57 protein-coding genes (2 of these 57 only partly in view) are annotated in these 55,962 nt (G+C 61.4%); 26 read left to right on the forward strand and 31 right to left on the reverse strand.

Going from position 1 to position 55,962, the window contains the following annotated elements; genetic code table 11:
* Positions 1–147, forward strand: the final stretch of a protein-coding gene (locus HHJ17_RS12795; protein ID WP_296506037.1) for a leucine-rich repeat-containing protein kinase family protein. It extends 1,218 nt beyond the left edge of the window; 147 of the gene's 1,365 nt are visible here — the last part of the coding sequence; the start codon falls outside the window, past its left edge; it ends in the stop codon at positions 145–147.
* Between the two features lie 30 nt (positions 148–177).
* Here the strand turns inward: HHJ17_RS12795 and HHJ17_RS12800 are convergent, their stop codons facing one another.
* The 8 genes from HHJ17_RS12800 to HHJ17_RS12835 form a co-directional block, all read right to left on the reverse strand.
* Positions 178–525, reverse strand: a complete 348-nt coding sequence (locus HHJ17_RS12800) for an HPF/RaiA family ribosome-associated protein (protein ID WP_296506039.1) — start codon at positions 523–525, stop codon at positions 178–180.
* A gap of 144 nt (positions 526–669) precedes the next feature.
* Positions 670–1,419 (reverse strand): arsenical resistance protein ArsH, encoded by a 750-nt coding sequence (arsH, locus tag HHJ17_RS12805; RefSeq protein ID WP_296506041.1) that lies wholly within the window; start codon positions 1,417–1,419, stop codon positions 670–672.
* Positions 1,397–1,819, reverse strand: a complete 423-nt coding sequence (gene arsC, locus HHJ17_RS12810; RefSeq protein ID WP_296506044.1) for an arsenate reductase (glutaredoxin) — start codon at positions 1,817–1,819, stop codon at positions 1,397–1,399. The genes arsH and arsC overlap by 23 nt, the downstream gene beginning before the upstream one ends.
* A 29-nt stretch (positions 1,820–1,848) precedes the next feature.
* Complete coding sequence (gene arsB / locus HHJ17_RS12815; RefSeq protein WP_296506046.1) at positions 1,849–2,916, reverse strand: ACR3 family arsenite efflux transporter; 1,068 nt, start codon at positions 2,914–2,916, stop codon at positions 1,849–1,851.
* A gap of 4 nt (positions 2,917–2,920) precedes the next feature.
* A complete protein-coding gene (locus tag HHJ17_RS12820) occupies positions 2,921–3,421 on the reverse strand; it encodes an arsenate reductase ArsC (RefSeq protein WP_296506047.1) in 501 nt (166 codons plus the stop codon).
* 1 nt (position 3,422) lies between these two features.
* The gene (arsA, locus tag HHJ17_RS12825; protein WP_296506048.1) at positions 3,423–5,222 is read right to left on the reverse strand and encodes an arsenical pump-driving ATPase; all 1,800 of its coding nucleotides are present in this window, start codon (positions 5,220–5,222) and stop codon (positions 3,423–3,425) included.
* Between the two features lie 69 nt (positions 5,223–5,291).
* A complete protein-coding gene (locus tag HHJ17_RS12830; RefSeq protein WP_296506049.1) occupies positions 5,292–5,648 on the reverse strand; it encodes a helix-turn-helix transcriptional regulator in 357 nt (118 codons plus the stop codon).
* A gap of 130 nt (positions 5,649–5,778) precedes the next feature.
* The gene (locus HHJ17_RS12835) at positions 5,779–5,994 is read right to left on the reverse strand and encodes a cysteine-rich CWC family protein (protein ID WP_296506050.1); all 216 of its coding nucleotides are present in this window, start codon (positions 5,992–5,994) and stop codon (positions 5,779–5,781) included.
* A gap of 77 nt (positions 5,995–6,071) precedes the next feature.
* On the opposite strand from HHJ17_RS12835, the gene HHJ17_RS12840 reads away from it, so the two are divergent.
* The gene (locus HHJ17_RS12840) at positions 6,072–6,809 is read left to right on the forward strand and encodes a hypothetical protein (protein WP_296497093.1); all 738 of its coding nucleotides are present in this window, start codon (positions 6,072–6,074) and stop codon (positions 6,807–6,809) included.
* A gap of 89 nt (positions 6,810–6,898) precedes the next feature.
* Entirely contained in the window at positions 6,899–7,834 is a 936-nt protein-coding gene (locus HHJ17_RS12845) for an MBL fold metallo-hydrolase (protein WP_296497092.1), read from the forward strand.
* 14 nt (positions 7,835–7,848) lie between these two features.
* Here the strand turns inward: HHJ17_RS12845 and HHJ17_RS12850 are convergent, their stop codons facing one another.
* From HHJ17_RS12850 to HHJ17_RS12870, 5 genes are all read right to left on the reverse strand, one after another.
* Positions 7,849–9,291 (reverse strand): dihydrolipoyl dehydrogenase, encoded by a 1,443-nt coding sequence (locus HHJ17_RS12850; protein WP_296506051.1) that lies wholly within the window; start codon positions 9,289–9,291, stop codon positions 7,849–7,851.
* Between the two features lie 91 nt (positions 9,292–9,382).
* Positions 9,383–10,117 (reverse strand): glutathione peroxidase, encoded by a 735-nt coding sequence (locus tag HHJ17_RS12855; protein ID WP_296506052.1) that lies wholly within the window; start codon positions 10,115–10,117, stop codon positions 9,383–9,385.
* 339 nt (positions 10,118–10,456) lie between these two features.
* A complete protein-coding gene (locus tag HHJ17_RS12860; protein ID WP_296506053.1) occupies positions 10,457–11,305 on the reverse strand; it encodes a GGDEF domain-containing protein in 849 nt (282 codons plus the stop codon).
* A 478-nt stretch (positions 11,306–11,783) separates the two neighbouring features.
* Positions 11,784–14,492, reverse strand: a complete 2,709-nt coding sequence (locus tag HHJ17_RS12865) for a DEAD/DEAH box helicase family protein (protein ID WP_296506054.1) — start codon at positions 14,490–14,492, stop codon at positions 11,784–11,786.
* Positions 14,493–14,495: 3 nt separating this feature from the next.
* A complete protein-coding gene (locus tag HHJ17_RS12870; protein ID WP_296506056.1) occupies positions 14,496–16,049 on the reverse strand; it encodes a site-specific DNA-methyltransferase in 1,554 nt (517 codons plus the stop codon).
* Between the two features lie 188 nt (positions 16,050–16,237).
* Here HHJ17_RS12870 and HHJ17_RS12875 point away from each other — a divergent pair, with 188 nt between their 5' ends.
* The 3 genes from HHJ17_RS12875 to HHJ17_RS12885 all read left to right on the forward strand — a co-directional run bounded on the left by HHJ17_RS12875 (position 16,238) and on the right by HHJ17_RS12885 (position 18,564).
* Positions 16,238–16,600, forward strand: coding sequence for a helix-turn-helix transcriptional regulator (locus HHJ17_RS12875; RefSeq protein WP_296506058.1), 363 nt, complete (start codon positions 16,238–16,240; stop codon positions 16,598–16,600).
* A gap of 237 nt (positions 16,601–16,837) precedes the next feature.
* On the forward strand, positions 16,838–17,971 hold the full coding sequence (locus tag HHJ17_RS12880; RefSeq protein ID WP_296506059.1) for an XRE family transcriptional regulator: 1,134 nt from the start codon (positions 16,838–16,840) through the stop codon (positions 17,969–17,971).
* Positions 17,968–18,564: a hypothetical protein gene (locus tag HHJ17_RS12885; RefSeq protein ID WP_296506061.1), complete on the forward strand. Its 597-nt coding sequence runs from the start codon at positions 17,968–17,970 to the stop codon at positions 18,562–18,564. The genes HHJ17_RS12880 and HHJ17_RS12885 overlap by 4 nt, the downstream gene beginning before the upstream one ends.
* Before the next feature lie 117 nt (positions 18,565–18,681).
* Here the strand turns inward: HHJ17_RS12885 and HHJ17_RS12890 are convergent, their stop codons facing one another.
* From HHJ17_RS12890 to HHJ17_RS12905, 4 genes are all read right to left on the reverse strand, one after another.
* Positions 18,682–20,916 carry a malate synthase G gene (locus HHJ17_RS12890; protein ID WP_296506063.1) on the reverse strand — a complete coding sequence of 745 codons (2,235 nt, stop codon included), beginning with the start codon at positions 20,914–20,916 and terminating at the stop codon, positions 18,682–18,684.
* Between the two features lie 142 nt (positions 20,917–21,058).
* Positions 21,059–21,778 carry a haloacid dehalogenase type II gene (locus HHJ17_RS12895; protein ID WP_296506065.1) on the reverse strand — a complete coding sequence of 240 codons (720 nt, stop codon included), beginning with the start codon at positions 21,776–21,778 and terminating at the stop codon, positions 21,059–21,061.
* Positions 21,779–21,852: 74 nt separating this feature from the next.
* Positions 21,853–23,343 carry a glycosyltransferase family 39 protein gene (locus tag HHJ17_RS12900; RefSeq protein WP_296506067.1) on the reverse strand — a complete coding sequence of 497 codons (1,491 nt, stop codon included), beginning with the start codon at positions 23,341–23,343 and terminating at the stop codon, positions 21,853–21,855.
* Positions 23,340–24,356, reverse strand: coding sequence for a glycosyltransferase family 2 protein (locus HHJ17_RS12905; RefSeq protein ID WP_296506068.1), 1,017 nt, complete (start codon positions 24,354–24,356; stop codon positions 23,340–23,342). The genes HHJ17_RS12900 and HHJ17_RS12905 overlap by 4 nt, the downstream gene beginning before the upstream one ends.
* A gap of 178 nt (positions 24,357–24,534) precedes the next feature.
* On the opposite strand from HHJ17_RS12905, the gene HHJ17_RS12910 reads away from it, so the two are divergent.
* The 4 genes from HHJ17_RS12910 to HHJ17_RS12925 all read left to right on the forward strand — a co-directional run bounded on the left by HHJ17_RS12910 (position 24,535) and on the right by HHJ17_RS12925 (position 29,246).
* Positions 24,535–25,782, forward strand: a complete 1,248-nt coding sequence (locus tag HHJ17_RS12910) for a CaiB/BaiF CoA-transferase family protein (protein WP_296506069.1) — start codon at positions 24,535–24,537, stop codon at positions 25,780–25,782.
* Between the two features lie 104 nt (positions 25,783–25,886).
* A complete protein-coding gene (locus HHJ17_RS12915; RefSeq protein WP_296497080.1) occupies positions 25,887–26,807 on the forward strand; it encodes a LysR family transcriptional regulator in 921 nt (306 codons plus the stop codon).
* The gene (locus HHJ17_RS12920; protein WP_296497079.1) at positions 26,804–27,625 is read left to right on the forward strand and encodes a ChbG/HpnK family deacetylase; all 822 of its coding nucleotides are present in this window, start codon (positions 26,804–26,806) and stop codon (positions 27,623–27,625) included. The genes HHJ17_RS12915 and HHJ17_RS12920 overlap by 4 nt, the downstream gene beginning before the upstream one ends.
* Before the next feature lie 40 nt (positions 27,626–27,665).
* Positions 27,666–29,246, forward strand: coding sequence for a glycosyltransferase family 39 protein (locus tag HHJ17_RS12925; protein WP_296497078.1), 1,581 nt, complete (start codon positions 27,666–27,668; stop codon positions 29,244–29,246).
* Here HHJ17_RS12925 and HHJ17_RS12930 read toward each other — a convergent pair.
* From HHJ17_RS12930 to HHJ17_RS12940, 3 genes are all read right to left on the reverse strand, one after another.
* Positions 29,175–29,543 carry a GtrA family protein gene (locus tag HHJ17_RS12930; RefSeq protein WP_296497077.1) on the reverse strand — a complete coding sequence of 123 codons (369 nt, stop codon included), beginning with the start codon at positions 29,541–29,543 and terminating at the stop codon, positions 29,175–29,177. The genes HHJ17_RS12925 and HHJ17_RS12930 overlap by 72 nt on opposite strands.
* Complete coding sequence (locus HHJ17_RS12935) at positions 29,540–30,556, reverse strand: glycosyltransferase family 2 protein (RefSeq protein WP_296497076.1); 1,017 nt, start codon at positions 30,554–30,556, stop codon at positions 29,540–29,542. The genes HHJ17_RS12930 and HHJ17_RS12935 overlap by 4 nt, the downstream gene beginning before the upstream one ends.
* 88 nt (positions 30,557–30,644) lie before the next feature.
* The gene (locus HHJ17_RS12940) at positions 30,645–30,968 is read right to left on the reverse strand and encodes a PsiF family protein (RefSeq protein ID WP_296497075.1); all 324 of its coding nucleotides are present in this window, start codon (positions 30,966–30,968) and stop codon (positions 30,645–30,647) included.
* 137 nt (positions 30,969–31,105) lie between these two features.
* Here HHJ17_RS12940 and argS point away from each other — a divergent pair, with 137 nt between their 5' ends.
* The 10 genes from argS to HHJ17_RS12990 all read left to right on the forward strand — a co-directional run bounded on the left by argS (position 31,106) and on the right by HHJ17_RS12990 (position 41,066).
* Positions 31,106–32,791 carry an arginine--tRNA ligase gene (argS, locus tag HHJ17_RS12945; RefSeq protein WP_296497074.1) on the forward strand — a complete coding sequence of 562 codons (1,686 nt, stop codon included), beginning with the start codon at positions 31,106–31,108 and terminating at the stop codon, positions 32,789–32,791.
* A 29-nt stretch (positions 32,792–32,820) separates the two neighbouring features.
* Positions 32,821–33,456: an SPOR domain-containing protein gene (locus tag HHJ17_RS12950; protein WP_296506070.1), complete on the forward strand. Its 636-nt coding sequence runs from the start codon at positions 32,821–32,823 to the stop codon at positions 33,454–33,456.
* 83 nt (positions 33,457–33,539) lie between these two features.
* Positions 33,540–34,187, forward strand: a complete 648-nt coding sequence (locus tag HHJ17_RS12955) for a thiol:disulfide interchange protein DsbA/DsbL (RefSeq protein WP_296506071.1) — start codon at positions 33,540–33,542, stop codon at positions 34,185–34,187.
* Between the two features lie 222 nt (positions 34,188–34,409).
* Positions 34,410–35,045, forward strand: a complete 636-nt coding sequence (gene lptA, locus HHJ17_RS12960) for a lipopolysaccharide transport periplasmic protein LptA (RefSeq protein ID WP_296506072.1) — start codon at positions 34,410–34,412, stop codon at positions 35,043–35,045.
* A gap of 17 nt (positions 35,046–35,062) precedes the next feature.
* The gene (gene lptB, locus HHJ17_RS12965) at positions 35,063–35,839 is read left to right on the forward strand and encodes an LPS export ABC transporter ATP-binding protein (RefSeq protein WP_296506372.1); all 777 of its coding nucleotides are present in this window, start codon (positions 35,063–35,065) and stop codon (positions 35,837–35,839) included.
* Positions 35,840–37,441 (forward strand): RNA polymerase factor sigma-54, encoded by a 1,602-nt coding sequence (gene rpoN, locus HHJ17_RS12970; protein ID WP_296506073.1) that lies wholly within the window; start codon positions 35,840–35,842, stop codon positions 37,439–37,441.
* 67 nt (positions 37,442–37,508) lie between these two features.
* A complete protein-coding gene (locus HHJ17_RS12975; protein WP_296506074.1) occupies positions 37,509–38,753 on the forward strand; it encodes a THUMP domain-containing protein in 1,245 nt (414 codons plus the stop codon).
* Positions 38,750–39,160 carry a putative toxin-antitoxin system toxin component, PIN family gene (locus HHJ17_RS12980; RefSeq protein WP_296497068.1) on the forward strand — a complete coding sequence of 137 codons (411 nt, stop codon included), beginning with the start codon at positions 38,750–38,752 and terminating at the stop codon, positions 39,158–39,160. Before HHJ17_RS12975 ends, HHJ17_RS12980 begins: the two co-directional genes overlap by 4 nt.
* A gap of 47 nt (positions 39,161–39,207) precedes the next feature.
* Positions 39,208–40,050, forward strand: coding sequence for a YecA family protein (locus HHJ17_RS12985; RefSeq protein ID WP_296506075.1), 843 nt, complete (start codon positions 39,208–39,210; stop codon positions 40,048–40,050).
* Between the two features lie 113 nt (positions 40,051–40,163).
* Entirely contained in the window at positions 40,164–41,066 is a 903-nt protein-coding gene (locus HHJ17_RS12990) for a DUF4145 domain-containing protein (RefSeq protein ID WP_296506076.1), read from the forward strand.
* 301 nt (positions 41,067–41,367) lie between these two features.
* Here the strand turns inward: HHJ17_RS12990 and HHJ17_RS12995 are convergent, their stop codons facing one another.
* From HHJ17_RS12995 to HHJ17_RS13010, 4 genes are all read right to left on the reverse strand, one after another.
* Positions 41,368–41,574: a dodecin gene (locus HHJ17_RS12995; protein ID WP_296498074.1), complete on the reverse strand. Its 207-nt coding sequence runs from the start codon at positions 41,572–41,574 to the stop codon at positions 41,368–41,370.
* A 148-nt stretch (positions 41,575–41,722) separates the two neighbouring features.
* A complete protein-coding gene (locus tag HHJ17_RS13000; RefSeq protein ID WP_296498070.1) occupies positions 41,723–42,631 on the reverse strand; it encodes an alpha/beta hydrolase in 909 nt (302 codons plus the stop codon).
* A 15-nt stretch (positions 42,632–42,646) separates the two neighbouring features.
* A complete protein-coding gene (locus HHJ17_RS13005; protein WP_296498067.1) occupies positions 42,647–43,153 on the reverse strand; it encodes a CinA family protein in 507 nt (168 codons plus the stop codon).
* The gene (locus HHJ17_RS13010) at positions 43,150–43,731 is read right to left on the reverse strand and encodes a phosphatidylglycerophosphatase A (protein ID WP_296498066.1); all 582 of its coding nucleotides are present in this window, start codon (positions 43,729–43,731) and stop codon (positions 43,150–43,152) included. The genes HHJ17_RS13005 and HHJ17_RS13010 overlap by 4 nt, the downstream gene beginning before the upstream one ends.
* Positions 43,732–43,976: 245 nt before the next feature.
* Between HHJ17_RS13010 and HHJ17_RS13015 the strand changes: the two genes are divergently transcribed.
* Positions 43,977–46,097, forward strand: a complete 2,121-nt coding sequence (locus tag HHJ17_RS13015) for a TonB-dependent siderophore receptor (RefSeq protein ID WP_296506077.1) — start codon at positions 43,977–43,979, stop codon at positions 46,095–46,097.
* A gap of 8 nt (positions 46,098–46,105) precedes the next feature.
* On the forward strand, positions 46,106–46,759 hold the full coding sequence (locus HHJ17_RS13020; RefSeq protein ID WP_296497527.1) for a PepSY-associated TM helix domain-containing protein: 654 nt from the start codon (positions 46,106–46,108) through the stop codon (positions 46,757–46,759).
* 28 nt (positions 46,760–46,787) lie between these two features.
* On the opposite strand, the gene HHJ17_RS13025 is transcribed toward HHJ17_RS13020, so the two are convergent.
* Entirely contained in the window at positions 46,788–47,762 is a 975-nt protein-coding gene (locus HHJ17_RS13025; RefSeq protein WP_296497529.1) for an SRPBCC domain-containing protein, read from the reverse strand.
* Positions 47,763–47,805: 43 nt separating this feature from the next.
* A complete protein-coding gene (locus HHJ17_RS13030) occupies positions 47,806–47,979 on the reverse strand; it encodes a hypothetical protein (RefSeq protein ID WP_296506079.1) in 174 nt (57 codons plus the stop codon).
* Between the two features lie 72 nt (positions 47,980–48,051).
* Between HHJ17_RS13030 and HHJ17_RS13035 the strand changes: the two genes are divergently transcribed.
* Positions 48,052–48,780: a glutathione S-transferase gene (locus HHJ17_RS13035; RefSeq protein ID WP_296497532.1), complete on the forward strand. Its 729-nt coding sequence runs from the start codon at positions 48,052–48,054 to the stop codon at positions 48,778–48,780.
* A gap of 31 nt (positions 48,781–48,811) precedes the next feature.
* Here HHJ17_RS13035 and thiL read toward each other — a convergent pair whose 3' ends face one another.
* From thiL to apaG, 3 genes are read right to left on the reverse strand one after another with little or no spacing between them, the layout of a single operon-like run.
* A complete protein-coding gene (gene thiL / locus HHJ17_RS13040) occupies positions 48,812–49,810 on the reverse strand; it encodes a thiamine-phosphate kinase (protein ID WP_296497535.1) in 999 nt (332 codons plus the stop codon).
* A complete protein-coding gene (locus HHJ17_RS13045; protein ID WP_296497539.1) occupies positions 49,803–51,836 on the reverse strand; it encodes a site-specific recombinase in 2,034 nt (677 codons plus the stop codon). Before HHJ17_RS13045 ends, thiL begins: the two co-directional genes overlap by 8 nt.
* Positions 51,836–52,228: a Co2+/Mg2+ efflux protein ApaG gene (apaG, locus tag HHJ17_RS13050; RefSeq protein WP_296497541.1), complete on the reverse strand. Its 393-nt coding sequence runs from the start codon at positions 52,226–52,228 to the stop codon at positions 51,836–51,838. Before apaG ends, HHJ17_RS13045 begins: the two co-directional genes overlap by 1 nt.
* 68 nt (positions 52,229–52,296) lie before the next feature.
* On the opposite strand from apaG, the gene rpe reads away from it, so the two are divergent.
* The 3 genes from rpe (at position 52,297) to HHJ17_RS13065 (ending at position 54,038) form a co-directional block, all read left to right on the forward strand.
* Entirely contained in the window at positions 52,297–52,977 is a 681-nt protein-coding gene (gene rpe, locus HHJ17_RS13055) for a ribulose-phosphate 3-epimerase (RefSeq protein ID WP_296497756.1), read from the forward strand.
* Positions 52,978–53,174: 197 nt separating this feature from the next.
* A complete protein-coding gene (locus HHJ17_RS13060; RefSeq protein ID WP_296497543.1) occupies positions 53,175–53,396 on the forward strand; it encodes a YdcH family protein in 222 nt (73 codons plus the stop codon).
* A gap of 147 nt (positions 53,397–53,543) precedes the next feature.
* Positions 53,544–54,038, forward strand: a complete 495-nt coding sequence (locus tag HHJ17_RS13065; protein WP_296497546.1) for a hypothetical protein — start codon at positions 53,544–53,546, stop codon at positions 54,036–54,038.
* 69 nt (positions 54,039–54,107) lie between these two features.
* Here the strand turns inward: HHJ17_RS13065 and HHJ17_RS13070 are convergent, their stop codons facing one another.
* The gene (locus tag HHJ17_RS13070; protein WP_296497548.1) at positions 54,108–54,914 is read right to left on the reverse strand and encodes a carbon-nitrogen hydrolase family protein; all 807 of its coding nucleotides are present in this window, start codon (positions 54,912–54,914) and stop codon (positions 54,108–54,110) included.
* 80 nt (positions 54,915–54,994) lie between these two features.
* Positions 54,995–55,962, reverse strand: the 3' portion of a protein-coding gene (locus HHJ17_RS13075; RefSeq protein ID WP_296497550.1) for an MFS transporter. Its footprint extends 244 nt past the window's final position; only the last 968 of its 1,212 coding nucleotides appear in the window; the start codon falls outside the window, past its right edge — the gene reads right to left on this strand; the stop codon is at positions 54,995–54,997.

The raw sequence follows: 55,962 nt of genomic DNA on the forward strand, positions 1-55,962 counted from the left end.
ACGATGGAGGCGCTGGTCAAATTGAAAACAGCTTGTATGCAAGAACTAACGAGCGAACGCCCATTATTTGACGCGGTCGAACAGGTTCTGATGAAGCTGGCGCGATCTCATCAAGAACGGCAATCTGAATCAGCGACCGCTTCGTAAAGCGGCGCTTTTCAGGTGCGACAGAACTGATTATTCGACGTCGTTGGGCAGTGGCGCACTGCGGCGGGGATCGTGTTTGGACAAGGCCGTGTCGACCGCACGTTTCAACTTGCTGACGGCGCCCTGGATCGCCTGATGGGCCGTGCCGGACTGGTCTTTCACGATGACCGGTTCGCGTCCTACCAGTCTGGCTTCCAGCGTGCAATGAATCTCGTTCGGACTGGTCTTGACATGGCTGTTGACATCGGAGAGATGTGCCTCTACCCGCGTGATTTGGTCGCGAAAACGGCCGAGTGCATCCGTCACCACTGTCTTCAAGTGGTCGGCCATCAGGTGGTCTCCGTCGATGTTCGGGTCGGTGTTCAACAAAATTTGCATAAGATTTCTCCGGGATAGTCTGAGCGCGCTATACAAGCGCGTACGGGCGGCAGTGATGACTGGCAATTTGCGTCAGTCACCGTTGAACAATTATGCGCCGATGTGCGCCGTCCCTGGCAAGACCTTGTCGTCCATAAGGAGCCGTCAGAGGGCGGGCTGGTTCACCCGTTTGGACAGTTCCTCGGCGCTCTCTTTGCGCTCGCTGTAACGGTCGACCAGGTAGGGTGCCAGGTCCCGCGTCAGCAGGGTGAACTTGACCAGTTCCTCCATCACGTCCACCACCCGGTCAAAGTAGGCGGACGGTTTCATGCGCCCGGCCTCATCAAACTCCAGGAAGGCCTTGGCGACCGAGGACTGATTCGGGATGGTCAGCATGCGCATCCAGCGACCCAGCACGCGCAACTGGTTGACGGCATTGAAAGATTGCGAACCACCACAGACCTGCATCACGGCCAGCGTCTTGCCCTGGGTGGGTCGCACGGCGCCCACGGACAGGGGAATCCAGTCGATCTGGCTTTTCATGATGCCGGTCATGGCACCATGCCGCTCAGGGGAGCACCACACCATGCCTTCCGCCCATTGGGCCAGCGCCCGTAACTCCGCCACTTTAGGGTGATTCTCCGGCGCGTCGTCGGGCAGCGGCAGGCCACTGGGGTTGAAGATTTTGACCTCACCGCCCATGGCTGTCAGCAAGCGAGCGGCCTCCTCGGTCAGCAAGCGGCTGAACGAGCGCTCGCGCAGTGAGCCATACAGCAGCAGGAAGCGGGGCGCATGAGCAGCAGTTTCTGCCGGGCGCAGCCGATTGAGATCAGGGACGTTAAATAACGCGGCGTTGAGTTGCGGCAAGTCAGACAACAGGGTGGACAGGGCGTCAGACACGTTGGCCCTTCTCATTGATAACCGCTTCGCCGTCTTCCTTGGTGAAAGCGCCCAATTGCGGCTGCGGCAAGAGGTCCAGCACCGCCTCAGACGGGCGACACAGACGCGTGCCCAGCAGGGTAACCACAATCGGGCGATTGATCAGAATCGGGTGCGCCAGCATGGCGTCGATCAGGGCGTCATCGCTCCATGTCGGATTGCCCAAATCCAGTTCCTGGTAGATCGTTTCCTTGGCACGCATCACCTCGCGCACCGGCATCCCCATGGATGCAATCAGCGCCACCAACTCGGTGCGGCTGGGCGGTGTTTCCAGGTAAGGAATGACGTGGGGCTCGGCGCCCGTGTTGCGAATCAGCGCCAGTGTGTTGCGCGAGGTGCCGCATTGGGGGTTGTGATAAATCGTGATGGGGTTCATGGTGTTTTTTCTTTCAAAGGCGCCGCCGTTCAGCCGCGCTCGTACCAGCCCTTGGAGTTGTTGACGATATAAACCACCAGCAGCATCACCGGCACTTCAATCAACACGCCCACCACCGTCGCCAATGCGGCACCGGAGTTGAAGCCAAACAGGCTGATGGCGGCGGCGACCGCCAGCTCGAAGAAGTTGGAGGCGCCAATCAGCGCCGACGGGCAGGCAATGTTGTGCTTTTCACCCACGGCGCGGTTGAGCCAGTAGGCCAGGGCCGAGTTGAAAAACACCTGGATCAAAATCGGCACCGCCAGCAAGGCAATCACCAGCGGCTGCTTCAAAATCGCTTCACCCTGAAAGGCGAACAACAACACCAGCGTGGCCAGCAAGGCCGCGATCGACCAGGGGCCGATCTTGTGCATGGCGGCGTCAAAGGCGGCGTGTCCCTTGGCCATCAAGGCCTTGCGCCACACTTGCGCCAGCAGCACCGGAATCACGATGTACAAGCCCACTGAGATCAGCAGCGTGGCCCACGGCACGGTGATGGCCGAGATGCCGAGCAAAAAGGCCACCAGCGGCGCGAAGGCGATCACCATGATGCTGTCGTTCAGCGCCACTTGCGACAGCGTGAACAAGGGGTCGCCGCCGGTCAGCCGGCTCCAGACAAACACCATGGCGGTGCAGGGTGCGGCGGCCAGCAGGATCAGGCCGGCGATATAGCTATCCAACTGGTCGGCCGGCAGCAGCGGTGCAAACAAATGGCGGATGAACAGCCAGCCGAGAAACGCCATGGTGAACGGCTTGACCAACCAGTTGACGAACAGCGTGACGCCAATGCCCTTCACATGCTGGCGCACCTCGTGCAGCGCGCCAAAATCGACCTTGACCAGCATCGGAATGATCATGACCCAGATCAGCACGCCGACCGGCAGGTTGACGTTGGCCACTTCCATGCGGCCAATGGCCTGGAACAGGTCGGGCAGCAGTTGGCCGAGCCCGATGCCGACTACGATGCACAGAAACACCCACACCGTCAGGTAGCGCTCGAACACGCTCATCGGCGCGCCTGCTGCCTGCTTGGCAGTCATTTCACATTGAACACTCATGGCGTTATGCCTGGTCCAAGTCGCGGGCCGAGCTTTGCAGCAAGGTCTTTTCCAGCTTCGCGGCGGGCAGGCTGGTCAGCAATTCCAGCCGTCGCTTGAGCGCGTGCAGCGTCAAGCGAAAGGCTTCCAGCTTCTGCGCCTCTGTGCCATGGCCGGCCGAGGGGTCGGGGTAGCCCCAGTGCGCGGTGGCCGGCTGGCCGGGCCAGTAGGGGCAGACCTCGCCGGCCGCGTTGTCGCAGACGGTGATCACCAGGTCCATGTGCGGCGCTTGCGGAGTGGCAAATTCATCCCAGGTCTTGCTGCGCAGACCGGCCGTGGCCATGCCGGCGTTTTGCAGTACCTGCAAACCCAGCGGGTTGGGCTGCTGGTTGTCGCGCGGGTGGCTGCCGGCTGAATAGGCCTTGAAACGCCCGTGGCCGATGTGGTTGAGGATGGCTTCGGCCAGGATGCTGCGCGCTGAGTTGTGGGTACACAAGAACAGGACGTTGAGAACTTTGTCTGTCATGTCAGATTTCCTTGGAGGTGAAGGTGGTTGCAGTCGAATGACCAGCCAGCTGCATGAGGCGGTCCACGCCAATCGGCTCCTCTTTCAGGAGTGGAACCAAGGCGTAGCGGCGGGCGTGCCGGGTGGCCACCGACGCGATCTCCACCCGTTCGTTGTGGGCGCGCTGGCGCAATAACGGGGCAGTAATCGGTGCGCTGAGCGAGGCCGCTGCCACGCTGTTGTTGATGATCCAGGCCCAGGGTGCAATGCCGGCGCGCTGCAGGTCGGCCTGCAGGTTGGCGGCTTCCAGCACCGGCGTGGTTTCCGCCAGCGTCACCAGCAGCACCTTGGTTTGTTTCGGGTCTTGCAGTTGCATCATCGGCGTGGTGAAGTGCAGGCCGGTGCCTTTCATCTGGCGTGCGATGTCGCGGTGGTAGGCGCCGGTGGCGTCCAGCAGCAACAGGGTGTGGCCGGTGGGCGCGGTGTCCATCACGACAAACTTTTTACCGGCCTCGCGAATCACGCGCGCGAAGGCCTGGAACACGGCAATCTCTTCGGTGCAGGGTGAGCGCAGGTCTTCTTCCAGCAAGGCGCGGCCGGCCGCGTCCAGCTTGGCGCCTTTGCTGACCAGCACCTGCTCGCGGTAGCGCTCAGTCACTTCATGCGGATCGATGCGGCTCACCGTCAGGTGTTCCAGCGTGCCGTGCAGGGTGTCGACTAGGTGCGCAGCCGGGTCCGAGGTGGTCAGGTGAACCGGCCATCCACGATGCGCCAGCTGCACCGCCACTGCCGCCGCCAGCGTGGTTTTGCCGACGCCGCCCTTGCCCATCAGCATGACCAGACCGTGGCCGTCGGCAGCTATCTCATCGACCAGTTGCGACAGGCTGGGCGCGTCGAGCGGGGTCGGCTCCGGCGTGACGGCGGCTTGGAGCGGTGCATTGCTGGTCAGCAATTGGCGCAGGGCGTCCAGCCCCACCAAGTCGAACGCTTTGAGCGCGATCTGGTCCGTCGGCAGGGTTTGCAGCAGGACCGGCATGCCGGCCAGCGCGGCCAGTTCTCGCTGGCAGATGGCGGCCGCCAACGGATCTTGATCGACCTCGGTCGGCGGAAACACGCCGTTGATCACCAGAAACTGTTTGGACAGGCCAATCGCGGCGAGTTCGACATGGGTGCGCGCCGCCTCGCGCAAGGTGGCTTGCTGGGCACGCGCCACCAGCACCAGGCGGGTTCGCTCGGGGTCGGCCAGCGCATCCACCGCCGCCTTGTACTGGGCGCGCTGCTTCTCCAGCCCGGCCAGCGGACCGAGACACGAAGCATCGCCCTTGCCCTCGTCCAGAAATCCGCTCCAGGCGCCCGGCAGTTGCAACAGCCGGATCGTGTGGCCGGTGGGCGCGGTGTCGAAAATGATGTGCTCAAAATCGTGCGTCAACGCGGCGTCGGTCAGCAGGGCGGTGAACTCGTCAAAGGCGGCGATCTCGGTGGTGCAGGCGCCGGACAGTTGCTCCTCGATGCCTTTCACCACCGCCTCCGGCAGCACCCCGCGCACCGGCCCGACGATGCGGTCGCGGTAGGCTTGCGCCGCGGCTTGGGGATCAATCTCCAGCGCCGACAGGTTGGCGACGGCCGGGATGGCGGTGATCTGGTTGCCGATCGTGATGCCAAAGACCTGCCCGACGTTGGAGGCCGGATCGGTGCTGACCAGCAGCACGCGCTTGTTGGCCGCCGCCAGCTGGACCGCGGTGGCGCAGGCGATCGAGGTCTTGCCGACGCCGCCCTTGCCGGTGAAGAACAGAAAACGGGGCGGTTGTTCGAGAAACTGCATGGGGTGATCTCCTGGGGCAAACATCGACAGGTGGGGTTTAACCGCAACGTCCGCTGAGGCGCTGGCGCTTCAGGCTGGCGTCGGAATGGCGGACGCGGTCTGGCAGCTGAGCGGCGGACAAAGTTCGGCGCATTGCTCCGGATGGCCGGCGCAACATTCTTCGGTCAAATAAGCGATCAAGTCGTGCATCAGCGCCAGGTTGGCGCGGTAGCGCTGAAAGCGCCCTTCTTGCACCACGGCGACCAGTTGCGCATGGGTCAGCGCCTTCAGGTGAAACGACAGATTGGTCGGCGGCACTGCCAGCGTGCTGGAAATTTCACCGGCGACCAGACCCTCCGGCCCGACTTTGACCAGCAGCCGGTAGATGTCCAAACGCACGCCGGAGGAGAGCGATTCAAAAACGGCAAGGGCTGACAATTTATCCATGTTTTGATTATACAACTTCTATTGAAATGTCATGGAAATAACGGGTTCTGACTAATGTTTATACAAAATTGGCCGCTAGCCCCCGTCCACTATGCGCAAGTAGCTATTAATTAAATAGCAATACAGAAACTCAAACGGCAGCGGCTTGGACACAAGCGGGGCAAATGCAGGCCTTGCGGCGCAACTGCTCCGGGACGCGCGCCAGCAAATCGGCGCCGAAGCTGGCCTCGTTGCACCAGCACGGCGGCTGTTTGATGCCGGTGGCGCGTTCGACTTGTCCGGCGCACTGGTTGGATTGGCCGCACAGTGGGCAGCAGGTGGGATCGATCGGGGAGGTAACTGGCATGGCGGGCTCCATCGCCGGAAATTTCGGCAGGGCTGCAGTGTAGGCCGGTGCGGCGCTGCCGATAAACTCGCGCTCATATGGATGCGACCCACACTATTCGTGACGCCGTGCTGCACGTCGGCCAGCTGCGCCAAATCGCCGCCGCGACGCCCGGGCTGGCGCGCGCCGTGAGCGACATCAAGCAGTTGCAGGCGCGCCGCTTTGCCGGCACTTACGCCGATCTGCTGGACACGGACCGCTACCGCGCCGCCGCCCGCTTTTTTCTGGAGGAGTTGTACAGCGCCAAAGACTACTCCGGGCGCGATGCCCAATTTGCCCGCATTGCCGGCACGCTGGAGCGCCTCTTTCCGCAGCAGGTAGTGCAGACCGCCGTCGCGCTGGCACAGGTGCATCGGCTGTCCGAAGAGCTGGATCTGGCGATGGCGCAACAGGTCACCCAACATCCCGACACGAACGAGGTGACGCGCTACCTCGCCGCCTGGCGGGTGGTTGACCGGCGCGCCGACCGCTACGCCCAGTTGACCACCGTCCTTCGCATCGGCCAAGAACTGGACCGTCTGACACGCACCCCCGGCCTGCGCCTGATGCTCAAGATGATGCGCCGACCGGCCAACCTGGCGGGACTGGGCGCGTTGCAGCAATTTCTGGAAGCAGGCTTTGACACCTTTGCCGCCATGGGCCGCCAGGGCGAGGGCGCCCAGCATTTTCTGGAGATCGTGCAGGCCCGTGAAACCCGGCTGATTGACCTGCTGTTTGATGGCAGCGCTGTCGCCTGTGAGACCGAACTGACCCAGCTATTGGGACAAGCCCGCTAACGGCAGCCGGTCATCCTGCTTCAAAATGAGGTCAACGGAGACCCGCATGAAAAAATCAGCTTTGAAATACCACCGCCAGGACCGCGCGCATGTCTGAGCAAGCCCTGCCGCGCCCCCTGCTGCCCGCCGACATCAGCGTGTTCGAGCGCGGCTGGCTGTCGTCCAACAACATCCTGATCAGCGGCCGCGCGGGCACCGCCCTCATTGACAGCGGCTACGGCGACCATGCCGGGCAAACGCTGGCCCTGGTCGAGGCAGCGCTTCAGGGCCGCCCGCTCGATCTGCTGCTCAACACCCACTTGCACAGCGACCACTGCGGCGGCAACGCGGCGCTGCAGCACGCCTACCCGGCGCTCCAGACCCACATTCCGCCCGGCCTGGCGCCGCACGTCCGTCACTGGGACCCGCACGCGCTGACCTATACGCCGACCGGGCAGACTTGCCCGCCGTTTGGCTTCGATGCCGTGCTGCTGCCGGGGACGGACATCCAGCTCGGCGACAGGCCGTGGCAGGTGCACGCAGCACCCGGGCACGACCCGCACTCGGTGATCTTGTTTGAGCCGGCCTCCCGTGTGTTGGTCTCGGCCGATGCCTTGTGGGAGCGCGGTTTCGGGGTGGTGTTCCCCGAACTGGAAGGCGTGGCGGCGTTTGACGAGGTTGGCCAAACCATCGACCTGATTGAGTCGCTGGCGCCCGCGATCGTGATTCCAGGGCACGGCCCTGCTTTCACGGGCGTGGCGGCCGCCATTGGCCGCGCCCGTGACCGGCTGGACAGCTTTGTGCAGCATCCGGAAAAGCACATCCAGTACGGCGCCAAAGTCCTGCTCAAGTTCAAGCTGCTCGAAGTCCAGAACATTGAGCTGGCCGCCTTGCTGGCCTGGGCGCAGGCCACCCCGTACTTCGCGTTGATTTACAACACGCATTTTTCAGCACAGGAATTTGCGCCGTGGGTCGAGCAGTTGATTGGCGATCTGGTGCGCTCCGGCGCGGCGACGCGCGATGGGGTGATGGTTCGAAATGCCTGACGGCAAGCACCACCCTAAGCGCCAGGCCCGCAATCCATACAACGATTGATCACGTCCGGACCGATGTGCAGCTTGTGGTTGAGATCCCGCAGGGCCGTGCGCAAGCCTTCTTCAATGACCGGATGGTAGAACGGCATGTCCAGCATGGCGGAGACGGTCATGCGCTGTTGCGCCGCCCAGGCCAGCAGATGGCCGATATGCTCGGCGGCGGGGCCGAACATTTCTGCCCCCAGGAACAAGCCGCTGCCGTGCTCGGCATAGACCTTCAAAATCCCTTGGTTGCGCAGCATGACCCGACTGCGTCCCTGGTCCTCGAACGACACCAGTCCCACCGCGAACCGACCCTTGAAGTGCTCGTTGAGCTGTTCCAGGTTGAGCCCCACCGACGCCACTTGCGGATCGGTGAAGACGACCGCCAGCTGGGTGCGGCGCAAGCCGGATCGGATGTCGGGATACCGTCCGGCATTCTCGCCGGCGATGCGCCCCTGATCGGCCGCTTCGTGCAGCAGGGGCACGTCGTTGCTGGCGTCGCCGGCCATAAAGATCGCGCTGTTGCCGCACTGCAGCGTGAAGCGGTCAAACAGGGGAACGCCGCGCTTATTTAACTGCAGTCCGGTGTTTTTCAACGCCAGTCCGGCAAGATCAGGCGCTCGTCCGGTCGCCGCCAAGACATAGTCGAACGGCTCGGTTTGCCAGGCGCCCGCGCGATCCAGGTAATGGACTTCGACCCCGGTGGCGGTTTCTTTCACTGACTTCACCTGCGCCGACGCCGCCAGATAAAACTCTTCATTGAAGGCCTGGTTGGCGTAGTCGCGAATTTCCGGGTCGCGAATGCCGGCAATACCACCGCCGACGCCGAACATCTTGACCTTGACGCCCAGGCGGCTCATGGCCTGGCCCAGTTCCATCCCCAGCGGCCCCGGCCCGAACACCGCCAGACTGGTCGGCAACGTGGGCAATTCGAAGACGTTTTCATTGGTCAGCAAATGGGTGCGCAATCCTTGCAACACTGGCGGCAGAACGGGAATGCTGCCGGTGGCAAGCACGATGCGCTGGGCATGAATCAGCTGGCCCTGCGCCGTCACCAAGGTATGGGCATCCTGAAATTTCACCTTGGCCGTCAAACGATCGCCCGGCGCAATGGATTCAATCGTCTCCAGCACGAATCCGACAAAACGGGTGCGTTCGCGCTGCACGCGCGCCATCACCGCCGCGCCGTCGATCGTGACCTCTTTCACCTGCACCCCGAACGGCGCGACATGGCGCGCTTGGTGCGCTGCTTCCGCTGCGGCAATCAGCAATTTGCTCGGCATGCAACCCACGCGGGCGCAAGTCGTGCCGTAGCTTCCACCTTCGATCAGCAAGACGGAATCAGTGAGGGCGCGGGCCGCCCGGTAGGCCCCCATGCCGGCGGTACCGGCACCCACAATGGCGACATTGACTTGAATCGGTGTCATGGCAACTTGCTCCCCTTGTAATGCTGGCAGTTTTCAATGCCAGCGTTGCTTAGGCCTGCCGCAGGGCAGGCTTGAGGCCGTTTTTGAAACCTTACTTGGCCAACCAGAGGGCCAGCTCGTCGGCACCACCGACGTGTTCGCCATCGATATACACCTGGGGTGTGGTGCCGCGTCCGGTCACCGCTTGCAGCGAGCTGTAGCTGATGCCGTGGCGGCCCAGTTCGATCTCTTCAAAACGATAGCCCTTGTCGTTGAGCATCTTGCGGGCACGGGCGCAGTGGGGGCAGCCGGGTTTGCCAAAGAATGTGACGCGTGGCGGGGGACTGGCCTTGGGGCTGATGTAGTTCAACATGGTGTCGGCGTCCGAGACCTTGAAAGGATCGCCCGGTTCTTCCGGTTCGATGAACATTTTTTCAATCAAGCCATCCTTCACCAGCATGGAATAGCGCCAGCTGCGTTTGCCCAGGCCAATCTCCGATTTGTCCACCAGCAGGCCCATGCCTGCGCTGAATTCACCGTTGCCATCGGGCAGGAAATCGATGCTGTCGGCGTTCTGCTCGGCCTTCCAGGTTGCCATCACGAAGGGGTCATTGACGGCCAGGCAAACCACGCTGTCCACCCCATTGGCTTTGAGTACGCCCGCCAGTTCGTTGTACCGCGGCAAATGCCTGCTGGAGCAGGTCGGCGTGAAGGCCCCTGGTAGCGCGAACAGCACCACCGTTTTACCGTTGAAAACGGCGTCGCTGTTGACTTTCTGCCACTCGCCATTGACCCGAATCGGGAACGTGACGTTGGGAACTTTTTGACCTTCTCGTGATTGCAGCATGGTGGTTTCTCTGGTTCGTGATGTGGCTTTTGAAGGTTCAATATACGCCTCGCAGGCGTGAGTGTTCTGATCGAAAAACATTGGCCTTGCAGAACGTGAGAGCTAATTGCCTGGAAAATTATTGCTGGTTTCTGCGTGCTGCGAAGGTTCGATGTGGGCAGCGAAGCCGCCATTTATTAATCCGTAAATGTCACAGCAGGATTGGGTTTTTAGGGTCAACAGCTTGATTACGTAGAGAACCCAATAAGTGTCAAGCGCATTGGCAACACGCGGTTTAGACTGATTGCAGTCTTTCTACTTTTCAAACTGAGGCAACCCCATCCGCCCAGTACGTTCAGACTACGGCGTAGGATTGTCACTCGCAAAGGCATAGCCGGACTTGCTTTGCTTGGCCCGGTACATTGCCGCGTCGGCACTCATGATCAAGGCCTCTACAGTGGTGCCATCTCTCGGATAGATCGAGATGCCAATACTGGTGTCGACCTTCAGTTCACCGACGCTGACATCACACGGCATTTGAACTGCCTGGATGATTTTTTTCGCAATGATGGCTGCATCTTGATCTTCGTTTATTTCCATGAGCAGATACAAAAATTCGTCGCCGCCATGGCGGCAGATCGTATCGTCGTTGCGTGTAGTTTCACTTAGTCGCTTGGCAATCGTCAGCAGAACAGCATCGCCCGCGGCGTGGCCATAGGAATCATTGATCGTTTTGAATTTATCAAGGTCCAAGAACATCACGGCCAAAGTCCAGCCGTGCCGTTTGGCTTGTTCTATTCCATGTTCCAGTCGATCATTAAATAGTACGCGATTTGGTAAACCGGTTAAAGCATCATGGAGAGATGCATGAAGGGTTTCCTTTTGCTGGTCCATGACCTTGGCCAGCTCCTGTTCCATGAGGTGGCGTTCCTTTACCTCTTTTTCCAAAGCTCGATTCACCTGCGACAGTTTTTCCGACGCGTCTTGCACTTTGATTTCAACGGCTTCGCTTCTTTCAAGGGCCGTCTCCACTTCAGGCAGGCGGTTCCGATTCAAAAACTCTTCATTAAGGACCAAGTTGACCGACGCCAGTTCATCTGCAGACTCTTTGACCATGCCTTTGACAAGCTCGCTGTCTTTGAGCACTTGAGTCAAAGACTTGGCTGCTTGGGTGCCGTCAGACAATCTGGAAGTAGGTTTCTTTTTCATGGTGAGGTGCTTTTTAGCAGTGCAATACGTCGTGTTTCGCGTCCATTTATCTAATTCTGGCCTAAACAGAAGAAATGGTCTGTGTGGCAGCGTCCATTTAGCCGTCCAAAGCAGTCGATTGCACTCCACTTTGACCGCTGCATGCTGCATAACACTCGCATGTCCGCTCTTCAAGTTTGGCACGATCTATCACCGTGATGGTGCCACGGCCTTGGTTATACGTCCAATATCCCAAGTCGCGCAAATGGACTTCCAGCAAGCAGCCATTGGTGAACACCCGAAAACGCTGCCAAGTCGACTTTCAGGACAAGTTGGACTTTGTTGGTTTCTCTAAGTAATTCCGCCCAACAGCTTAGTTAAACCCCTGGCCCATGAAAAACGGCACCCGAAGGTGCCGTTTTTACTGTGGGTTAGTGCCAAATCGGCCGCTAGCCCTCGTAAACGCTGCGCAAGAAGCTATTAATTAAATAGCAAAAAATTAAACCAGCAAGGGGTCAATTGCATCCCACTGTTTGTCTTTGACCATAACGAATTTACAGGTTCCGCCAGACAACTGCTGCCACAGCCCGCCAATCAGTCGATCGTCTGCCGCGTCGGTCCAGCGGTCGGCGCCCTTGTATTCCACGATCAGGAATGTGTTGTCATTGAGCTTGCAGACAAAGTCCGGGTAGAAGCGCCCGGTGGCTTTTTGCAGAAAGAACGACGCACCTTCACGGCGTGCCAAATTGCGCACCCAGTATTGCAACCGCCCCTTCTGTGCCTGAATGTCCAGCCACACCGCGCATTCGAATTCTTCCTTGCTGTCGAAGTCACCCATGCGGCTGTAGAAGTGCTCGCGAAACGGGTGCAGTCCAAAACGGTTGTCATAGTCGCGGCCGGGCGCGTAGGCTTCGGGCCGGAAGTCGTAGGGAAACTCATCTGTCACCGTTACTCGCTCCTTATTCCCATCGCCAAACAAGGTTTTCTGGTAAGCGCGATTCACTGCGTCGCGGCGCAGTTCGCGAATGCGTGCTTCCAGCAGGTTGCGCATCAAAAACTTCTGCAGATTCGCGCGGCCCAAGTCAAAGTGCGGCTGCGCCAGCAAGTCAGACAACCAACCCGCCACAAACGCCAGTTTGCTCGCATGGGTCAGCGTCGGCTCGGGCACATTGCTGCACAGCCAGCTGGCCAGCTTGACCGTGTCCCAATGCTCGGGCGTATAGGCCAGCCCCAAATCGCGCTGCAGATTGGGCATAAAGAGGGGCATCATTCGACCGCTGGCCTCATCCACGTCAATTACACCACCCTCGGCCACTTTGAGCGCTGCACCCAATGTCACCAGGTTGTCAGGCGTCGGTTTTGCATCCAGCGTGGACAGCTCCCACGGGTAGTCCAGCACCTCCGGGTCGTCAAACAGTTGCAACTCACCCTGCAGCCGCAAAGCCAGTTGCGGCACCAGCAACGTTTTGCCCTCTTCCGCAGGCGTACGGAAAAACGCAATGGCGGTGGTGCGACTTTCCTCGGCGGCGGCTTCAATCGCCGCCTTGGCCAGCGGCGTGCTCACCGTCTGAATCAAAGCCGCAGTTTCATCCAAAGTCAGCGGCGCGCGAATCGTCAGCGTGCTGGTCTTCTTGTCGAAGTCCACCTTGTCGTCCAGCGTGTTGCGCATCTCTTTGGGGACAACCTTCAGATCTGGCTTTTCGTGCAGCACGATCACCACCGGCTGCACCACCACGCGGCCGCCCAGGCCTTCCAGATCAAACATCTGCTGTTCTTGCCGGGCAGCCGTCACGAACTCGGCCACGTCCTTGCGGTCAAATCCCGCGCCCTGCACCAGCCGGTCGCGCAGGGCGCTGGCTGTGTCGGCAAAACTGCGCGACACCACCAGTGCGTAAGACTGGTTCAACTCTTTGGTAGCCCGGTGTTGCGCGCCTGGTTGCCTCAGCACGCGCCCCAGCAACTGCTCCACGGCCGTGGCCGAATGCAGCGACGCCATGCTCACCAGAATGTAGGCAAACGGGCAGTCCCAGCCCTCGGCCAGCGCTTTTTGCGTGATGACGAACTTCACCGGGCATAGCGGGTCGCTGATGCCCAGCTTGTACGCCGCATCAATCGCCTCCAGCCCCTTTTCCTCACTGGTCGCCACCACGATTTCATTCAAAGGAATGCCGTGGTTGGTTAATAGCTCCTGGCGCACCCGTTCAAAGTCAAGCGTGTCCAGGCCCGTGCGGCGCGGCTCGGATTGAATCAGCACAATGGGTCGCAAATACGGCGCGCCCCCGCGTTGCTCGTCGTCAGCCAGTTTTTGCAAGGCATTGCGCCGGGCGATGCCATCGCTCAGGCATTGCTGCCAGTTGGGCTCGGTCTCCAGCACCACGGGCAGTTTGATCATTTGCTCGGCCTTGAGCTGGGAGGCGCTTACGCTGTGCAGCACATTGCTGGGCGTGTGCACCATGTCGGGCGTAGCGGTTAGCTCCATGATGCCGCTGGGCGAGAAGCGCGCCAGCGTGTCAAACGCCAACTCAGTGCGGCTGTTGTGCGCCTCGTCCACCACCACAAACGGCCGACGCAGGCGCAGCACATTGGCCAGCGAATACGCAATCGTGTCGCCGTCCTTCAACAATCTATCGCGCTGAGCGAGGGAAAGATTTTCAAAGTGATGCATCAGCGCACCGCTCGATTCATACACCTTGCGGCTTTCCTCGTCCTCCACCTGAAAAGCCTGCCGCGTGGCCACGATGACCACCGTGGATGTGTCCAGCGTGGCACGCGTCAACGCCTTGGCCTCCGCCAAGTCCAGCACCGTCACCGGCCCGGCTTCTCGCAGCGCCGCATGCAGCGGGTGCTTGAGGTCTTTCAAGCCGCGTACTGTCTGGTCGCGGATTGTTTTGCTGGGCACCAGCCACAACACTACGCTGTGCGGCACCCGCAGCAAATGGGTGTTGACCAGCGCCACGCTTTTGGCCGCCAGCCAGGTCTTGCCGCCGCCGGTGGGCACGCGCAGGCAGAAGTAGGGCATGTCGGGCGCAAAGTCCTTCAAGGGGTGATAGGGCAGACCTTGCCCCCACAGCTCGTCGGTAACGGCGGTGAACGCCAGCGAGGCACGGCCGTGCTGGTGGCAGGCCTTGAAGTAGGCCTCGACGCTGTCGAGCACACCGCCGCCGCTGGCCGGGTCTTGCTGGTATTTTTTGGGGGTGAAATGGGTCATGGCTTACACCTCCAGCGCATAAGGCGTCTGCTTGAACACAATTTGCTCGCGTTGCAGGCGCGGCGCGCCCAGGCGGCAGGCAGCCGCGTAGATGGTCTTGGGGCCGTCGAACGGCGGCAGGATGCCGAACACCGGCCCGGTCAACACGTTGCCACCGCCCACCGACTTGTCCTTCAGGATGCCGTTGTAGAGCAGATAAATGCCCCGGCCCTCATGCACGCCCAGCAGCGGCGAATCGGCGTTGCCGGTGTAGCCGCTGCCGGTCTCGGCAAACCAGACGAACTCGGCCAGTTGCGCATAACGCACGTCCTCGCGGATCTGGCCTTGTGGGGTAAACAGGGGCTCTGCAGAAAGCGTACAGAACTGGAAGCCGTCGCCGTCTGGAGACAGGCCCGCCACGGCCTCATTTTTGGCGTTGGTGTAGCCCTGGCTCACGCGCTTCACGCGCTCGGCGGTGACGTTGGTGGCGATGTTTTCGTCCATTTCCACCAGAATGAAACGGCGTGTGCCGCCGTCGACGGCGTTTTGTTTGAGCACCGCATGGGCTGTTGTTCCGGAACCGGCAAAGCTGTCGAGGATCAGGCTGTCTGGCTCGGTGGAGAGTTCAATAATGCGTTGGAGAAAACGAACAGGTTTTGGCGTGCTGAACAAATCGCTCACAGCAGTTTCATGAAATATTGCTTTCAGTTCACTTTTTGCTTGGCGGTTATGTCCTGTCTCTTCTAAATCGGTCCACAGACTTGATGGGGGTAACGCCTCCATATCCACAAGGTAGGTTCTTCTGCGGATACTTTTTCCATTTTCGGTAAAACGGATTTCAGTAGTCGCCAATTTGGACTCAATGGTTTCTTTCGACCAGCGCCAACCGTTTGCTGGTGGATGGATCACATTCCCGTTTGGGGCCACCAAGTCAAAGGTCAGATTTGGACGTGGCTTCGGGGAGTTGAGCGGATTTCCATCAAACCATGGGCCTCGTGGATCGTTATCGGGATTCTTAAAGTGAGAGCGTTTGTTCGTGTGATCCCCGGCCTTATTTGGCCGCCAGTCTGAGGATCGGGAGTAAATGACAAGGGGATTGTGGTCTGTAGAAAACTGCTTTGCATCGTTGTTGCTGTTGTCTGATGAACGCCAGATAACAGAGGCGACAAAATTCCCCGCCCCAAAAATCTCGTCCAGCAGTAGGCGTAGGTTTGCCACCTCGTTGTCGTCAATCGACACAAAAATCGCCCCGTCCTCGCGTAGAAACTGGCGAAGCAGCACCAGACGCGGGTACATCATGCACAGCCAGCGGTCGTGCCGGTCCAGCGTTTCGCCTTCCTTGCCGACCAGCGCGCCCAGCCATTTACGAATCTCGGGGCTGTTGACGTTGTCGTTGTAGGCCCAGCCTTCGTTGCCGGTGTTGTACGGCGGGTCGATGTAAATGCATTTCACCTTTCCGCCGTAGCGTGGCAACAGAGCCTTCAAGGCATGTAGGTTGTCGCCCTGGACGATCAAATTGCCGCTGGCGGGATCGCCGCATGACAACTCGGGCACGGGCTCCAGCAGGCGAAAAGGCACGTCCTTGTGGTGTTTAACAACGGCGTCTTTGCCGATCCAGTTGAGCGTAGGCATGTGTGAATTCGTGAGCGGCGAGCGATTGCCAAAGTGGCAAGCGATGCGTTACTTGTGACAAATAGGCGAATCATATAGATCGATTCACCAAATGGGCTTTGCCAAGGAGTCACATTTGAAAGAAAAATTCGCCCATGCACATTGGCCAAGTCATTCGTTCGCTTAGAGAAGAAAAAGGGTGGTCCCAGGAAAAACTGGCACTGGATGCGGGCATGGGGACGAGTCATGTATCTCGTATCGAGCGTGGTGAGCGCCGATTGTCGACAAGTCGCCTGGATGCGTTGGCCGCCGCACTGGGTACGTCACCTGCTGCTATGTTTGCCATGTTGGAAGGTTTGCAGCTTCCGCTGGCCGCACCCGACAAAGACGGCGACTTGACGCTGGATTACTCGCCTGAGGCTGTGGAGTTGCGCAAGACTTTTCGAAAACTAACGTTGCCAAGTCGTCGCTTGGTCGTGGACTTCGCACAGATGCTGGCTAAACAAACGTCTGCCTGATGCGTACTGAGCGCCCGGTAACGCTATGACTGCACTTGCATGTCGTCATATAGCACTATACGGCTCGTGGCGATTTTTGGAACTAAATAGGTCCCTTGCCCCCGTAGAATATGCGTAAGTAGCTATTAATTAAATAGCAACTTTGTGAGTGCCAAATTCCTGGCTGGTAGCAAGAAGCGGACATAAAACTTGATAAAACTTGATTTTTAAGTTATTTCCACAGAAAATACACCGGCTATGCACAAAGTTATCCACAGCGAATCCATCAAAGCAGCTCTGGCCTCACGGGGGTGGAGCCAGGAGCAGCTGGCAACGGCCATTGGCGAGTCGCCCCAAGTGGTGTCCCACTGGCTGCAGGGCAAGCACTTTCCTCGCCCTGAAAAGTTGCTGAAACTGGCCACCACCCTCATGTTGGGCTTTGACCAGTTGGTGATGCCTGACGCCAACCGACCCATCATTGCCTTTCGTAAAAAGGCCGGTTCAAAGACCACGGACGAACATATCGTCAAGGCGCAGGCGATGGCCGCGTTGCTCAAGCCCTTGGTGGACTATTTGCCAGAGAGGCGGGCGTTGCACATGTCGTTGCCCTCGCCGTCGACCGATTACGTTCCGCTGCAAAACGCGGTGGCAGAAGTTAGGGCCAAGCTGGGCATTGGCGCCCAGGCGGTGCTGGGCTATGAGCACCTGATCAAGGAGTTCAAGGACAACGACGCATTGCTGGTGCCCACACTCTGGGGTGAAAAGAAGAACCACAAGAATGCGTTGCATATCTTTTTGCCAGACAAGAAAGTCACGTTCGTGTATCTGAACCTGGACACGCATCTGGAAGATTTCAAGTTCTGGATGGCGCACGAGTTGGCGCATGTTTACACCCCCGAGCTGGCCGGAACGAACGAGGGCGAGGATTTTGCCGATGCCTTTGCTGGCGCGCTGTTGTTTCCACAAGCTTGCGCGGAGGCGGCTTATGCGCAGGCGACTCGGGTAAACGGGGTGCAAGCGGTGTTAAAGACTTTGCTTGAACATGCCCACACGCATTCCATCTCGCTTTTCACGGTATTCCGTCAGGTGCAGAACTTCGCTCAGGCGAAGGGATTGCAGCTCTTGCAATTGTCAGATGTTCAAGTTCACGCTGTCCGCAGCAACCAGCACAATGGCTTGGTGAGCGAAGCGCTTTTTAAACCTTTGCCGCCGAGTGCGGAAGCGTTGATTGCGGTCACAGCGAATTTGTTTTGTTCAGGTTTTTTTGTGGCACTGAAGACGATGCTGGTTGAGCGGGAAACAGGCCCTGGCTACCTACAGCAGGTCATGGATATCGGACTGCAGGATGCCACGGCGCTGCACCTGGCACTTGTCGGCGAGATATCCCATTGACGCTGGTTCTGCTCGATACCAACGCCTATCTGAGGCTGGCCAAGCGCGTGCGGCCACTGTTGGGCAAGAAGTTTGGGCAAAAGGACTACGTATTGACCATTCTGCGAGACGTAGAAGACGAGGTGCAGCGCAGCCCACGGCTGCGACACGACTATCCCTGGTTTGATGCGGCCACCTTGGCGACCGAACGTCTCGCTCATACCCCACGCCTGAACGCCCAAGAAAAGGCCACACTGGCGGCGGCTGCGAGTGTGCTGCATGGGCTGGTCCAGATGGACCCGGCCCGATTCATGACACAGCGACGTTCTCCGCCGTCTTATACCGATTGCCGTGTGCTGGCGTTCGGACAGATTCGCCCGGCCATCGTTGTGACCGATGACCTCGGTATGCACGAATTGGCCAGCATGGTCGGCATTGATGACATCTGGCATGGACCTGAGCTGTTGAAGAAGATGCTGAGTGCCAAGCTCATTGAAAACGAACTGGTTCGTGAAATTTATGCCGCTTTGGAAGTTAACAATGATCTGACCGGGACATGGGTGCAAGCTAAACACAGCACCTTTGTCAAAATTTTCGGCAAAGTCATGGATTGATTGCTATGTTACAAAAAAACGGCACCCGAAGGTGCCGTTTTTACTGTGGGTTAGTGCCAAATCAGCCGCTAACCCCCGTCAAAGCTGCGCAAGCAGCTATTGATTAAGTAGCAAGCCTCAGAGGGCCGCCACCGCTGCTGCCACTGCCGCCGCCTTCACCTTCAAGCGCCAGGCGTGCAACAAAGGCTCGGTGTAACCGCTCGGTTGTGCCAGGCCCTTGAACACCAGATCACAAGCCGCCTTGTACGCCATCGAGGTCTCAAAGTTGCCGGCCATATTTTGGTACAGCGGGTCGCCCGCGTTCTGCTTGTCCACCACGGCGGCCATGCGCTCAAAGGTTTCCTTCACTTGCGCTTCGGTCACCACGCCGTGGTGCAACCAGTTCGCCATGTGCTGGCTGCTGATGCGCAGGGTGGCGCGGTCTTCCATCAGGCCGATGTTGTGGATGTCAGGCACCTTGGAGCAGCCGACGCCCTGGTCGATCCAGCGCACCACGTAGCCGAGGATGCCTTGTGCGTTGTTGTCGAGTTCCTGCTGTTTCTCCACGTCCGACCAGTTGGGGGTGGCGGTCACGGGAATGGTCAACAGACCGGTCAGCAGGGTATCGCGTTGCTTGTTGTAGTCGATTTTTTCCAGTTCTTTCTGGATGTCGCTCACCAGCACCTGGTGGTAGTGCAGCGCGTGCAGCGTGGCACCGGTCGGGCTGGGCACCCAGGCGGTGTTGGCACCGGCCAGCGGGTGTGCAATTTTCTGCTTCAGCATGTCTTTCATCAGGTCAGGCATGGCCCACATGCCCTTGCCGATTTGTGCCTTGCCGCGCAGGCCGCAGCTCAGGCCAACCAGCACGTTGTTGCGCTCGTAGGCCGCAATCCAGGCGCTGCTTTTCATGTCGCCCTTGCGGATCATGGGGCCGGCTTGCATGGCGCTGTGCATCTCGTCGCCAGTGCGGTCGAGGAAGCCGGTGTTGATGAAGGCGACGCGGCTGCTGGCAGCGGCAATACAGGCCTTCAGATTGACGCTGGTGCGGCGCTCTTCGTCCATGATGCCGAGCTTGACGGTGCTGTCTTCCAGGCCGAGCATTTTTTCCACGCGGGTGAACAGTTCCGCCGCAAACGCGACTTCGACCGGGCCGTGCATCTTGGGTTTGACGATGTAAACCGAGCCCTTGCGCGAGTTGCGGATGGCGTCCTTGGCGGTGCGCTGCAGGTCGTGCATGGCAATGGTGGTGGTGACCACCGCGTCCAGAATACCTTCCGGGATTTCGCGCGTGACGCCGGCTTTGTCGGTGTACAGGATGGCCGGATTGGTCATCAGGTGGCCGACGTTGCGCACGAACATGAGCGAGCGGCCATGCAGCGTGACGGGCTTGCCCTTGCCGGCGGCGGGGGTGTAGACGCGGTCGGCGTTCAGGCCGCGGGTGAACACTTTGTCGCCCTTGCTGACTTCTTCGGTCAGCGTGCCTTGCAGGATGCCGAGCCAGTTGCTATAGGCCAGCACTTTGTCGTCGGCGTCGACCACGGCGACCGAGTCTTCCAGATCGAGAATGGTGGAGAGGGCGGCTTCCAGCACCAGATCGCTAACGCCGGCCGGGTCGCTGGCGCCGATGGCGGTGGCGCGGTTAATTTGCAGGTCCAGATGCAGGCCGTTGTGCAGGAACAGCACGCTGCTCGGCGCCTTTTCGTCGCCCTGAAAACCGATCAGCTGGGCCGGGTTGGCCAGGCTGGTGTTAGAGCCGTCAGCCAGTTTGACGGCCAGCTTGCCGTCCTTGATGCGGTAGCTGACGGAGTCGACGTGCGAACCCTTGCGCAGCGGCGCGGTGCGGTCCAGCACATGGCGGGCGTATTCGATGACTTTGGCGCCGCGCTTCGGGTTGTAGCTCTTGTTTTTGCCGCAGCCTTTGGCTTCGGAAATGACGTCAGTGCCATAGAGCGCGTCATACAACGAACCCCAGCGCGAATTGGCGGCGTTCAGCGCGTAGCGGGCGTTCAGCACCGGCACCACCAACTGCGGACCGGCCTGAAGGGCGAGCTCGGCGTCGACCTTGGCGGTGGTGATGCGCACCTTCTTGGGGCTCGGTACCAAGTAGCCAATTTGCTCCAGAAAAGCGCGGTAAGCGGCCATGTCCTGCACCGGGCCGGGGTGGGCGCTGTGCCAGGCGTCGAGTTCGGTTTGCAGGCGGTCACGCTCGGCCAGCAGGGCAATGTTTTTTGGCGCCAGATCGGCCACCAAGGCGTCGAAGCCCTTCCAGAACTTGGCCGGGGTCACGCCGGTGCCGGGCAGCACTTTTTTGTCGATGAATTGCAGCAGCGTGGTGGCAACTTGCAGGCGGTGCTTGGGGGTGCGTTCGGTCATGGTGGGTGGTTTCAGTAAGTGAGGAGGTGGATAAAAAAGAGGGCGACAACCGGCTAAAACAGGGGGGATGATACAAAGCTCACCGGATAAGTCCAGCCATCAGCCGCGTGAGAGAGGTTGCAACGAATCGGCTTTGGAGCGCTCAGACGGGGAAAAAGTCCAGCACTTCGCGCAGGCTGCTGCCGGTGCGGGTGGGCTGTGTGCCCAGTTCTTCAAACGGCAACTGGTAGCGGTTCACCCACAGGGTTTGGTAGCCGTACCAGGTGGCGCCGAGTGCGTCCCAGGCGTTGCAACTGACAAACACAATCTGGCTGGCCGGCAGTCCGGTGGCCTGCTCGCCCAGCGCGTAGGCCTCGGGATGGGTTTTGTATTTGCGCACGGCATCGACGCTGATGACATGGTCCAGCAGACCTTCCAGCCCGGCGGAACTGACCGCCATATTGATCATGCCGGGTTCGCCATTGCTCAAGACCCCGGTGACGATGCCACGGGCTTTGAGCTCGCTCAACACCTGCCGGTTTTCCGGGAAGGCGCTCAAGTGGCGGTATTGGTTGAGCAAACGGTCAATTTCAGTATCAAACAGGCCGCTAGCCCCCGTCGGCTGTGCGGGGACCACTATTCTATTGATAGCATAAACGAGGGCCGAGCGGGTCAGCGCCCAAAATGGCTGGTAGTGGGCGCCGTCGTTGCAGATGGTCACCAGCCGGGTGTATTCAATCTGCTTGTCGCGCCACAACAGGCTCAAGGCCTGACCGTGGCCGGGAAACAATTGCTCGGCCAGCAGGCTCACGCTGTAGACGTCAAACAAGGTGCCGTAGGCGTCGAACAACACGGCGCGCGGCGCTGGCGGGGTCGATGCCATGGGGGTTTCGGGAACAGTCGCCCGGGATTTTTTCATACGGGTACTTTATTCGATACCGGGGCCCGGATTAACGTTCAATCAATCGCTTGATCCCTGACCGAAAGGTCGGTAATTAAAAACAGCGTGTAGTCACCATGCTGGCCTTGCCATTGCAGATGGGCGCGGACCGCCGCTGGCAGGGTGGCCACGGCTGTCGTTTCGACGGCCAGAAAGGCCGGTTGGCCGGCCAGGCGGGTGAGCAGCGCCGACGGTTGGGCGATTTGCTCGGCCCGGCCCCGGCTGTAAAAAGCTGCCGAGTAAGGCCGCTCGGGGTAGAAAATCAGGGCGCGCTGCTGGGTGTTGAGCGTGTCGTAGTGGGCCACCAGCCGCTGGGTCGTGTGCCAGTCTTCGGTCTGCTTCAGGTTCAGGCTGGCGACAAAGCCGGCAAACAGCACCGCACTCAGGATCAAGCCCAGGGTCAGCAGGCGGTTGACGCGCCGCGGGTCGGCGTGCCGGCTCAGCCATCCCGCGCCCAACAAGGCCAGTGGCGGCAGCGCCGGCAGCGCATAGGTCCAGAGGATATTGCCGGCGAAGGTAAAGAACAAGGCGGGTGCCAGGCTCCACAAGATCAGATAGTGCTGCAAGGGTTTGTCAGAGGCGGCAACCGACTGGGCGACAACACCCGCCGTGCGCCAGCGCCACCACGCCAGCGGGACCAGCAGCGACCAGGGCAGCATCGCGACCCCAGCATAGACCCAGATGCTGCCCCAGGGCGCCGAGTGGGCGACGCCATAGCGGTCGCCGGTCCAGCCCGGCGTGACAAAGCGGTGCCAGTGTTCGCCGAGCAAAAAATAATCCAGAAAACCGGGGGTGCGCAGTTCCGCCACCGCATACCAGGGGCCAACCAGCAACAGGACGGCCAGGCTGCCGCGCAGCCAGGGCAAGTGGCGCCAGACGCGCGCCCATTGCCAATTAAAGATTGTCCACAGACCGAGTGGCAAGCCGGCCAGCACCAGCACCAGCGGTCCCTTGGCCAGCAGCCCCACAGTCAGGCCGAGAAAAAACAGCCAGCCTTCGCGCCGCCGCTGGGTCGCATCGCCGTGCAGGCCGAGCCAGAAGCCGCGCATGGCCAGCGTGATGCCGACCAGCAGCGTCATGTCGGTCATCACCGCCCCGGCCGAAATCAGCATCAGACTGCTGCCGGCCAGCAAGGCAATGGCCGTCAACGCCTCCTGTTGCGAGCGTTGCCGTGCCCAGCCCCACACCAGCCAACCCACCCCCAGTGCGGCCAGAAAGTGCGGCAGGCGTGCGGCAAACTCGTTGACGCCCAACAGGCCAAAACTCAGCGCCGTGGTCCAGAACGACAGGGGCGGTTTGCCCCAGAAGGGCACGCCGGTGTCATACCAGGGGGTGACCCAGTCGCCCAGCACCCCCATCACGCGCGAGATTTCGGCATAACGGGCTTCGGTGTTGTCCATCAGCGGGTACAGCCCCAAGCTGATCAAGCGCAGGCTAAGCAAAATGGCCAAGGCCCACCAGACGGGCGCTTGAGTTTGGGTTTCTGTGGGAAGAGGTCGCTGGCTCATGCAGGGTCGGTTGCCGTCAGGGTCGCGGGCGTGAACGAATCCAGCAGGTAAATGGGGCGGCGCTTGGACTCCAGATAAATCCGACCGACATACTCGCCCATGATGCCAATCGCCATCAACTGCAGGCCGCCGAGCAGCAACACAAACTCGATCAACGTGGGAAAGCCCTTGACCGAGTCACCCCAAAAGGTGGTCTTGACCAGAAAATACAGGGCATACAAAAAAGCCCCCAGGGCGCTTAAAAATCCGACGTAAGACGCGATGCGCAAAGGCACGGTGGAAAACGAAGTCACCCCTTCCAGGGCAAAGTTCCACAACTTCCAATAGGGCCACTTGCTGAGCCCCGCCGCCCGAGACTTGCGGTGGTAGTCCAGCGTCACTTGTTTAAAACCGATCCAGGCGAACAGGCCTTTCATGAAGCGGTTGGACTCGGGCAGCCGGTTCAGCGCGTCCACCGCGCGCCGGCTGAACAAGCGAAAATCGCCGACATCGCTGGGGATGGTGACGTCGCTCAGCCGGTTGATGATGCGGTAAAAGAAATGCGCGGTGGCTTTTTTGACGACGGTTTCGCCGTCCCGCCCGGTGCGCCGCATGTTGACCACATCGACCCCGGCGCGCCAGGCCTCCAGCATGGACGGAATCAGCTCGGGCGGGTCCTGCAAATCGACATCCAGAATGATCACCGCTTCGCCCCGGGCCAGTTCCAGGCCGGCCGTCATGGCGCGCTCCTTGCCAAAGTTTCGGCTCAGCCGGGCCACGCCCACCAGGGGGCATGTGACGCGCAAGTTTTCCAGCACTTGCGGAGAACTGTCGGTGCTGCCGTCGTCGACGTAAATGATTTCATGCACCCCCGGGCAAGCGGCCAGCACCTGGATCAGGCGCGCATGAAACAGGGCGATCACCGCCTCTTCGTTGAACACAGGCACCACCACACTGAGTTGGCAGGCCAGCTCGGGCGTGGGGCGGTGCAGGGCGGGGGGTGGTCCTGCCAGGGGGGCGACTTTGAGGGGCATGAAGGCTTGCGGTACGGAAGACAGGGTTAACTCTAATAGCTGTATTGTTATCAATTTCTGCGGACAGGCGGCTGACGTCCCTCATCTGAGTAGGTAAAGTCCGGTAAAGCCAGGGCGACAGGGATGGACTTTTCCGTCCCGACGTTCGCCATCGAACCTACCGAAATCTATGCACAACGTGAACCCAACACCGCCCAATGCTCGCCCGCCCTCCGCCCCCGGTTTACCCGCGCCGGCGTCGGCCCCGCTGCCCCTGGCCGGGTTGCGGGTGGTCGAATTCACCCACATGGTCATGGGCCCGACCTGCGGCATGGTGCTGGCCGACATGGGGGCCGAGGTGATCAAGGTTGAGCCGCTGCACGGCGACCGCACCCGGCACCTGCTGGGTGCGGGCGCTGGCTTTTTCCCGATGTTCAACCGCAACAAGAAAAGCATCGCGCTGGACCTGCACTCGCCCGAAGGCGCTGCCGTGGCGCGCCAGCTGGCCGCGACGGCGGACGTGGTGGCGGAAAATTTCAAGCCCGGCACCATGGGCAAATACGGGCTGGACTATGCCGCCCTGTCGCAAGTGAACCCGCGCCTGATCTATGTCAGTCACAAGGGTTTTCTGCCCGGCCCCTACGAGCACCGCACCGCGCTGGACGAGGTGGTGCAGATGATGGGCGGGCTGGCCTACATGACCGGCCGCCCGGGCGACCCGCTGCGTGCCGGCACCAGCGTGAACGACATCATGGGCGGCATGTTCGGCGCCATCGGCACCTTGGGCGCGCTGCTCCAGCGCGGCATCACCGGCAAAGGGCAGGAGGTGCAAAGCGCGCTGTTTGAGAACAATGTATTCCTGGTCGGCCAGCACATGCTGCAGTACGCCGTCACCGGCCAGCCGGCGGCGCCAATGCCGGCGCGTATTTCACCCTGGGCGGTGTACGACGTGTTCACGGTGAAGGACGGCGAACAGATCTTTCTGGCGGCAGTGAGCGACGCACAGTGGCTGACGTTTTGCGATGCGCTGGGGTTCGACGACCTCAAACATGAGGCGCAGTACGCCAGCAACAACGACCGGGTGCGCCTGCGCGCCACCCTGTTGCCGATCCTGCGCGAGCGTCTGGCCGACCGCAGTGCGGCCGAGTTGGCGGCGCTGCTGGAGGCGCATGAACTGCCGTTCGCGCCGATTCGCAAGCCCGAAGAACTGTTTGACGACGAACACCTGCTGGCCACCGGCGGCCTGGCCGACATCACGCTGCCGGATGGCGAACGCGCCGGCCAGACCGCGCAAACCACGCTGTTCCCGTTCACCATGGACGGCCAGCGGCTGGGCGTGCGGCTGCAGCCACCGACTTGCGGTCAGCACACCGAGGAACTGCTGACGGGGCTGGGCTACACCCCGCAGGCCATTGCGGCGCTGCGTACCCGCCACGCGGTGGCGTGAGCCAAGCGGCGCCAGGCGCGGCGGTTGGCGCAGAAGTTGAGAAATGATCTAATAGAACAAATAAGCGATCTACTATTAACTTTTATGCGGGTAATCAGGCCGACATGAGCAAGTTCAAGCAACTCGAATCCTTCGTCTCGGTCGCCACCCGTGGCAGCCTGACGGCCGCCGCCATTGCGGAAGGCGTGGCGCCCGCCATCATGGGGCGCCGGCTCGATGCGCTGGAAGAACGCCTCGGTGTCAAGCTGCTGGTGCGCACCACGCGGCGCATTTCGCTCACGCACGAAGGCAGCGCGTTTCTGGAAGACTGCCAGCGCTTGCTGGCCGACGTTGCCAATGCCGAGGCCAGTGTCTCGGCCGGCGGCATCAAGGCCAGTGGGCATTTGCGCATCACAGCCCCGGGCGGCTTCGGGCGGCGGCACGTGGCGCCGCTGGTGCCGCGCTTTCGCGAGCGGCACGCGGAGGTCACCATTTCCCTGAATTTGAGCGACCGGGTGGTTGACTTGGCCGGCGAAGGCTTTGACTGCGCGGTGCGGGTCGGCGACATGCCGGACTCCAGCCTGGTCAGCGTGCGGCTGGCCGACAACCGCCGCCTGTGCGTGGCGACGCCGACTTACCTGCGGCAACACGGCACCCCGCTCCACCCGCATGATTTGTCCCGCTTTGATTGCCTGACCCTGTCCAGCGACGCCTCGCAAACCCGGGGCTGGGCCTTCAAGGTGCCAAAAGGCGATGCCAGTGAACTGCTGCACCTCAAACCCGGCGGGCCGCTGAGTTGCTCGGACGGCCAGGTGCTGCACGACTGGTGTCTGGCGGGTTACGGCATTGCCTGGCGCAGCACCTGGGAGGTGGAGGCCGAGATCGCCGCCGGGGCGTTGGTGGCGGTGCTGGATGATTTTGCAGCGCCGGCCAATGGCATTTACGCCGTGTTTCCGCAAGCCAAACATTTGCCCTTGCGCGTGCGCTTGTGGATTGATTTTCTCAAACACCATTACGGCCAGGCCGGCTACTGGAAGGCGCAATGATGCCCAACGACAACCGTGCCAGCAAAGGCGTGATTCTGTGCGCCGATGACTTTGCGGTGCACGCCAGCGCCTCGCTCGGCATTGCCAAACTGGCGGCGCTCGGGCGCATCAGCGCCACCAGCGTCATGGTGCTGTCACCGCGCTGGCCGCAGGACGTGGCGCTGCTGCAAGAGCTGCGCGGCCGCCTTGACGTCGGCCTGCACCTGGACTGGACCAGTGACTTTGCCGTTGCCGCCGGGCACGGCCTGTCGCTGAAGGCGGCCATGCTGAAGGCCGCGTTGGGCGGCTTTGACCAGACCGCGGCGCGTGCCGTGATCGAACGCCAACTTGATTTGTTTGAAGCGCAGTGGCAGGCGCCGCCCGACTATGTCGATGGCCACCAGCATGTGCAGCAGTTTGCCGGCATTCGCGAAGCCTTGGTACAGGCCCTGGCCCGTCGCTATGGTGCGCACAAACCCTACTTGCGCATTTCGCGGGCGCCGGCGGGCGCCGCCGATCTGAAAAGTCGCGTGATCGCGGCGATGGGCGCCCGTGCTCTCGAAACAATAGCTGCTCGCGCAGGTGTGACGGGGGCTAGAGCCTTATTAGGCATCTATGATTTCTCAGGCACGCCAGCACGCTATGCCGAGCTGATGGCCGGTTGGTTACGCACGGCGCCGGCCGGCAGCATCATCATGTGCCACCCGGCGCAGGCGGCGGAGCCGGACGATGAGATCGGCATCGCCCGTGCCCAGGAGTTCAATTACCTGATGGGTACCGACTTCAGCGCTGCGCTCAGCCGCGCCGGGGTGCGGCTGGTGCGGGGTTGTTCGGCATAGCGCGGCGCGGGCAAGCAGCCATGCCCGCTAAAATTTGCCAGTGAATAAATCCCTGACCGAACGACAAAAATCCTGGCTGACCCTGGCCCTGCTCTGGCTGGTGCTGCTGCTGATGGCCGCCATGCGGCCGCTGGCCGTGCCCGACGAAGGCCGCTACGGTGAAATTGGTCGCTGGATGCTGCAAAGCGGCGACTGGCTGACGCCGCGCCTCAATGGCCTGCCGTTCTTTCACAAACCACCCTTTTTGTACTGGCTGGAGGCGATCTCGCTGGCCACCTTTGGCGTCAATGAGCTGGCCTTGCGCTTGGTGCCTGCGCTGCACGTCGGCCTGATGCTGATCGTCCTGTACCTGTCGGCGCGCACCATCAGCACCGAGCAAATTGCCCGTCGCGCGGTCATCATGCTGGGCACCAGCCTGACCTTTCTGGTGGGCGGGCAATACATCAACCACGACATGGCGGTGGCCGCCTGGATTGGGGTGGCGATCTGGTGCTTTGCGTTTGCCTTCATGGCCGGGGACAAACCCAATGCCACGCTGGCCCGGCTCGGCTTTGTCGCTTGCGCCTTCGGCATGCTCAGCAAGGGGCTGATCGGCATCGCCTTGCCGGGACTGGTGATTTTTATCTGGCTGCTCTGGACGCGGCAATTCAAAAAAGTGCTGTATCTGCCCTGGCTCAGTGGCCTGGCGCTGTTTGCCGCCATCGCCCTGCCGTGGTTTGTCATGGCCCAGCAAAAGCACCCGCAACTGTTTAATTACATGTTCATTGGCCAGCAGTTCAACCGCTACACCGCGGCCACCTACAACAACCCGCAGCCTTGGTGGTTTTACCTGTTGTCGGTGGTGTTGCTGCTGTTCCCCTGGGTATTTTTTGCCCTGAACCAGGTGCGCCGGCCGCTCACTCAGGCTCCGACTGCGGCACCGCTCATCGCCAAAGCCTGGTGGAGTCTGTGCTGGATCTGGGCCGTGGCCATCATGGCGTTCTTCTCAATCCCCAACTCCAAGCTGATTGGTTATGTGCTGCCGGTGATGCCGGCGCTGGCGCTGTTATCTGCCCTCGGCTGGGAGCGCAGCATGGCGCACCGGGCTCGCGCCGGCAAGATTTTTGCCGCGCTGTGCCTGCTCAACATCGTGGGCGCCCTCGTTTTGATGACCCAGGTGGGCGAGGTCACCCGCACCGGCCGCTCGCAGGACGTGGCCCGCGCCCTGGCCTGTGCGGCGCGCCCCTCGGACACCGTGTATGTATCGGGCGCTTACCCCTACGACCTGCCGTTTTATGCGCAGACCAGCAAACCGCTGGTGGTGCTGGAGAACTGGCCCATGCTGCGCCAGCAGACGGGCGATGGCTGGCAACGCGAGTTGTTTGAAGGCGCTGATTTTGATGCACAGGCGGCCAAGGTATTGCAGTCGCCTGAGGTGCTGCCGCAAGCGGGACTCACGCCGGGCAACTGGTTGGTGGTGAGCACGGGCAATGGCATGGCGGAAGGTCTGGCCGGCTGGAAGCTGTACTTCCAGGGCGCCGGCTGGCTGCTTTACCAGTCGGGGCACCCCTTAGCGGCGGAAGGCCCAAAAGCGGCTGAACACAAAGGTTTGCCCGGCTGCAAAGAGCAGGGCGACAAATAACGCCAGCAGCGCGGGCCAGCCCAGCCCGCGCAACAGCAGCATAAAGACGAGTTCATTACTGGCAAAGCCAGCCAGTGCCGTGATGGCAAACCGGCCCAAACTGGTGCCGACGCTGGTGCCCGCATCCTTGAAGCTCAGCAGCCGGTGGCCGGCAAAGCTGACAAAAAACGCAATCAAAAAACCCAGGGCATTGGCCAGCTCCGCCAGCATCCGGCCTTGGGCCAGCGCAAACACCGCCATGTGCGTGAGGGCGGCGCTGCCGCCGACCGCCAGAAACCAGAAGGTGGACGCGCTCAAAGCAGCGATGTTTCTTGCGCGGGCAAAGACAGCCCAGCACCCGCTGCCGGCACGGCGCCAGTCAGCCCCTGGCCTTCGCGCTGGCTGATCAGGTAGGGCGGACGCTGTTTGACCTCTTCATAAATACGGCCCACATACTCCGCCAGCACGCCGATGGAGAGCAGCTGGATGCCGCTGAAAAACATCATGCCGACCACGATCGTGGCATAGCCCGGGACGGCGTTGCCCCAGACAAAATAATCGATCACCACCCAGCCACCATAGCCGAGCGCGATGGCGGCCAACACCAATCCGACCAGGGTCAAGGCCCGCAACGGGGCAATGGAAAACGCCAGAATGCCGGTCAGTGCCAGCGACAGCGAGCCGCGCAGACCAAAATTGCTCTTGCCATCGGCACGGGGCAGCGGTTGGTAGTCGATGGCGGTGCTGTCAAAGCCAACCCAGGCGTACAGCCCTTTCATGAAGCGGTTGCGTTCGGGCAGGCTTTTCAGGGCGTCCACCACCTTGCGGTCCATCAGCCGGAAATCGCCCGCGTTGGCCGGAATTTGGACCCGGTTGCCGTAATTGACCAGCTTGTAAAACAACCCGGTCAGGCTGACCTGCAGTCCGGACTGGTCGTCGCGCGTTTTGCGCACCGCGTACACCACGTCGGAGCCCTGTCGCCACTTGTGCAGCATCTCGGGCAGCAGTGTCACGGGGTGCTGACCATCGGCATCCATCAAAAAAACCACGTCACCCCGGGTGGCATCAATGCCGGCGGTCAGGGCCGGCTCTTTGCCAAAGTTGCGCGACAGCTTGAGGTAGACCACTTCAGGATGCGCCGCACACAGCGCCTGCATCACCTGGGTCGTGTCATCCCGGCTGCCGTCATCCACCACGATCAGCTCGATGCGATCGCTCAGCGTCGCGAGGGTTGCCAAAATATGAGGCACCACGGTGGCCAGATTGCGTGCTTCGTTGAAGGCAGGAACCACGCAGGAGAGGGAGGGGGACTGAATAGTACGGGTCGTCATGGCTGCATCATGCCAAAAGAAAACCCCGCCCAGCGAAACTGGCGGGGTATTTTTACGGTTGCTGACGCTTTGAAAAGCGTCAGCCGGCTCACTTGCTGAGGCAGTCTTTCATAAAGGCCTTGCGCGCGTCGCCCTTGAGGCTTTGTTCGCCCGCGTCCTTGTTGCAGGCTTTCATCTTGTCTTGCTGGGCAGTTTTTTTGTCGACGCCGGCCGCGGCGGCTGGTTTGGCGCTCAGGCACTCTTTCATGAAAGCCTTGCGTTCATCCCCTTTTTTACCCGCAGCCTCCTGGTTGCACATGCCCATTTTGCTTTGCTGCGGCGTCTTGGCGGTGGCCGCGGGCGCGTCAGCGGCGTGGGCAGCCCCCAGAGAAAGAGAAAGGCCTAGGCTCAGGAGGGTCAAAAACTTCTTCATGGTGCATCCTTTGAAAGGGTTTGGAGGGAATTCCGGACTGGATTCCAGCACACAACGTGCCGCTTGGCAAACCGGATGACAAAGCGTTACCGTTGCGTGAATCGGACAGGCCCGGAGTCCCTCGTAAAATCAGCGGCATGCTGTCTGTAAAAATTGAATTGCTCGAATCCCTGGCGCAAGCCCTGGAAAAACTCCTTCCCGGTGCGGGTGCCAAAGCCGCTTTTGAGTCGCCCAAGGTCGCCGCCCATGGTGACCTGGCCACCACCGCCGCCATGCAACTGGCCAAGCCGCTCAAGCTCAACCCACGTCAACTGGCCGAAAACCTGCGCACCGAGTTGTTGGCGGCCGCGCCGTTTCAACGCTGGGTCGCGGCCATTGACATTGCCGGCCCCGGCTTTATCAATATCAAACTGAAACCCGAAGCCAAGCAGCAGATCGTGCGCGAGGTGCTGGCGCAGGCCACAGCGTTTGGCAAGCAGACCGACACCGGTCACCGCATGCTGGTGGAGTTTGTTTCCGCCAACCCGACCGGCCCGCTGCATGTGGGTCATGGCCGCCAGGCGGCGCTGGGCGACGCCATCTGCAACCTGTTTCAGACCCAGGGCTGGGAGGTGTACCGCGAGTTCTATTACAACGACGCCGGCGTGCAGATCGGCACACTGGCCACCAGCACCCAGCTGCGCGCCAAGGGCTTCAAGCCGGGCGACCCGGAGTGGCCGGAGCTGGCGTACAACGGCGACTACATTGCCGACATTGCCAAGGACTTCTTGGAAAAGAAAACGGTGCGCTCGGACGACCGCGAGTTCACCGCGTCGGGCGACGTCGAGGAACTCGATGACATCCGCCTGTTCGCCGTGGCGTATTTGCGCCATGAGCAAGACCTGGACCTGAAGGCGTTTGCCGTCCAGTTTGACAACTATTACCTGGAATCCAGCCTGTACCTGAGCGGCAAGGTCGATGACGTCGTGAAGAAACTGCACGACGCTGGCAAGACCTACGAACATGACGGCGCCCTCTGGCTCAAGTCCACCGAGTATGGCGACGACAAAGACCGGGTCATGCGCAAGGGCGACGGCAGCTACACCTACTTTGTGCCCGATGTGGCGTATCACATCACCAAATGGGAACGCGGCTTCGAGAAGGTGGTCAACATCCAGGGCACCGACCACCACGGCACCATCGCCCGCGTGCGCGCCGGCCTGCAGGCCGCCAACGTCGGCATCCCGCAAGGCTACCCGGACTACGTGCTGCACACCATGGTGCGCGTCGTCAAGGGTGGCGAGGAGGTCAAAATTTCCAAGCGCGCCGGCAGCTACGTGACGCTGCGTGACCTGATCGAATGGACCAGCAAGGACGCGGTCCGGTTCTTTTTGCTCAGCCGCAAGCCCGACACCGAATACACCTTTGACGTCGACCTGGCGATTGCCAAGAACAACGACAACCCGGTCTATTACGTGCAGTACGCCCACGCCCGGATTTGTTCGGTATTGGCGGCCTGGCGCGAGAAGGACGGCGGTGAGGTGGCCAGCCTGCAGCAAGCCGACCTGTCGCCGCTGCAAAGCCCGCAGGCCCTTGCGCTCATGCTGCTGCTGGCCAAATACCCCGACATGCTGACCGCTGCGGCCGTGGACTTTGCGCCGCACGACGTTACGTTCTATCTGCGCGAACTGGCCGCCTGCTACCACAGTTATTACGATGCCGAGCGCATTCTGGTGGACGACGAAGTCGTCAAACGGGCTCGGTTGGCGCTGGTCGCGGCGACGGCGCAGGTGTTGCACAATGGGTTGGCAGTGCTGGGCGTGAGTGCCCCGCAAAAAATGTAAAACAAGCTTGAGAGACTGAGGTTTAGCGCATGAAACAGCAACGCGGCGGAACCATTCTGGGGTTCATTATTGGCGTGGTGGTCGGACTCGGGGCGGCGCTGGCGGTTGCCGTCTACGTCACCAAAGTGCCTATTCCGTTTGTCAACCGGGGTGCCAGTCGGACGGCCGACCAGGATGCCGCGGAGGTCAAAAGAAACAAAGACTGGGATCCCAACACCCCCTTGTACGGCAAAAACCCGGTTCGCCCTGTGACGCCCGCGCCTGAACCGGCGGTGCCGGCGACCGACCCTGTGGCCGTGCCGGCCGCGAAGCCAGCGGTCGTCGCGCCGGCGGCGGCGGTTCCCCCTAAAGCGGCGGCCAAACCCGCGGTGTCGGCCGATCCTTTGGGCGATCTGGCCAAAGCGCGTGCCTCAAGCGCCACGGTCGAGCCGTTTTCTTACTTCGTGCAGGTCGGCGCCTTCCGGACCCCGGAAGACGCGGAGAGCCAGCGGGCCAAGTTATCGCTCGGCGGCGTCGAAGCCAAAGTGACCGAGCGTGAACAGGCCGGTCGCACCGTGTTCCGGGTGCGCGTGGGTCCCTTTGACAAAAAGGAAGAGGCCGACAAAGCCAAGGAGAAACTGGAAGCAGCGGGCATGGAAACAGCCCTGGTTCGCGTGCAACGGTAGTTTGCTAACGTCGGGGTACGGAACGGCTTGACGAACTTTTTCAAGTTGGCTCGGTCTGATTCATTTAACAGGAGTGTTTAAAGATGAAGCGTCGTGATTTTTCTCTGGTCTGCAGTGCTTTGGCAGGTGCGGCTTTTATTCAGTCACCGGCACTGGCGCAGGTCAAGCCGCCCGTCGCGGGCACGGACTATTTACTGGTGGAAAAACGCGCTGCCGTCGAGGCGCCCGCTGGCAAAATTGAAGTGGTCGAGTTTTTTTGGTACAGCTGCCCGCACTGCAATGTGTTCGAGCCAACCTTTGATGCCTGGCGCAAGCGCGCCCCCAAAGACCTCGTCGTGCGCCGGGTTCCGGTCGCTTTCCAGGATAGTTTTGTGCCGCAGCAGCGCTTGTTCTACGCCCTGGAGGCCATGGGTTTGGTCGACAAGCTGCACAGCAAGGTGTTCGCCGCCATCCACGTTGAAAAGCAAAACCTGAGCCAGGGTGACGCGATTGCCGACTGGGTGGCCAAGCAGGGCGTAGACAAAGCCAAGTTCCTGGAGCAGTACAACTCGTTCTCGGTCTCGACCAAGGTGGCGCGTGGCACCCAGCTGCAGAATGCCTACAAGGTCGAAGGCGTTCCGTCGCTGGGCGTGGCGGGACGTTTCTATACCGACGGCACACTGGCCAAGAGCCTGGACCGTGCGTTGGCGATTGTCGAATTTCTGGCCGCACAAATCCGCAGCGGACATTGAGCGTCACGCTCAATCGCGTTGGCCGGGCGCATGCGCCGTTGCGATAGCGCAAGCGCGAGTCACTGATCCAGCGCAAGATAGAACCGTCATTTGCGCGTCACGTACCGACGGAGTTCGATCTGGCCGAGCGGCGCCCCGGCCGAAGAGCGGTGCGGGGCGGCAGACCCGGCTGCTGGTCGTTACAATCAAAAAACAAGACGTTAACGCAAGATTCGTGCCTTTATGAAATCACCCCTTTCTCATTTGTTTTTGATCGCGGCCCTGGCCCTGTCCGGGGGCCTCGCCTGCGCGGAAAAGGCCGATCGCAACAAGCCCATGAATGTGGAGTCCGATGCCCTGCGCTACGACGATTTGAAGCAGACCAGCATCTTCACCGGGCGGGTGATTTTGACCAAAGGCACGATCCTGATCCGGGGCGCCAAGATCGACGTGCGCCAGGATGCGGACGGCTACCAGTTTGGCGTGGTGACCGCCGAGCCGGGCAAGCTCGCCTTCTACCGGCAAAAGCGCGAAGCGGTGGACGAGTTCATTGAGGGCGAAGGCGAAGTGATTGAGTACGACAGCAAGGCAGATACCGTGAAGTTCATCACCCGGGCGCAGCTGCGCCGTTACCGGGGCCCCAATCTGAATGACGAGTTCACCGGTGGGGTGATTCTGTACAACAACACAACCGATATTTTCACGGTCGATGGCACCGTGGCCAAGAGCAGTCCGGGCGCCCCGGCCGGCCGGGTGCGGGCCATGCTGACGCCGGCACCGGACGCGGCCGCAACGGCCCCGGCTGGCGGCGCCAGCAAGCCGCCAACGCCGGGCCCGGTGCTGCGCGACTCGACCCGGCTTGAGGGAGAGAAAAAGTGACGCAAGACCTGCCTGTCATGGAAACGCCGCCCCGGCTGGAGTCCGACCACGACGAGAGCCGGCTGGAGGTCAGTCACCTGCAGAAGTTTTATGGCAGCCGCAAGGCGGTCAAAGACGTGTCGCTGGTGGTGCGCAAGGGCGAGGTCGTCGGCCTGCTGGGGCCGAACGGCGCCGGTAAAACCACCTCGTTCTACATGATTGTCGGGTTGGTGCATGCCACGGCCGGGGACATCACGATTGACGGCCAGTCGGTGGCGCACATGCCGATTCACCGGCGAGCCCGGCTCGGACTGAGCTATTTGCCGCAGGAAGCCTCCATTTTCCGCAAACTCAATGTTGAGGAAAACGTGCGGGCGGTGCTGGAGTTGCAGCAGGACGAACTGGGCAAACCGCTGGCCAAAGCCGAGCTGGAGAAGCGGCTGACCGGTCTGTTGCAGGACCTGCGCGTGGACCACCTGCGCGAAACGCCGGCGCTGGCCTTGTCCGGCGGCGAGCGCCGCCGGGTCGAGATTGCGCGGGCGCTGGCGACCCAGCCGCGCTTCATTCTGCTGGACGAACCGTTTGCCGGCATTGACCCGATTGCCGTGATCGAGATTCAGCGCATCATCAGTTTCCTGAAAAACCGGGGCATCGGGGTGCTGATCACCGACCACAACGTGCGTGAAACCCTGGGTATTTGTGACCACGCCTACATCATCAGCGATGGCACCGTGCTGGCCCAAGGCACACCGTCCGAGATCGTCAATGACGCCGAAGTGCGTCGGGTCTATCTCGGCGAACACTTTAAGATGTAGATGAAGCAAGGCCTGTCACTTCGTGTTTCGCAGCAGCTGGCGCTGACGCCGCAGTTGCAGCAATCGATCCGGCTGTTGCAGTTGTCGACGCTGGAGCTCAGCCAGGAAGTGGACCAGATGCTGGATGACAACCCGTTTCTGGAGCAGAACGCGGACGAGCCGCCACGCGAGGAGTTCGGTCTGCCGCAAGCCGACACGCCGGTGCGCAATGACGATCTGGCGGCCGAATCTGCTACAAATTCAATAGCTGAGTACGCAGGCGAGACAAGGGTTACCGTCGAAAATGACTCAGAAGTCACACCGCTGTCGGCGGACGACGGCCAAAGCTGGGAGGGCGACGGCAGCGCCACCCTGTCGCCGGACGACAGCGAGTGGGGCGGCGACGCCAAACCCAGCAGCAACAACCTGAACGGCACTGACGACGCGGACATCACCGACCTGGCCAGCAGCCAGCAGTCGCTGCAAAGCTACCTGCACCGGCAGGCACTGGCCTTTCACCTGAGTGAAGAAGACCGGGCCGCCCTGCGGTTCTTGATCGAATCGCTGAATGACGATGGTTATCTGGAAGACACGCTGACCTCGCTGGCCGAGGGACTGGCGGGTGAGGATACCGAGCAGGTCGAACAACTGGTGCACCATTTCACCGTGGCCTTGTCGCTGCTGCAAAGCCTGGAGCCGGCTGGCGTCGGGGCGCAGAGCCTGGCCGAGTGCCTGCGTCTGCAGTTGCAGGCACTGCTGGCACAGAGTGCGGCGGACCCGGTGCCGAAGCCCCTGATGGCGGTGGCTAAAGTGGCCCTGCGCATTTGCGCCCAACCGATGGACCTGCTGGCCCGGCGCGACATCAAGCGGCTGGTGCAGCTCACTGGCGCGCCTGACGCCGCCGTGCGCGAAGCCATTGCCCTGATTGCCCGGCTCGAGCCCAAGCCGGGCCGCCGTTTTGTCGATGTCGAGCGCAACATCGTGGTGCCGGATGTGCTGGTGGTCAAGGTTGGCAAGGGGGCTGCAGCCAAGTTTCAGGTGCGCCTCAACACCGAGGTGATGCCGCGCCTGCGGGTGCATGACATTTACGCCAACGCCCTCAAGCAGCACAAGGGCGGCGGCAACGACGCCGCCAACCATGCCGCGCTGCAGCAGCGCCTGCAAGAAGCGCGCTGGTTCATCAAGAACATCCAGCAGCGCTTTGACACCATTCTGCGCGTCAGCAACGCCATCGTCGAGCGGCAAAAGAGCTTCTTCACCCATGGCGAGCTGGCCATGCGCCCACTGGTGCTGCGCGAGATTGCCGATGAACTGGGCCTGCACGAGTCGACCATCAGCCGGGTCACCACCGCCAAGTACATGGCAACGCCGTTTGGCACCTTTGAGCTCAAGTATTTCTTTGGCTCGGGCCTCGGCACCGACTCGGGCGGCAACGCCTCCAGCACGGCGGTGCGGGCGCTGATCAAGCAATTTATCGGCGCCGAGAGCGAGAAAAAGCCGCTCAGCGACAATCAGATTTCCGAAATGCTCAAAGAACAGGGCATCGACTGTGCCCGGCGCACCGTCGCCAAATACCGCGAGGGGCTGCGAATTGCCCCTGCTTCCTTGAGAAAAGCGCTGTAATACGCGTTGACTACCGCCGGCCCGCATCCTTGCGCGGCCGGTTTTTGACCCCATTGAGACAATTCAAGTGAACCAACTTCAATTATTTTTACCCTGCGCCGCCGGCGTGGAAGATTACCTGGAGCCCGAGGTGCTGCGCATCACCGGCTTGCCACCGGGCTGCGTCACCAAGCAGCGTGGCGGCGTGGCGGTGCGCACCTCACTGGCGCATGCGATGCTGCTCAACCTCTACAGCCGGCTGGCCCAGCGCGTGCTGGTGCTGCTGTCGTTCACCGAGTACCGCAGCGAGCAGGACCTGTACCGTGCCGCCAGCGAAGTGCCGTGGGAGCGCTGGTTCACCCCGAAAGAGAGCATCAAGGTCGAAGTGACGGCGCAGCACAGCCCGCTGACCTCGCTCAACTTTGCCGCGCTCAAGATCAAGGACGCCGTGTGCGACCGCTTCCGCGCCACCGCCGGCGGCGTGCGCCCGGACGTCAACACCCAGTGGCCCGATGTGCGTATCTACACCCACCTGACCACCGACCACTGCTCGATCTACATCGACACCTCAGGTGAGCCGCTGTTCAAGCGCGGCTGGCGCGAAGACAAGGGCGACGCGCCCTTGAAAGAAACGCTGGCCGCCGCCATGCTCGCCGCCAGCGGCTGGATGGAGGGCGAGGACGACCTGCTGCCGCTGTACGACCCCTGCTGCGGCAGCGGCACGATTGCGATTGAAGCGGCGCAGATGGCCTGCAACATCGCCGCCGGCTCATTGCGCCACTTTGCCTTTGAGAAGTATTTGCCGTTTCGCCGCGCCGACTGGGACGCCATGAAAAAAGAAGCGAAGGAGGCCGAGGTGGTGCGGGAGCCCGACCAGCACCCGATTATTTTTGGCAGCGATGTGTCGCACCGGATGGTCGACTTTGCCCAGCGCAACGCCGAACGCGCCGGGGTCGCCGACGTCATCGAGTTTCGCGGTGGCGATGCCTTGCAACGGATGCCGCCCGTGGAAGGCCCGGGCGTGATGATGCTCAATCCACCCTATGGCGAGCGGATCGAAGTGGCGGGTATCGCCGGCAGCGCCGCCCAGGAAGGCCGCTTTGGCGCCCGCGAGTTGCCGCAGCTTGAGGAAGGTGTTGAGTTTTTCAGCCAGCTGGCCGCTCACTGGAAGAAAAACTACCCCAACTGGACCGCCTGGGTGCTGACGCCCGACCTGAAACTGCCGAGCAAAATGCGCCTGAAAGAATCGCGCCGCGTGCCGATGTGGAACGGCCCGATCGAGTGCCGCATGTTCCGCTTTGACATGGTGAAGGGCTCGGCGCGGACCAAATGATCGTCCTCGACACCAACATCGTGCTGGACGCCTTCCTCTTCCATGACCCGGCCACCTTGCCGCTCAAAGCGGCGCTGGCCAGCCAGCAATTCCAGTGGATCAGCACACAGCCGATGCGCGATGAGCTGGAACGGGTGCTGGCCTACCCCAAGATCGTCGTGCGGCTGGCGTTCTACCAACGCAGCGCCGCCGAGGTGCTGGCCCAGTTCGATGCGCAGGCACAGTTGGTCGAGGTGGCGCCCAAGGCCAGCGTGACCTGCAGCGACCCGGATGACCAGAAGTTCATCGATCTGGCCGTGGCCCACCAGGCCACGCTGTTGAGCAAGGACAACGCCGTGCTTTGCATGGCTAAACGGTTGCTAGCCCTTGATGTGCATGCGTATAAAGCTATTAAGTTGGTAGCATGAGGCGGTCGACACCGGTTGCGGCCCCGCGGGCAGGGCAAAATAGAGGGATGAACCAAGACTTGACCCCCATCCCTGTGGACCCTTTAGACGGATCGCCCATCCTCACGCCCGCCGCCCTGAGCCCGGACGAGTTTGACGAAATTGACGCCATCCTGGACGAGCTGCGCACCCGCTACGACGAAACGCCGCAGTGGGAATTTTGCGAAGGCTTCATGGCGGCGCTGATCTGCTGCCGTCGCCCGATCCCGGCTTCCGAATACCTGCCCGTGCTGCTGGCGGTGGGCTCGGAAGATGCAACAGGCGAAGAAGACGAAGGCTCGTTTGCCGACGCCGCCCAGCAGATGCGCTTTACCGAGTTGTGGACGCGGCGCTGGAACGAAGTGGCCGAGGCCCTCAACACCAAGGTCGAGGCGCTGGACGATGAGGCCGCCTACGAACCCGAAGTGATGGACGTGCGTGGCGCGATTGCAGCCTTGCCGGAAGAGGAACGCGCCGAGATGGGCGATGACGCCTTGCCCGCCTTCGCTCAGGTGTGGGCGCTGGGTTTCATGTTTGCCGTCGAGGCTTGGCCCGAAGAATGGGCTGCACCGCGCGACAAGGCCGCCGTCAAGTGGCTCAATGGCGCGCTGGACGCCATCGTTGCCCTGACCGAGGACGATACCGACACCCCAACCCTGTCCGTGTTTGATGAGGAAGGCCCGCCCAGCCTCAGCCTGAACCGCCTGAATAATTTTGCCGATGCCGTCTGGGCGGTCTACGACCTGCACGAACTGTGGCGCACCTTCGGCCCGCGTGTGCCAACCCTGCACAAGGTGGTGACACCGGGCCGCAACGACCCGTGTTCTTGCGGAAGCGGCAAGAAATACAAGAAGTGCTGCGGCATGGCGTGAAGGCAGCAGCGGCCGGGGCTTGAATGCCTCGGCTTGGCCGCTCCTATGGTCCGTTCTATTTACAGCCCCCGTGTTATTTGAACGGGGTCGATCATTTCAACTAGGCTGATGATATGGCGGATTCCGTTCTAAAGACAAACTGTAGAACTTGTGGCCTGCGAACGCGGCACAAAATTTTATTTTCGCTGGAAAAGAAAGGCGATGCCGACTTCTACAACGAATTAGACACTTGGCAGACTCTTGAATGTCTAGGGTGTGAGACAGTTGGGTTTCGGCACCGGTATGACGATTTTGAGAAAGTCAAAGAATCACTAAGCGGTAAGGCAACCCACGAGATCAAGATCAATCTGTTCCCTAAGACCGTGATCGGGCACCGAAAGCTGCAGTACCTATACGCGGTTCCCGCAGTTATAAGAAAGGTGTATACGCAAACGTTAGCTTCGTACGCTGGCGATGCCTCCATCATTGCAAGTATTGGGTTACGTGCGACGATAGAAGCGGTGTGCAATCATCTAAAGATTTCAGGAACGTCTCTTGAAAAGCGCATTGACTTGCTGTTCAAAAATGGCAGCATATCCAGCAGTGACAAAAAGAGACTGCACGCCATTCGATTCTTGGGCAATGACGCGGCTCACGAAATTCTAGAGCCTAAAGAAACCGAACTGCGGGTCGCTTTTGAAATTATTGAGCATCTGATTAATTCGGTTTTCATACTTGAGTACCGTGCAAAAAGGTTGGATATTCCAGTCGATACCTATGCAGAATTTCTCAGCCTTGTGGAAGATTGCGCAGGTAATTCGACGGCTCAATCCGCGGAAAGTCTCCCCAGCATTTTGGGCCGACACAGGAGACGACTTGGGTCGGAATTGTTGGAGTTTGAGACAAGGCTGGGTTCTCAGATCACAGCAGGTGAAATTGCTTTCCTCAAGCTAGATTCTGTGCAAACCATCGACGGAAAAGCCGTTCAGCTATATCTTGTGGATCATGAGGCTTTGACAGACGACATCCCTTTCTAAATCTCTCCATGCTACAAACTGTCGGACACTGAGGTGGCGCATGTCGGGAGGATTACGATTTGGAATATTGCCACACGGGCCCCTATGTCAGCATTGGGCTCTCGATTTCCAAGTTCTCAGAATCGACCGCTCCGGGGAGCGAATCAAGGCTCGAACCAGCCGCATCAATCCAACCCATTGCGCGTGACTGCTGGAGGCCAAGAAACGCGGCGGCAAAGGAATGCGGAACGACCGCAACTGTGAAGGGGTCAACGCACAGGATCGCGGCACACGCCGCGATCCTTTCCATGCGTGATGGCAGCTATTCCAGCGTGAATCCGACCTTCAGGGAAACTTGCCAGTGCGCCACCTTGCCATCGACCACATGGCCACGCGTCTCGGTGATGGTGAACCACTGGATGTTCCTTACCGTCTCATGCGCCTTGGCGATGGCGGTACTCACGGCATCTTCAATACTGACGCTGGAAGAGCCGGTCAGTTCAAGCAGCTTGTAGACATGGTTGCTCATTGCATTACTCCCAAGAGTTAGTCGGCCTAGTCGACGAAATCTTACGCGGTTTGCGTGGGAACTACAAACCGGGCAAAAGGCCACGCGCCGCCCAATCGTCCATGACGACGCCCGGCACCAAGCCGCAAATGGGGGCCGACCGGAAGGCCTATTGGCCGTGCCTAAAAAAATCAAGCAGCGCCGCCGCCGTGGCCTGCGGCAATTCTTCCGGGATGAAGTGCCCGGCCGGCAGGGTCTGCCCCGTCACGGTGCCCGCGCATTGCGCCTGCCAGAGTTCATGCGGTTTGAACAACTGGTGCACCACGCCGCGTTCGCCCCACAGCACCAGCATGTCGCACGCAATCTGGTCGCCTCGGGCGCGGCTTTCGCGGTCGTGCGTCAGGTCGATGCCGGCGCTGGCGCGGTAGTCTTCGCATTGGCTGTGGACGGTGGCGGGCTGGCTGAAGCAGTGTTCGTACTCGGCCAGCGCCGCCAGTTCGATGTGGTCCAGGCCGCCTGCGCCCCAGCCGCCGAGCTTGGCGTGCAGATAGGCCAGCGGGTTGCAGTTGATCATGGTCTCGGGCAGGGGCGCGGGCTGGATCAGGTGAAACCAGTGGTAGTAGGCGCGGGCAAAGGCGAAGTCCGTTGCGTTGTACATGTCGAGTGTGGGCGCGATGTCGATCACGCACAGCCGGCGCACGCGCTGCGGGTGATCGGTCGCCAGCCGGTGCGCGACGCGCCCGCCGCGGTCATGGCCGCACAGATCGAAGGTGTCAAGCCCGAGCGCGTCCATCACGGCCACCATGTCCTGCGCCAGGGTGCGCTTGCTGTAGTTGCTGTGGTCCGGCAAGCCGGCGGGCTTGGCGGAGTCGCCATAGCCGCGCAAATCCGGCATCACCAGATAAAAATCCCTCTGCAACTGCTGCGCCACCCGGTGCCACATGACATGGCTTTGCGGAAAGCCGTGCAGCAACAGCAGGGCCGGCCGGTCGCCCGGCAGGCCGCTTGAGACCCGTGCGTAAATCTGCGCGCCATCGACCTCGAAGTGACGGATTTCAAACCCTTCAAACCAGTGCATGGAGCGCTCCCGGAGTTAGTTGGCCAGCAGTTCCACCAGCCGCATCAAGGCGTGCTGCACGGTGGCGGCCCGCACTTGCGCGCGGTCGCCGGCAAAGTGACATTTCTCGGTCACGACCTGGCCCGGCACGGCAAAGCCGAACCAGACGGTGCCGACCGGCTTGGCCGGGCTGCCGCCGGTGGGGCCGGCCACCCCGGTGACGGCCACCGCCACTTGGGCATGCGAATGCGCCAATGCGCCCTGCACCATGGCCCGCGCCACGCCTTCACAAACGGCGCCGGCGCGTTGTAGCAAGCGTTCTTCGACGCCGAGCAGCTCGGTTTTGGCCTCGTTGGAATAGGTGACGAAGCCGCGCTCAAACCAGTTGCTGGAGCCGGCCAGATCGGTGCAGGCAGCAGAAATCAGGCCACCGGTGCAGCTTTCGGCGGTGACCAGTTTCAGTCCTTTTTTTAACAGTAAATCGGCCATGAGCCCGCACAACTGCTGCGTCGATAGCTCTTGTTTGAATAGCAAATTCGTCATTGAAAAAATCTCCAGCCGGCGATCACCAGCAGGGCGCACGCGGCCGCCACCACGTCGTCCAGCATGATGCCAAAGCCGGCTTTGCGCCAGGCGGCGGGGTCGGTGGTCGTATTGACGTCGTGAAACAACGCATCGGCCCAGCCGACCGGCCCGGGTTTGACCGCGTCAAAGAAGCGAAACAGGGCGAACGCCAGCAGCTGAGCCCACCAGCCGGCCGGCGCAATCAGCCAGAGCACCAGCCAGAAGGCGGCGATCTCGTCCCACACCACGCTGCTGGGGTCGAGCACCCGCATGTTTCTGGCGGTGACGGTGCTGGCCCACCAGCCCAGCGGCAGCGACAGGGCAATCAGCACGGCCCAGCGCGTGTCATTCATCCACGGTTGCAGCGCCACAAATGCCAGCCAGGCCCACAAGGTGCCAGCGGTGCCGGGCGCCAGCGGGCTCAGGCCGGAACCAAAACCCAGGGCAATGAAGTGCGCCGGGTGCGACAGCATGAAGCGGGCGCTGGGGCGCACCGGGGCCAAGGGCGCGGACCTGGCCGTTGCCGGATTTTCAGAAAGGGACTCGTTCTCAGACATGGCGCGATTATCACGGAGGGGGCCGGACCTGCCGCCGGGCGCGCTTTCAGCAACGCAGGGTGTTGCAATATTTCCTCTACAATGAGAACTGTTCGCATTTGCGTTGCGCTTTCCGATCGTTGATGGTAACCATGACGTCGGCCCGGTCGCACCGCGCAACGCCTGCTTTTCGCTTCCTCCGTTAGCCAGCCATGTGTCTTTTTTGACCGCCTAGCCAGCCACTAATTTTTTCAACAGTGAGCATCATGGCCGTCAAAAAGATCCAACTAGCGCTGCTGGTCGCGCTGGCAATTCAACAGTTTTCCAACCCTGCCTCGGCCCAAACCGCAGCACCCGAACCCGCCACCGCCGACGCCACCTTGCCCGAGGTGAAGGTCAAAAGCAGCCGGAACCTGGCGCCCACCTACAACCCGCCGACCGCAGTCAGCGCCACCAAGATCGAGGCGCCGCTGCGCGACATTCCGCAGACGGTGAACGTGGTGCCGCAAAGCCTGTTGCGCGATCAGGGCGTGCGCTCGATGCAGGAGGTGCTGAAAGCCGTGCCTGGCATCGGCATAGCACTCGGCGATGGCCAGCGCGATGAAGTGACGATCCGCGGTTTCACCGCGATTGCCGACCAGTTCATCGACGGCTTGCGCGACGACGCGCTGTATTTCCGCGATCTGTCCAATATCGAGCAGGTTGAAGTGATCAAAGGCCCGGCATCGGTGCTGTACGGCCGCGGCTCGTCCGGCGGTCTGATCAATCGCATCAGCAAAAAACCCGGCATCAACAAGAACGAAGTCAGTACCCAGGTCGGCAGTTGGGGCCAGCGCCGCGGCGAGTTCGATTTGGCGCGCGACGACAAGGACAGCGGCGTAGCCTTTCGTGTCACCGGTGCGCTGGAGCGCGCCGACAGTTATCGCGACCAGCAGTTCCTCAAGCGCGAAGCCTTGGCGCCCTCCCTGTCCGTCAAGCTCGACCCGGACACCCAGCTGTTGATTCAAGGCGAATCCCTGTCCGACCGCCGCGTGACCGACTTCGGCGTTCCTGCCTACCACGGCCTGCCGGTCGATGTCCCCGCCAGCACCTATTACGGTGCGGCGAAAGCCAAGGATTTTGACTACTCCCAGGCGCGCGTTAACGCCTTCGGCTTCACCCTGGATCACCGCTTCGACAGCGAATGGTCGGTGCGCAATGCCTTCCGCCACTACGACTATTCGCTCGACCGCAATAACACGCTGGTCAGTGCGGTCGTTGAAACGACACAGCGGGCAACCCTGACGCGCAGCAATGTGAAACGTCAGGAAGACGGTTACACCAACCAGACCGAACTGACCCAGAAAACCACGCTGGCCGGCATGCCGCATCAGTTGCTGTATGGGGTCGAGATCGGCCAGCAGAACAAGGACCAGTTCCGCACCTCGGCGGTGGTTGGTACGGTCTCGCTGTTCAACCCCGAACCGCTGGTCGTGCCTTTCACGGTCGCACCGGTCAACCTCAACAACCTCGGCATTTTTACGGTCGCCAGCGCCTATGCGCAGGATCTGGTCACACTGTCCGAGCGCTGGAAGGCCCTGGTGGGCGTGCGCTTTGACAAGTTCGGCCAAGAGACACAAGAGCGGCTCGCCGGCAAGCCCAGTCTGGAGCGCACCGACCGCGCCTGGAGTCCGCGTGCCGGTCTGGTCTACCAGCCGAGCCAGCAACAGTCTTATTACGCCTCCTACAGCAAGTCGTTCCAGCCGTCTGGCGAAAACTTCGCGTTGGCGGCGAACAATGCGCAACTGGAGCCGGAACAAACCACGAACCATGAAGTCGGCGCCAAGTTCGACTTTCTCGACGGCCGCGCCGCCGCCACCGTGTCCCTATTTCAGGCCGAGCGCACCAACATCAAGGCCGCCGACCCGGCCACCAATCTGCTGATTCCGATTGGCACCCAAACCACCAACGGCCTGGAACTGACCTTCAACGGCGATTTGGCGCAGGGCTGGCAAGTCTGGTCGGGTTATTCCTACCTCGATGCGCGCGTCACCTCATCGATCGCGAAGGACGATGGCCAGTTCATCCAGGGCAAGCGCGCCGCGCTGACGCCGGCGCACAGCGCCAATCTGTGGTTCACCAAGGCACTGGGACACGGTTTTGGCGCCGGCGCCGGCGTGAACTATGTCGGCGACCGCTTTGCCAATCCGGGCAATACCGTCACCTTGCCGAGCTATGTCACCGCCGACCTGATGGCCTATTACCGGATGGCCGGCCTCGACCTGCAAGTGAACCTGATGAATATCTTCAACCGCGACTACATCGTGGCCGGACACGGCGCCAGCAAATACCTGAACCTGCCGGGTGCGCCGCGCTCGCTGCAGGTCACGGCGCGTTACAACTTCTAAAGCCAGCCTTGTCCCACACGCTGAACACCCCAAAGCGCAGCCGCAGCCGGCGTGCCGTTTACCTGGGCTGGTTGCGCAAAACGCATCTGTACGTCGGCTTGTGGGGCGCGGTGCTGGGCTTGCTGTTTGGCGTCACCGGCATCCTGCTCAATCACCGCTCGATCCTGGAAATTCCGGTGGCAAAAACCGTCAGGACCAGCGCGCAACTGCCCTTGCCGACGCAAGCGCTGGCCTCGCCGCAACAGCTGTCGGCCTGGCTGCAACAGGAATTGAAATTCACGGCGCAGCAGGTGACGCAGACCAAGTCCGAGCCCGCCAAGCAAATCGTCTGGGCCGATCGCAGCCTGATGCAGCCGGAGCGCTGGAGCATCAGCCTGCACAGTCCGCAACGCGGCGTGGTGGCCGAATATTTTGTCGGCAATCGCTTCGTCAAGCTGGAGCAGGTGGATGCGACACCGATCGGCACCTTGACGCGGCTGCACATGTCGGTCGGCGTCAGCGCCTTCTGGGTGCTGCTGTCGGACAGCATCGCCGGCAGCCTGATTCTGCTGTCGATCACCGGCTTGTTATTGTGGACGCAACTGCACACCGTGCGCACCGTCGCGGTGATGACCAGCGTCGGCGCCCTGCTGGCCGGGCTCTGGTTTCTCTGGTCGGCTTAGCGCGCATGCGCCGCACCTGAGCGGGTTTTCAGGCCTTGGCCAGGAAGTCCTGCAAGAGGTCCAGCGACTGGTTGCCCTCCCCGATGGCGCCCATGTCCCGCGCCACTTGATCGCGCTGGGCGGCCGTGGCAAAGAGCATGAACAGGGTGAGATAGGTCTTGCCGCCGTGTTCGGCAAAGCTCACGGTGCTGCGGAAATGGAGAGCGCCCGCCGGGACATCCACGCTGTGCTCGTACACCAGCCGCTCCGGGGCGACGACCGCCGCGTACGCCACTTGGTTCGGGTAAGCGACGCCGTCCGGGCCCTGCAGGGTGAAGCGCCAAACACCGCCTTCGCGCGCCTCCATGGATGCGGTGTCGGTGCGCAAGCCGCGCGGCCCCCACCACTGCACCACCTGCGCCGGGTCGGTCCAGGCGGCAAAGACGCGTTCCCTGGGTGCATCAATGATGCGGCTGACCAGAAGGTGCCGATCAGCGGCGCCTGATTCACTGATCACCAGCGTATCGAGCCGCTCCAGGCTTTGCGACCAGCCCTCCAGCATGCCCATCTTCAGCATGGCATCTCGGATCGCGGCGGACTCAAAACGGGTACGGATACTCAACTGGGTGGCTTCGCCCAAGTTGCCGAAGCTGGCGGTCTGAACCATGACGCCGGCCGGGTTGTCGTCGCCTGGCGCCCGGTTGGCGCGCACCAAGTCGTGCCATGCCGGCGGGTGCTCAGTGGCATCCAGGGTCATCACCAGCCGCTCAATTGGCATCACTTCGCGGAACTCGCCGGTGATGGGGTAGTCCACGCCGTCGGCACTGCGCATCACCACGCGGTAGGCGCCGCCCACGCGCACCTCCGCCTCGCACTGCGGGATGTCAAAGCCGTGCGGCCCCCACCAGCGCCTCAGGTGCTGCACCTCGGTCCAGGCTTGCCACACCAGCGCGCGCGGCGCGTGCAGCAGGCGGGAGATGAAGAATTCGTCGGCCGCAACGGGCCGCAAGGTACTGGTATACATGATCAAGCCTGCTGCACAGGTCGGGACAAAGTGGTAAAACTCATCAGTCTTCTCCTTGACGGGAAGGGTTGACCGTCAACCTTCCACCGATGCGGCGCCATGGCGCAATTTTTCTAATTAGAGTGACTAAGAAGCAAGTTTTCAAGTTGAATTTTTCCGGGCGCCAGGCCGGTCTGGCGCACATCTGGGTTTCTTTCATACCGAAGGAGCGTTCCATGAAAATGCCATCAACGGGGTTGCAAACGGCGCTGTCGCGCCGAGCGCCTGTTTTAAATTGGCCCGCTCAGCCATGAGCTACCAGCTTCACTACTGGCCCAGCATCCAGGGCCGCGGCGAATTTATCCGACTAGCGCTGGAAGCCGCGGGCGCGCCGTATGTGGATGTCGCGCGCGGCGACGCCGCCAGCGGGCAGGGCCTGCCCGCCTTGTTCCATTACCTGCAAGACGAGTCCGTTGCCCGCCCACCGTTTGCCTGCCCGGTGCTGGTGCACGGCCAACAGGTGATCGGGCAGACCGCCGCCATCCTGCTGTACCTGGGGCCGCGTCTCAAGCTGGTCGGCGCCAGCGTTGCCGACCGGCTGTGGACGCATCAGATCCAGCTCACGATCGTCGACGCGCTGAACGAGGCGCACAACACGCACCACCCGGTGGGCGCGGGCCTGTATTACGACGACCAGAAGGCGGAGGCGGCCCGGGCCGCGACAGAATTTCGGACCGAACGCATTCCCAAATATCTTGGCTGGCTGGAGACCGTGCTGGCGCGCAACCCCAAAGGCGACCAGCATCTGGTGGGCGCGCGCCTGAGCTATGCCGACCTGTCGCTGTTCCAGCTGGTGGCGGGCCTGCGCTATGCGTTTCCCCAGGCGACGCAGCGCGTCTTGCAGACGACGCCGCGGGCGTTGGCACTGCACGAGCGCGTGGCACAGCAGCCCCGCGTGGCCGCTTACCTGCGCAGCGACCGTCGCATCCCCTTCAACGAGGACGGCATCTTCCGCCACTACCCGGAGCTTGATAGCTGACGCGGTGCCGCTCGTCGGTTGCGCCGCCGCTTCAGGCGAAGTGGTCGAATGAGCTGTAGGTGTTGGGCACGTATTGACCATCGCCGTCCACCAGGCGCAAGCCGTGCTCCAGGCCGATGTGGCCGATGCGGGTGACCGGGGTCTGACTGATGTCGGCGGCGGCGGCGACCAGCGTGCGGGCGGCGGCGGGGGCGGTGAACAGCAACTCGTAATCGTCACCGCCGGCCAGCGCCCAGCCGAGCCATTGCTCTGCCTTTATTTCAGTATTAAACTGACCTCTAGCCCCCGTGCATTCTGCGTAACTAGCTATTAAATTAATAGCAACTTCGGTGTCCACGGTGGCCCCGACGCCGGACTGCTTCAGGATATGGCCCAAATCGCCCAACAGGCCGTCGCTGACATCAATCGCTGCCGTGGCAATGCCGCGCAACGCCAGACCCAGCGCCACCCGCGGGGTCGGTTGTTCCAGCCGCAAGCGGGCGGCGTCAAACACCGGCGCCGGCAGCGACACCGTGCCGCGGAACACTTCCAGCGCCAGCCGCGCGTCGCCCACGGTGCCGCTGACATACAGGTCGTCGCCCACTTGGGCGCCGGAGCGCAGCAGCGCCTGCGAGCGCCCTTTCACCACCGGCACTTCGCCAAACACGGTGATGCAGATGTTGAGCGGCCCCTGCGTGGTGTCGCCGCCAATCAGTTCGCAGCCATGCGCATCGGCCAGGGCCAGCAAGCCTTGTGAGAACGGCGCCAGCCAGGAATCAATGGCGCGCGGCAGGGCGAGCGCCAGGGTAAAGGCCAGCGGCCGGGCACCACAGGCGGCCAGGTCGCTCAGGTTCACCGCCAGCGCTTTGTGCCCAAGCTTGAACGGGTCGGTGGTGGACAGGAAATGGCGGCCTTCCACCAGCATGTCGCAGGAGATCGCCAGTTGCGTACCGGGGCTGGGCTGCAACAGCGCGCAGTCGTCGCCCACGCCCAACACCGCGCGGTTGACCGGGCGTTTGAAATAGCGCTCGATCAGGTCAAATTCACCCACCAGCGGCTTCCTGTTGCAGGGCGCTCTTGACCGGCCAGAAGAAGCTCAAGGGTTTGCTGCGCCAGCGCGCCCAGATGGCCGAGCGGATACGGACGCGGTCCACGCCGCTGACGTTGTGCGCCCGCAAGGCGAGCTGAAATGCCATGTAAAAACTGACCCCCACATTGAGCATGGCGGTCAGCGGTATCGCTGCCACGCACCACCAGAAAATCGGCAGTCTGAGCGCGTCCAGGCCAAGGCTCGCGCCGGCGGCGGCCAACTGGCCGGCCGACAGCGTCACGTGGCGCACCTCCAGCCCGAGGCCAAAAAACCCGGCAAAGGCCGGCACCAGGCCCAGCATAAAACCCAGCGAAATATTCGATGCCAGGCCCGAGATGTTGTCGCGCATGAAACGCGCCCAACGCCCGGCACGTTCAACCCCCAGCACGGCGGTGATGCTCGGGTTGTAACGCATGGCCGAATCCAGCCGGTGCAGCACAAACCAGTTTTCCGACCAGCCGGCGATGATGCTGGAGACAAACAACAGCACCCCGGTGAAGGCCGCGAATAGCAGGCTGGGGCCGAATAAGCTGAGGCTGTGCAGGACGTGTTCGGCTTCGGCAGCATGAAGCACGGGTTTGCCAAGGATCTGCGCGAGGGCAAGGCTGATCAGCAGCACGCAAGGCGCCACCAGGGCCAGATTGCCAACCACGGCCGCCACTTGCGAGCGCACCAGATGGGTCACTTCAACGACGAAGGCATCCACCGCCCCCGGCGCACCCAGCTCTTTGAGTTTGGCCGCCATCGCCGGTGCCGTCATGGCTGGCTGCTTGGTGGCCACGGTCCAGTGCAGCAACTGGATGATCACAAAGCTCAGCGCGTAGTTCGTACCGGCAAAAAAACCGCTCCAGAAGGCGGACAGACCGAGCGATAGCACCGCGAATTTCATCAGGGTGGTGACCGACATCACGGCGCCGCCACCGGCCGCGTGGCGCAGCATGTCACGGTATTGGGCCAGGGTCCGGGTGATGTAGTGCTCGCCGGTCTCGGAACTGCGTTCGGCGACTTTGGCCGCCAGCATGGAGGAGTTCGATGCAATCAGCGCCCGCACGCTGCGCCGCTCCTGGCCGACGGTCACCAGCTGCGCCAGCAGTCGGGCGGTGCTGCTGGCCGGGTTGCTGGACAGCAGACAGTCCAGCAGGGAGCGAATGCGCAGCACCCGTTCGCGCAACTGGCGCAACTGGAACACCAGGTTGACTGATATGCCATGGGCGTCCAGATGGGTGTAGACCGAGGCGGCCGCACTGCGGCAGGCCTCCAGCCGTTCGCGCAATTGTTGCTGGGCGGCCCGACGTTCGTCGCAGTCTTCGGCGGGCGATGCCAGGTAGGCGTCGCGCAGCACGTCCAAGTCGCGATCCAGGGCATGAAACGGACTGGCCTGGCGGGCCGGCGCACTCATGCGCAGGCGCAACTCAGGCGAGAAGCCGGTGGCACGGACTTGGCTGGTGCAAAAGATGAGGGCTTCCAGCACCGTTTCCTGCCAGTGCGAGATGGCGGGACGGGCCTGCTGCGGCTGGGCGGACAACGGCGGTTGCAGCAGGGTGGCGAGGCGGGCCAGGGTCGGTTCATCCAGGGCCGCCAGCCACTGGGCATCAAATTTATGACACAGCACCAGCGAAAACAGCGCCGAGGCGTCCGTTGTTTCGGGGGTGCCGGGCAACAGTTTTTGGTACAGGCGCTCGGCCAATTCGCTGACAAAGGCGCTGCGCGAAGAAAAGCCATAGTCGGCCAGCAGGGTGGAGCCGTCAATGATGTCCACCAAGGTCTGCCACCAGGTCTGCAGGCGGGCTTGCAGCTCGGGACGGGCTTGCACCGCGTCCAGCAGCAGCTGGATCCGGGCCAGCGAGGCCGGCACCGAGCGGCAATCGCCGCGCAACCATTCAAACAGCGCAATCAGCCACAGGTGGCGCTGCACCAGTTCGGCCTGCGGGTTCAGGGCGTCCAGCAGCTCGGGTAGATCGTGCCTCGACTTCATGCGGTAGGTCATCAATGCAGGGTGCGGCTACCGCCGTTGGCGCTCAAGGCGTCCAGCACAAACATGGGCACGTCGGCGTCAAACTTTTCACCATCTTCGGCGACGCAAAAGAAGCTGCCGTGCATGGTGCCGGTGGGCGTGCGCAAGCGGGTGCCGCTGGTGTATTCAAAGGCCTGGCCCGGTTTGAGCAGCGGCTGTTGCCCCACCACGCCCAGCCCCTTGACCTTTTCGGTGTGGCCGTTGGCGTCGTTCACGTTCCAGGTGCGCGAAATCAGCTGCGCGGGCACCTGGCCGATATTGGTGATGGTGACGGTGTATGAAAACACATACAGTCCCTGTTCCGGGGCCGATTGCTCGGCCAGATATTGGGGGGCGACTTCAACGCGAAATTGGTACTTGGACATGCCGCAATGCTACCTGCGAAAATACCGGGCATCCCTTTCCCGCCTTTTATCCCCGACTTTTAAAGTTTATCGCCATGACCTTTCGCATCGCTCCTTCCCTGCTCTCCGCCGACTTTGCCCGCTTGGGTGAAGAGGTCAAAAATGTCATTGCCGCCGGCAGCGACTGGATCCACTTTGACGTGATGGACAACCATTACGTCCCCAACCTGACCTTCGGTCCGATGATTTGCAGCGCCCTCAAGCCGCACGCCCTTACCGCCGCCGGCGTCGCCGTGCCGATCGACGTGCACCTGATGGTGCAGCCAGTCGACGCGCTGGCACTGGCCTTTGCCGATGCCGGTGCCGACCTCATCAGCTTCCACCCCGATGCCTCGGGCCACGTGCACCGCAGCATCCAGGTCATCAAAGCCAAGGGCTGCCAGGTTGGGCTGGCGTTCAACCCGGCCGAACCGCTGGACGTGCTGGATTGGGTGATTGACGACATCGACATGGTGCTGATCATGAGTGTCAACCCCGGTTTTGGCGGCCAGAGCTTCATTGACTCCGCCTTGCGCAAGATTGAAGACGTGCGCCGCCGTATCACGGCCAGCGGCAAAGACATCCGGCTGGAAGTCGATGGCGGCATCAAGGTCGACAATATCCGCCGCGTGGCCGACGCCGGCGCCGACACCTTCGTCGCCGGCAGCGCGATTTTTGGCAAACCGAATTACAAGGCGGTGGTCGACGCCATGCGCGCCGCGCTGTTGTGATCGTGCGGGCTGCGCGGCGGCCCACCATCCACTACACCTTGTCGTGGTCTACCGTCCGTTAATCGGAATCAGTGGACCACATCTCAGCGTTTGCGGGCACGAGAACGTGCGTCAGATCAGCAGAACCAGCGGCATTAACATGTAGCCTGACCCGCGAAAAGTAAACGTCCGATCCCCCGTTCATTTAAGGAGCTGCCATGTTTCCCGAATACCGCGACTTGATTACGCAACTGAAGACGACAGATCACCATTTCACCCGCCTGTTTGACAAGCACAACGCGGTGGACCAGAAAATCAAAAATATAGAGTCCCGCATTGAAGCGGGGACCCACGAAGAAATTGAAAAACTGAAGAAAGAAAAACTGCAGCTTAAAGACGAGATTTACACCCTTATCAAGAAAGCCAGCGAGAAAGTCTGAGTCGAATATTTTTATCGCCAGCCGTTCAACATCAAAACGGCATGCGGTGAATTAGCGGTGCCACGCCCTCGTCAGCCCTGTCTGTTGACATTGAAGTGGCACCCTATTTTGTAAATGCTATTTTTTAAAATTAGAAGAGGCTACGGTATGAATTCAAAAACCATGAAGCACAGCGCAAGCATTTGGGATGGCGATGTTGGAACATCCCGTTGTATCGATGTTGTGCACTGGGAGGGTGATATCACGCCAGAGCAGCTTGCCAATGTTGCGAACCAGATCACGAAGGACTGGCAGACCATCGATATGCAGCTTGACCCTGCGCACCCCATGCATGGAAACGTCTACCACCTGCGCAAAGTGACGGATGACGAGTACGAGGAAGCCGAATATACAAAGCGCAAGGCCGCTTTTGAGGAAAAGTATGCGGGACAGCGTGTGTGGGTGCACGGCTTTCACTACAACGAGGACGAGGCGACGGGCACCTATCAGCCGTTCTACTACGATGTCATGTTCAGCACCTTGTTCGTCACCATTGATGACATTGAAGCCCTGTGTGACAAGCATTACGGCGAAGGCGTGTGGGACGAATACAGCCTCTACCTGGATGACAAGCTGCCCAAGCCGCTGGCGATTGCCTTCTGACCAGCGTCGCGCCGCCAACGCCCTAGTCGCGCTGGCGTGTGCCGCCGTGCGCTAGCGACCATTGGCGAATCACAAGACGGTATGAGCGAGTGCCGGTAGCCGGGTTCTGGCCGCCCGAAGGGTTTCTTTTTGCACCTCGGCCAGGATGACCGCCGGCCCTTCTTGATGATGCGCCAGGATGTGCCCCCACGGGTCAACCAGCATGCTGTGACCCCAAGTGCGTCTTTGATTTTCATGCACGCCACCTTGCGCGGAGGCGACCACGTAGGCGAGATTCTCTATGGCACGCGCGCGCAGCAAAATTTCCCAGTGCGCCTGACCCGTGGTGTAGGTGAAAGCGCTGGGAACCAGCAACACATCGGCCGCTAACTGCCGGTACAGTTCGGGAAAGCGCAGGTCATAGCAAATGCTCAAGCCGATGCGGTAGGTGTGGCCGTCCAGGGACGCCAGATCAAAGGTCACCGGTTGCGTTCCGGCTTCCAGCACCCGTGACTCGTCATAGCTTTCTGTCCCGTGCTCAAAGCGGAAGAGATGAATTTTGTCGTAGCGCGCCACACATTGGCCCGTCGGATCAAAGACCAGGGTGCTGTTTCGCACGCGTTTGACCTCACTCGTCGCGATGGGCAGCGTACCGCCCACGATCCACAGTCCCGCTTCACGCGCCGCCTGACTCAAAAAGTCTTGCATCAGTCCCGCGCCCGCGGTTTCCTGAATCTTGAGCTTGTCGGTGTCGTGCAAACCCATCAGGCAAAAGTACTCGGGCAATACCGCCAGTTCAGCGCCTTGCGCGGCGGCCTGGGCCAGCAATAGCCCGGCCGCGTCCAGGTTGCGCTGCAAGTCGGTTCCCGAGACCATCTGGATGGCGGCTATTTTCATGAGACATTGTCCTTGTCATAGATGATTCGCTTGTCGATAAAACCTTGTGCGGACGCAAGGCGGAAACAGCCAACGCGGCTTTATTCCAGCCGATCCCGCCGGACCAATGCCGGAAAGAGCCGCAGCCATGCCCCCGCCACGACCAGGGTACCGATACCACCCAGCACCACCGAGCCGACCGGGCCCAACAGCGCGGCCGTCGCGCCAGACTCGAATTCGCCCAACTGGTTGGAGGCGCCGATGAAAATGGAGTTCACGGCGGAGACCCGACCGCGCATCTCATCCGGGGTTTCCAATTGCACCAGGGTCATGCGTGTCACCACGCTGATGCTGTCAGCCGCCCCCGTAACCACCAAGGCCAGCAACGACAAGGCAAAGGAGGTGGAAAGTCCAAACACCACGGTGGCCAGACCAAAGATGGCCACCGCCATCAACAGCCGGTGACCCACTTGTCGGCGCAGCGGCCAGCGGATAAGGACAAGGGACATGGCCAGCGCGCCCGCGGCGGGTGCCGCCCGCAGCATCCCTAAACCCGCAGGACCGGTGTGCAAAATGTCACGCGCATAGATGGGCAGTAGAGCCGTCGCACCCCCCAGCAGCACGGCAAACAGGTCCAGGGAAGTGGCACCCAAGAGAACCTTGCGATGCCAGACAAAGGACACCCCGGCCAGCACCGTACCCCACGTCGCCGCCAAGGTGGATGGGCGGTGGTGGTAGCGCACCACCATCGTCAGGGCACCTGACGCCAGCAGCAGCACCGCACAGCTCACATAAACAGTGACCGGCCCCGTCGTATACAACACCCCACCGAGCGCGGGCCCGCAGATGATGGCTGCCTGCATGCCACTGGAACTGAGTGCAATCGCGCGCTGCAGCAAGTTCTGCGGCACCAGCAAGGGGGTCAAGGCCTGTTGCACTGGCATCTGAAAAGCACGTGCCACGCCCAGAACCACCGAAATACCCAAGATCAGCTCCCGTGTGGCAAATCCACCTCGGGTGGCGGCGATCAGCAACATGGCAATGACCGCTTGCGCCAGCATGCAAGCGG

The organism is Rhodoferax sp., assembly GCF_012927445.1.
Taxonomy (GTDB): Bacteria; Pseudomonadota; Gammaproteobacteria; order Burkholderiales; family Burkholderiaceae_C; genus Rhodoferax.

Bases quoted from the DNA above. Each gene is read 5' to 3' on its own strand.
- HHJ17_RS13025 (WP_296497529.1), bottom strand. From the start codon at position 47,762: ATGTATACCAGTACCTTGCGGCCCGTTGCGGCCGACGAATTCTTCATC.
- HHJ17_RS12980 (WP_296497068.1), top strand. From the start codon at position 38,750: ATGATCGTCCTCGACACCAACATCGTGCTGGACGCCTTCCTCTTCCAT.
- HHJ17_RS13035 (WP_296497532.1), top strand. From the start codon at position 48,052: ATGAGCTACCAGCTTCACTACTGGCCCAGCATCCAGGGCCGCGGCGAA.
- HHJ17_RS12845 (WP_296497092.1), top strand. From the start codon at position 6,899: ATGTCTGAGCAAGCCCTGCCGCGCCCCCTGCTGCCCGCCGACATCAGC.
- HHJ17_RS12915 (WP_296497080.1), top strand. From the start codon at position 25,887: ATGAGCAAGTTCAAGCAACTCGAATCCTTCGTCTCGGTCGCCACCCGT.
- HHJ17_RS12935 (WP_296497076.1), bottom strand. From the start codon at position 30,556: ATGACGACCCGTACTATTCAGTCCCCCTCCCTCTCCTGCGTGGTTCCT.
- HHJ17_RS12875 (WP_296506058.1), top strand. From the start codon at position 16,238: ATGCACATTGGCCAAGTCATTCGTTCGCTTAGAGAAGAAAAAGGGTGG.
- HHJ17_RS12800 (WP_296506039.1), bottom strand. From the start codon at position 525: ATGCAAATTTTGTTGAACACCGACCCGAACATCGACGGAGACCACCTG.
- HHJ17_RS13030 (WP_296506079.1), bottom strand. From the start codon at position 47,979: ATGGAACGCTCCTTCGGTATGAAAGAAACCCAGATGTGCGCCAGACCG.
- HHJ17_RS12855 (WP_296506052.1), bottom strand. From the start codon at position 10,117: ATGCTGCAATCACGAGAAGGTCAAAAAGTTCCCAACGTCACGTTCCCG.
- HHJ17_RS12955 (WP_296506071.1), top strand. From the start codon at position 33,540: ATGAAGCGTCGTGATTTTTCTCTGGTCTGCAGTGCTTTGGCAGGTGCG.
- rpoN (WP_296506073.1), top strand. From the start codon at position 35,840: ATGAAGCAAGGCCTGTCACTTCGTGTTTCGCAGCAGCTGGCGCTGACG.
- apaG (WP_296497541.1), bottom strand. From the start codon at position 52,228: ATGTCCAAGTACCAATTTCGCGTTGAAGTCGCCCCCCAATATCTGGCC.
- HHJ17_RS13045 (WP_296497539.1), bottom strand. From the start codon at position 51,836: ATGACCTACCGCATGAAGTCGAGGCACGATCTACCCGAGCTGCTGGAC.
- HHJ17_RS12890 (WP_296506063.1), bottom strand. From the start codon at position 20,916: ATGACCGAACGCACCCCCAAGCACCGCCTGCAAGTTGCCACCACGCTG.
- HHJ17_RS12865 (WP_296506054.1), bottom strand. From the start codon at position 14,492: ATGACCCATTTCACCCCCAAAAAATACCAGCAAGACCCGGCCAGCGGC.
- HHJ17_RS12940 (WP_296497075.1), bottom strand. From the start codon at position 30,968: ATGAAGAAGTTTTTGACCCTCCTGAGCCTAGGCCTTTCTCTTTCTCTG.
- arsC (WP_296506044.1), bottom strand. From the start codon at position 1,819: ATGAACCCCATCACGATTTATCACAACCCCCAATGCGGCACCTCGCGC.
- HHJ17_RS12820 (WP_296506047.1), bottom strand. From the start codon at position 3,421: ATGACAGACAAAGTTCTCAACGTCCTGTTCTTGTGTACCCACAACTCA.
- HHJ17_RS13000 (WP_296498070.1), bottom strand. From the start codon at position 42,631: ATGCACTGGTTTGAAGGGTTTGAAATCCGTCACTTCGAGGTCGATGGC.
- HHJ17_RS12880 (WP_296506059.1), top strand. From the start codon at position 16,838: ATGCACAAAGTTATCCACAGCGAATCCATCAAAGCAGCTCTGGCCTCA.
- HHJ17_RS13015 (WP_296506077.1), top strand. From the start codon at position 43,977: ATGGCCGTCAAAAAGATCCAACTAGCGCTGCTGGTCGCGCTGGCAATT.
- HHJ17_RS12920 (WP_296497079.1), top strand. From the start codon at position 26,804: ATGATGCCCAACGACAACCGTGCCAGCAAAGGCGTGATTCTGTGCGCC.
- HHJ17_RS12895 (WP_296506065.1), bottom strand. From the start codon at position 21,778: ATGGCATCGACCCCGCCAGCGCCGCGCGCCGTGTTGTTCGACGCCTAC.
- lptA (WP_296506072.1), top strand. From the start codon at position 34,410: ATGAAATCACCCCTTTCTCATTTGTTTTTGATCGCGGCCCTGGCCCTG.
- HHJ17_RS13060 (WP_296497543.1), top strand. From the start codon at position 53,175: ATGTTTCCCGAATACCGCGACTTGATTACGCAACTGAAGACGACAGAT.
- HHJ17_RS13065 (WP_296497546.1), top strand. From the start codon at position 53,544: ATGAATTCAAAAACCATGAAGCACAGCGCAAGCATTTGGGATGGCGAT.
- HHJ17_RS12835 (WP_296506050.1), bottom strand. From the start codon at position 5,994: ATGCCAGTTACCTCCCCGATCGATCCCACCTGCTGCCCACTGTGCGGC.
- HHJ17_RS12985 (WP_296506075.1), top strand. From the start codon at position 39,208: ATGAACCAAGACTTGACCCCCATCCCTGTGGACCCTTTAGACGGATCG.
- HHJ17_RS12850 (WP_296506051.1), bottom strand. From the start codon at position 9,291: ATGACACCGATTCAAGTCAATGTCGCCATTGTGGGTGCCGGTACCGCC.
- HHJ17_RS13005 (WP_296498067.1), bottom strand. From the start codon at position 43,153: ATGACGAATTTGCTATTCAAACAAGAGCTATCGACGCAGCAGTTGTGC.
- argS (WP_296497074.1), top strand. From the start codon at position 31,106: ATGCTGTCTGTAAAAATTGAATTGCTCGAATCCCTGGCGCAAGCCCTG.
- HHJ17_RS12990 (WP_296506076.1), top strand. From the start codon at position 40,164: ATGGCGGATTCCGTTCTAAAGACAAACTGTAGAACTTGTGGCCTGCGA.
- HHJ17_RS12840 (WP_296497093.1), top strand. From the start codon at position 6,072: ATGGATGCGACCCACACTATTCGTGACGCCGTGCTGCACGTCGGCCAG.
- HHJ17_RS12830 (WP_296506049.1), bottom strand. From the start codon at position 5,648: ATGGATAAATTGTCAGCCCTTGCCGTTTTTGAATCGCTCTCCTCCGGC.
- HHJ17_RS12950 (WP_296506070.1), top strand. From the start codon at position 32,821: ATGAAACAGCAACGCGGCGGAACCATTCTGGGGTTCATTATTGGCGTG.
- HHJ17_RS13010 (WP_296498066.1), bottom strand. From the start codon at position 43,731: ATGTCTGAGAACGAGTCCCTTTCTGAAAATCCGGCAACGGCCAGGTCC.
- HHJ17_RS12995 (WP_296498074.1), bottom strand. From the start codon at position 41,574: ATGAGCAACCATGTCTACAAGCTGCTTGAACTGACCGGCTCTTCCAGC.
- arsB (WP_296506046.1), bottom strand. From the start codon at position 2,916: ATGAGTGTTCAATGTGAAATGACTGCCAAGCAGGCAGCAGGCGCGCCG.
- HHJ17_RS12900 (WP_296506067.1), bottom strand. From the start codon at position 23,343: ATGAGCCAGCGACCTCTTCCCACAGAAACCCAAACTCAAGCGCCCGTC.
- HHJ17_RS13070 (WP_296497548.1), bottom strand. From the start codon at position 54,914: ATGAAAATAGCCGCCATCCAGATGGTCTCGGGAACCGACTTGCAGCGC.
- arsH (WP_296506041.1), bottom strand. From the start codon at position 1,419: ATGAGAAGGGCCAACGTGTCTGACGCCCTGTCCACCCTGTTGTCTGAC.
- lptB (WP_296506372.1), top strand. From the start codon at position 35,063: ATGGAAACGCCGCCCCGGCTGGAGTCCGACCACGACGAGAGCCGGCTG.
- HHJ17_RS12905 (WP_296506068.1), bottom strand. From the start codon at position 24,356: ATGCCCCTCAAAGTCGCCCCCCTGGCAGGACCACCCCCCGCCCTGCAC.
- HHJ17_RS12860 (WP_296506053.1), bottom strand. From the start codon at position 11,305: ATGAAAAAGAAACCTACTTCCAGATTGTCTGACGGCACCCAAGCAGCC.
- arsA (WP_296506048.1), bottom strand. From the start codon at position 5,222: ATGCAGTTTCTCGAACAACCGCCCCGTTTTCTGTTCTTCACCGGCAAG.